General features: G+C 56.7%; 57 protein-coding genes (2 of these 57 only partly in view). 39 read left to right on the top strand and 18 right to left on the bottom strand.

Annotated features, from left to right (window positions below):
- The 4 genes from D3871_RS06975 to ftsB form a co-directional block, all read left to right on the top strand.
- Nucleotides 1-1,191: the 3' portion of a CTP synthase gene (locus D3871_RS06975; RefSeq protein WP_119768238.1), read on the top strand. Its footprint begins 471 nt before the window's first position; the window shows 1,191 of its 1,662 coding nt (coding positions 472-1,662); its start codon lies beyond the left edge, outside the window; the stop codon is at nucleotides 1,189-1,191.
- Nucleotides 1,188-2,042: a 3-deoxy-8-phosphooctulonate synthase gene (kdsA, locus tag D3871_RS06980; protein ID WP_119768239.1), complete on the top strand. Its 855-nt coding sequence runs from the start codon at nucleotides 1,188-1,190 to the stop codon at nucleotides 2,040-2,042. Before D3871_RS06975 ends, kdsA begins: the two co-directional genes overlap by 4 nt.
- Nucleotides 2,043-2,162: 120 nt before the next feature.
- Nucleotides 2,163-3,446 (top strand): phosphopyruvate hydratase, encoded by a 1,284-nt coding sequence (eno, locus tag D3871_RS06985; RefSeq protein ID WP_119768240.1) that lies wholly within the window; start codon nucleotides 2,163-2,165, stop codon nucleotides 3,444-3,446.
- Between the two features lie 113 nt (nucleotides 3,447-3,559).
- Entirely contained in the window at nucleotides 3,560-3,871 is a 312-nt protein-coding gene (gene ftsB, locus D3871_RS06990) for a cell division protein FtsB (protein WP_119768241.1), read from the top strand.
- A gap of 211 nt (nucleotides 3,872-4,082) precedes the next feature.
- Here ftsB and hslO read toward each other — a convergent pair whose 3' ends face one another.
- Nucleotides 4,083-5,015 (bottom strand): Hsp33 family molecular chaperone HslO, encoded by a 933-nt coding sequence (hslO, locus tag D3871_RS06995; protein WP_119768242.1) that lies wholly within the window; start codon nucleotides 5,013-5,015, stop codon nucleotides 4,083-4,085.
- Between the two features lie 2 nt (nucleotides 5,016-5,017).
- Nucleotides 5,018-5,542, bottom strand: a complete 525-nt coding sequence (locus tag D3871_RS07000; RefSeq protein ID WP_119768243.1) for a gamma carbonic anhydrase family protein — start codon at nucleotides 5,540-5,542, stop codon at nucleotides 5,018-5,020.
- 56 nt (nucleotides 5,543-5,598) lie between these two features.
- On the opposite strand from D3871_RS07000, the gene D3871_RS07005 reads away from it, so the two are divergent.
- The 3 genes from D3871_RS07005 (at nucleotide 5,599) to D3871_RS07015 (ending at nucleotide 8,116) form a co-directional block, all read left to right on the top strand.
- Nucleotides 5,599-6,426: a ferritin-like domain-containing protein gene (locus D3871_RS07005; RefSeq protein WP_119768244.1), complete on the top strand. Its 828-nt coding sequence runs from the start codon at nucleotides 5,599-5,601 to the stop codon at nucleotides 6,424-6,426.
- Between the two features lie 216 nt (nucleotides 6,427-6,642).
- The gene (locus tag D3871_RS07010) at nucleotides 6,643-6,897 is read left to right on the top strand and encodes a hypothetical protein (protein ID WP_119768245.1); all 255 of its coding nucleotides are present in this window, start codon (nucleotides 6,643-6,645) and stop codon (nucleotides 6,895-6,897) included.
- Nucleotides 6,898-7,090: 193 nt separating this feature from the next.
- Entirely contained in the window at nucleotides 7,091-8,116 is a 1,026-nt protein-coding gene (locus D3871_RS07015; protein WP_119768246.1) for a patatin-like phospholipase family protein, read from the top strand.
- A gap of 16 nt (nucleotides 8,117-8,132) precedes the next feature.
- On the opposite strand, the gene D3871_RS07020 is transcribed toward D3871_RS07015, so the two are convergent.
- On the bottom strand, nucleotides 8,133-9,812 hold the full coding sequence (locus D3871_RS07020) for an acetate--CoA ligase (RefSeq protein WP_119768247.1): 1,680 nt from the start codon (nucleotides 9,810-9,812) through the stop codon (nucleotides 8,133-8,135).
- Nucleotides 9,813-9,935: 123 nt separating this feature from the next.
- Between D3871_RS07020 and D3871_RS07025 the strand changes: the two genes are divergently transcribed.
- The 10 genes from D3871_RS07025 to D3871_RS07070 all read left to right on the top strand — a co-directional run bounded on the left by D3871_RS07025 (nucleotide 9,936) and on the right by D3871_RS07070 (nucleotide 18,960).
- On the top strand, nucleotides 9,936-10,808 hold the full coding sequence (locus D3871_RS07025; RefSeq protein ID WP_199724737.1) for an alpha/beta fold hydrolase: 873 nt from the start codon (nucleotides 9,936-9,938) through the stop codon (nucleotides 10,806-10,808).
- Between the two features lie 88 nt (nucleotides 10,809-10,896).
- Nucleotides 10,897-11,733 carry a 3',5'-nucleoside bisphosphate phosphatase gene (locus tag D3871_RS07030; RefSeq protein ID WP_119768248.1) on the top strand — a complete coding sequence of 279 codons (837 nt, stop codon included), beginning with the start codon at nucleotides 10,897-10,899 and terminating at the stop codon, nucleotides 11,731-11,733.
- 115 nt (nucleotides 11,734-11,848) lie between these two features.
- Complete coding sequence (gene htpX, locus D3871_RS07035; RefSeq protein WP_119768249.1) at nucleotides 11,849-12,730, top strand: protease HtpX; 882 nt, start codon at nucleotides 11,849-11,851, stop codon at nucleotides 12,728-12,730.
- 51 nt (nucleotides 12,731-12,781) lie between these two features.
- Nucleotides 12,782-13,405: an L-threonylcarbamoyladenylate synthase gene (locus D3871_RS07040; protein ID WP_119768250.1), complete on the top strand. Its 624-nt coding sequence runs from the start codon at nucleotides 12,782-12,784 to the stop codon at nucleotides 13,403-13,405.
- Nucleotides 13,406-13,494: 89 nt separating this feature from the next.
- Nucleotides 13,495-14,154, top strand: coding sequence for a site-2 protease family protein (locus tag D3871_RS07045; RefSeq protein ID WP_119768251.1), 660 nt, complete (start codon nucleotides 13,495-13,497; stop codon nucleotides 14,152-14,154).
- A gap of 5 nt (nucleotides 14,155-14,159) precedes the next feature.
- The gene (locus D3871_RS07050) at nucleotides 14,160-15,368 is read left to right on the top strand and encodes a tryptophan--tRNA ligase (RefSeq protein ID WP_119768252.1); all 1,209 of its coding nucleotides are present in this window, start codon (nucleotides 14,160-14,162) and stop codon (nucleotides 15,366-15,368) included.
- A gap of 16 nt (nucleotides 15,369-15,384) precedes the next feature.
- Entirely contained in the window at nucleotides 15,385-15,978 is a 594-nt protein-coding gene (locus D3871_RS07055; protein ID WP_233575538.1) for a class I SAM-dependent methyltransferase, read from the top strand.
- Between the two features lie 84 nt (nucleotides 15,979-16,062).
- The gene (gene dapA, locus D3871_RS07060) at nucleotides 16,063-16,941 is read left to right on the top strand and encodes a 4-hydroxy-tetrahydrodipicolinate synthase (RefSeq protein ID WP_119768254.1); all 879 of its coding nucleotides are present in this window, start codon (nucleotides 16,063-16,065) and stop codon (nucleotides 16,939-16,941) included.
- 75 nt (nucleotides 16,942-17,016) lie between these two features.
- Complete coding sequence (bamC, locus tag D3871_RS07065; RefSeq protein ID WP_233575539.1) at nucleotides 17,017-18,141, top strand: outer membrane protein assembly factor BamC; 1,125 nt, start codon at nucleotides 17,017-17,019, stop codon at nucleotides 18,139-18,141.
- 12 nt (nucleotides 18,142-18,153) lie between these two features.
- Entirely contained in the window at nucleotides 18,154-18,960 is an 807-nt protein-coding gene (locus tag D3871_RS07070; protein ID WP_119768256.1) for an MBL fold metallo-hydrolase, read from the top strand.
- A 131-nt stretch (nucleotides 18,961-19,091) separates the two neighbouring features.
- Here D3871_RS07070 and D3871_RS07075 read toward each other — a convergent pair whose 3' ends face one another.
- A complete protein-coding gene (locus tag D3871_RS07075; RefSeq protein WP_119768257.1) occupies nucleotides 19,092-19,358 on the bottom strand; it encodes a hypothetical protein in 267 nt (88 codons plus the stop codon).
- A 225-nt stretch (nucleotides 19,359-19,583) separates the two neighbouring features.
- On the bottom strand, nucleotides 19,584-20,705 hold the full coding sequence (locus D3871_RS07080) for a cupin domain-containing protein (RefSeq protein WP_119769947.1): 1,122 nt from the start codon (nucleotides 20,703-20,705) through the stop codon (nucleotides 19,584-19,586).
- Between the two features lie 85 nt (nucleotides 20,706-20,790).
- Here D3871_RS07080 and D3871_RS07085 point away from each other — a divergent pair, with 85 nt between their 5' ends.
- On the top strand, nucleotides 20,791-21,327 hold the full coding sequence (locus D3871_RS07085) for an FKBP-type peptidyl-prolyl cis-trans isomerase (RefSeq protein ID WP_119768258.1): 537 nt from the start codon (nucleotides 20,791-20,793) through the stop codon (nucleotides 21,325-21,327).
- A gap of 67 nt (nucleotides 21,328-21,394) precedes the next feature.
- Here the strand turns inward: D3871_RS07085 and D3871_RS07090 are convergent, their stop codons facing one another.
- From D3871_RS07090 to D3871_RS07105, 4 genes are all read right to left on the bottom strand, one after another.
- Nucleotides 21,395-22,333 carry a hypothetical protein gene (locus tag D3871_RS07090; protein ID WP_119768259.1) on the bottom strand — a complete coding sequence of 313 codons (939 nt, stop codon included), beginning with the start codon at nucleotides 22,331-22,333 and terminating at the stop codon, nucleotides 21,395-21,397.
- Complete coding sequence (gene mutS / locus D3871_RS07095) at nucleotides 22,330-25,023, bottom strand: DNA mismatch repair protein MutS (RefSeq protein ID WP_420799629.1); 2,694 nt, start codon at nucleotides 25,021-25,023, stop codon at nucleotides 22,330-22,332. The genes D3871_RS07090 and mutS overlap by 4 nt, the downstream gene beginning before the upstream one ends.
- A gap of 242 nt (nucleotides 25,024-25,265) precedes the next feature.
- Nucleotides 25,266-26,651 carry a DEAD/DEAH box helicase gene (locus D3871_RS07100; RefSeq protein WP_119768261.1) on the bottom strand — a complete coding sequence of 462 codons (1,386 nt, stop codon included), beginning with the start codon at nucleotides 26,649-26,651 and terminating at the stop codon, nucleotides 25,266-25,268.
- A gap of 169 nt (nucleotides 26,652-26,820) precedes the next feature.
- Complete coding sequence (locus D3871_RS07105) at nucleotides 26,821-27,615, bottom strand: inositol monophosphatase family protein (RefSeq protein ID WP_119768262.1); 795 nt, start codon at nucleotides 27,613-27,615, stop codon at nucleotides 26,821-26,823.
- A 124-nt stretch (nucleotides 27,616-27,739) separates the two neighbouring features.
- Here D3871_RS07105 and D3871_RS07110 point away from each other — a divergent pair, with 124 nt between their 5' ends.
- Nucleotides 27,740-28,507: an RNA methyltransferase gene (locus D3871_RS07110; protein ID WP_119768263.1), complete on the top strand. Its 768-nt coding sequence runs from the start codon at nucleotides 27,740-27,742 to the stop codon at nucleotides 28,505-28,507.
- 112 nt (nucleotides 28,508-28,619) lie between these two features.
- Here D3871_RS07110 and lexA read toward each other — a convergent pair whose 3' ends face one another.
- Nucleotides 28,620-29,282 carry a transcriptional repressor LexA gene (gene lexA / locus D3871_RS07115; protein WP_119769948.1) on the bottom strand — a complete coding sequence of 221 codons (663 nt, stop codon included), beginning with the start codon at nucleotides 29,280-29,282 and terminating at the stop codon, nucleotides 28,620-28,622.
- Between the two features lie 295 nt (nucleotides 29,283-29,577).
- On the opposite strand from lexA, the gene rpsF reads away from it, so the two are divergent.
- The 4 genes from rpsF to rplI are packed head-to-tail and all read left to right on the top strand — an operon-like array spanning nucleotide 29,578 to nucleotide 31,052.
- On the top strand, nucleotides 29,578-29,946 hold the full coding sequence (gene rpsF, locus D3871_RS07120; RefSeq protein WP_119768264.1) for a 30S ribosomal protein S6: 369 nt from the start codon (nucleotides 29,578-29,580) through the stop codon (nucleotides 29,944-29,946).
- A gap of 18 nt (nucleotides 29,947-29,964) precedes the next feature.
- Nucleotides 29,965-30,267 carry a primosomal replication protein N gene (gene priB, locus D3871_RS07125; protein WP_119768265.1) on the top strand — a complete coding sequence of 101 codons (303 nt, stop codon included), beginning with the start codon at nucleotides 29,965-29,967 and terminating at the stop codon, nucleotides 30,265-30,267.
- A gap of 20 nt (nucleotides 30,268-30,287) precedes the next feature.
- Complete coding sequence (gene rpsR / locus D3871_RS07130; protein ID WP_006462643.1) at nucleotides 30,288-30,572, top strand: 30S ribosomal protein S18; 285 nt, start codon at nucleotides 30,288-30,290, stop codon at nucleotides 30,570-30,572.
- A 27-nt stretch (nucleotides 30,573-30,599) separates the two neighbouring features.
- Complete coding sequence (gene rplI, locus D3871_RS07135) at nucleotides 30,600-31,052, top strand: 50S ribosomal protein L9 (RefSeq protein WP_119768266.1); 453 nt, start codon at nucleotides 30,600-30,602, stop codon at nucleotides 31,050-31,052.
- Nucleotides 31,053-31,323: 271 nt separating this feature from the next.
- Here the strand turns inward: rplI and D3871_RS07140 are convergent, their stop codons facing one another.
- On the bottom strand, nucleotides 31,324-31,590 hold the full coding sequence (locus D3871_RS07140) for a MarR family winged helix-turn-helix transcriptional regulator (RefSeq protein WP_119768267.1): 267 nt from the start codon (nucleotides 31,588-31,590) through the stop codon (nucleotides 31,324-31,326).
- A gap of 250 nt (nucleotides 31,591-31,840) precedes the next feature.
- Between D3871_RS07140 and D3871_RS07145 the strand changes: the two genes are divergently transcribed.
- The 3 genes from D3871_RS07145 to D3871_RS07155 all read left to right on the top strand — a co-directional run bounded on the left by D3871_RS07145 (nucleotide 31,841) and on the right by D3871_RS07155 (nucleotide 35,036).
- Entirely contained in the window at nucleotides 31,841-33,226 is a 1,386-nt protein-coding gene (locus D3871_RS07145) for a replicative DNA helicase (protein ID WP_119768268.1), read from the top strand.
- A 69-nt stretch (nucleotides 33,227-33,295) separates the two neighbouring features.
- Nucleotides 33,296-33,922 (top strand): DUF47 domain-containing protein, encoded by a 627-nt coding sequence (locus D3871_RS07150; protein ID WP_119768269.1) that lies wholly within the window; start codon nucleotides 33,296-33,298, stop codon nucleotides 33,920-33,922.
- A 106-nt stretch (nucleotides 33,923-34,028) separates the two neighbouring features.
- Nucleotides 34,029-35,036, top strand: coding sequence for an inorganic phosphate transporter (locus D3871_RS07155; protein ID WP_119768270.1), 1,008 nt, complete (start codon nucleotides 34,029-34,031; stop codon nucleotides 35,034-35,036).
- 77 nt (nucleotides 35,037-35,113) lie between these two features.
- Here D3871_RS07155 and D3871_RS07160 read toward each other — a convergent pair whose 3' ends face one another.
- The 3 genes from D3871_RS07160 to D3871_RS07170 form a co-directional block, all read right to left on the bottom strand.
- Entirely contained in the window at nucleotides 35,114-36,772 is a 1,659-nt protein-coding gene (locus D3871_RS07160; protein ID WP_199724738.1) for a PhoH family protein, read from the bottom strand.
- A 258-nt stretch (nucleotides 36,773-37,030) separates the two neighbouring features.
- Entirely contained in the window at nucleotides 37,031-37,480 is a 450-nt protein-coding gene (locus D3871_RS07165; protein ID WP_420799657.1) for a peroxiredoxin, read from the bottom strand.
- Nucleotides 37,481-37,732: 252 nt separating this feature from the next.
- Complete coding sequence (locus D3871_RS07170; protein WP_119768272.1) at nucleotides 37,733-38,113, bottom strand: Mth938-like domain-containing protein; 381 nt, start codon at nucleotides 38,111-38,113, stop codon at nucleotides 37,733-37,735.
- 195 nt (nucleotides 38,114-38,308) lie between these two features.
- On the opposite strand from D3871_RS07170, the gene D3871_RS07175 reads away from it, so the two are divergent.
- Both D3871_RS07175 and D3871_RS07180 read left to right on the top strand, forming a co-directional pair.
- Complete coding sequence (locus tag D3871_RS07175) at nucleotides 38,309-39,538, top strand: pyridoxal phosphate-dependent aminotransferase (RefSeq protein WP_119768273.1); 1,230 nt, start codon at nucleotides 38,309-38,311, stop codon at nucleotides 39,536-39,538.
- A gap of 156 nt (nucleotides 39,539-39,694) precedes the next feature.
- A complete protein-coding gene (locus D3871_RS07180) occupies nucleotides 39,695-41,005 on the top strand; it encodes a homoserine dehydrogenase (protein WP_119768274.1) in 1,311 nt (436 codons plus the stop codon).
- A 127-nt stretch (nucleotides 41,006-41,132) separates the two neighbouring features.
- On the opposite strand, the gene D3871_RS07185 is transcribed toward D3871_RS07180, so the two are convergent.
- Nucleotides 41,133-41,708 (bottom strand): helix-turn-helix domain-containing protein, encoded by a 576-nt coding sequence (locus tag D3871_RS07185; protein WP_119768275.1) that lies wholly within the window; start codon nucleotides 41,706-41,708, stop codon nucleotides 41,133-41,135.
- Between the two features lie 173 nt (nucleotides 41,709-41,881).
- Between D3871_RS07185 and kbl the strand changes: the two genes are divergently transcribed.
- The 7 genes from kbl (at nucleotide 41,882) to crcB (ending at nucleotide 48,048) form a co-directional block, all read left to right on the top strand.
- Nucleotides 41,882-43,090: a glycine C-acetyltransferase gene (gene kbl / locus D3871_RS07190; RefSeq protein ID WP_119768276.1), complete on the top strand. Its 1,209-nt coding sequence runs from the start codon at nucleotides 41,882-41,884 to the stop codon at nucleotides 43,088-43,090.
- A 12-nt stretch (nucleotides 43,091-43,102) separates the two neighbouring features.
- A complete protein-coding gene (locus tag D3871_RS07195; protein ID WP_119768277.1) occupies nucleotides 43,103-44,071 on the top strand; it encodes an NAD-dependent epimerase/dehydratase family protein in 969 nt (322 codons plus the stop codon).
- 104 nt (nucleotides 44,072-44,175) lie between these two features.
- Nucleotides 44,176-45,636, top strand: coding sequence for a threonine synthase (thrC, locus tag D3871_RS07205; RefSeq protein ID WP_119768279.1), 1,461 nt, complete (start codon nucleotides 44,176-44,178; stop codon nucleotides 45,634-45,636).
- A gap of 50 nt (nucleotides 45,637-45,686) precedes the next feature.
- The gene (locus tag D3871_RS07210; protein WP_199724739.1) at nucleotides 45,687-46,925 is read left to right on the top strand and encodes a molybdopterin molybdotransferase MoeA; all 1,239 of its coding nucleotides are present in this window, start codon (nucleotides 45,687-45,689) and stop codon (nucleotides 46,923-46,925) included.
- Between the two features lie 7 nt (nucleotides 46,926-46,932).
- Entirely contained in the window at nucleotides 46,933-47,190 is a 258-nt protein-coding gene (gene moaD, locus D3871_RS07215; RefSeq protein WP_119768281.1) for a molybdopterin converting factor subunit 1, read from the top strand.
- A 7-nt stretch (nucleotides 47,191-47,197) separates the two neighbouring features.
- Nucleotides 47,198-47,677 (top strand): molybdopterin synthase catalytic subunit MoaE, encoded by a 480-nt coding sequence (moaE, locus tag D3871_RS07220; protein WP_119768282.1) that lies wholly within the window; start codon nucleotides 47,198-47,200, stop codon nucleotides 47,675-47,677.
- Nucleotides 47,674-48,048 (top strand): fluoride efflux transporter CrcB, encoded by a 375-nt coding sequence (gene crcB, locus D3871_RS07225; RefSeq protein WP_119768283.1) that lies wholly within the window; start codon nucleotides 47,674-47,676, stop codon nucleotides 48,046-48,048. The genes moaE and crcB overlap by 4 nt, the downstream gene beginning before the upstream one ends.
- Here the strand turns inward: crcB and D3871_RS07230 are convergent.
- The gene (locus D3871_RS07230) at nucleotides 48,045-48,581 is read right to left on the bottom strand and encodes a hypothetical protein (protein ID WP_119768284.1); all 537 of its coding nucleotides are present in this window, start codon (nucleotides 48,579-48,581) and stop codon (nucleotides 48,045-48,047) included. The genes crcB and D3871_RS07230 overlap by 4 nt on opposite strands.
- 101 nt (nucleotides 48,582-48,682) lie before the next feature.
- On the opposite strand from D3871_RS07230, the gene clpB reads away from it, so the two are divergent.
- A complete protein-coding gene (clpB, locus tag D3871_RS07235; RefSeq protein ID WP_119768285.1) occupies nucleotides 48,683-51,277 on the top strand; it encodes an ATP-dependent chaperone ClpB in 2,595 nt (864 codons plus the stop codon).
- A gap of 64 nt (nucleotides 51,278-51,341) precedes the next feature.
- On the opposite strand, the gene D3871_RS07240 is transcribed toward clpB, so the two are convergent.
- Complete coding sequence (locus D3871_RS07240) at nucleotides 51,342-52,133, bottom strand: AraC family transcriptional regulator (protein ID WP_119768286.1); 792 nt, start codon at nucleotides 52,131-52,133, stop codon at nucleotides 51,342-51,344.
- A gap of 118 nt (nucleotides 52,134-52,251) precedes the next feature.
- On the opposite strand from D3871_RS07240, the gene D3871_RS07245 reads away from it, so the two are divergent.
- Together D3871_RS07245 and rraA are read left to right on the top strand one after the other, a co-directional pair.
- On the top strand, nucleotides 52,252-53,493 hold the full coding sequence (locus D3871_RS07245) for an MFS transporter (protein WP_119768287.1): 1,242 nt from the start codon (nucleotides 52,252-52,254) through the stop codon (nucleotides 53,491-53,493).
- Nucleotides 53,494-53,625: 132 nt separating this feature from the next.
- Entirely contained in the window at nucleotides 53,626-54,120 is a 495-nt protein-coding gene (gene rraA / locus D3871_RS07250) for a ribonuclease E activity regulator RraA (protein WP_119768288.1), read from the top strand.
- A gap of 21 nt (nucleotides 54,121-54,141) precedes the next feature.
- Here rraA and D3871_RS07255 read toward each other — a convergent pair whose 3' ends face one another.
- Entirely contained in the window at nucleotides 54,142-55,203 is a 1,062-nt protein-coding gene (locus tag D3871_RS07255) for a DMT family transporter (protein WP_119768289.1), read from the bottom strand.
- A 430-nt stretch (nucleotides 55,204-55,633) separates the two neighbouring features.
- Here D3871_RS07255 and aceA point away from each other — a divergent pair, with 430 nt between their 5' ends.
- Nucleotides 55,634-56,758 carry the 5' portion of an isocitrate lyase gene (gene aceA, locus D3871_RS07260; protein WP_119768290.1) on the top strand. The gene runs 192 nt beyond the window's last position, so 1,125 of the gene's 1,317 nt are visible here — the first part of the coding sequence; it begins with the start codon at nucleotides 55,634-55,636; its stop codon lies off the right edge, out of view.

The raw sequence follows: 56,758 nt of genomic DNA on the forward strand, positions 1-56,758 counted from the left end.
CAGCTCAGCCTGCGCGCCGGCCGCAATGCCGCCGCGTTTGTGCATCTGACGCTCGTGCCTTACATCGCTTCCGCTGGCGAGCTCAAGACCAAGCCGACCCAGCACAGTGTGCAGAAGCTGCGCGAAATCGGTATTTCGCCTGACGCGCTGCTGTGCCGTGCCGACCGTCGCATTCCCGACGACGAGCGCGCCAAGATCTCGCTGTTTTCCAATGTCCAGGAAGACGCGGTCATCTCCGTCTGGGACGCCGACACGATTTACAAGATTCCTCAGATGCTGCACGACCAGGGACTGGACCGCATCGTCTGCGACAAGCTTGGCCTGTCGCCGCAACCGGCGGATCTGTCGGTCTGGAACAAGCTGGTGTTTGCGCTCGAGCATCCGAAGGCGGAAGTCACCATCGGCATGGTAGGCAAGTATGTCGACCTGACCGAATCCTACAAATCGCTGACCGAAGCGCTGCGTCATGCCGGCATCCATACCGAGAGCCGCGTCAACATCGAATACATCGACTCGGAAGAAATCGAAGAGCGCGGCATTTCTGCGCTTGAGAAATACGATGCGATCCTCGTGCCGGGCGGCTTCGGTAAACGCGGCGTCGAAGGCAAGATTGCTGCCGCCAAGTACGCTCGCGAGAGCAAGGTACCGTATCTGGGCATCTGTCTCGGCATGCAGGTCGCGCTGATCGAGTTTGCACGCAACAAGGCCGGACTCGCGAACTCCAACTCGACCGAGTTCGATCCCGATACCGCCCATCCGGTCGTGGCCCTGATCACCGAATGGCAAAACCATGACGGCAAGGTCGAGAAGCGCGATGTCAATTCCGACCTCGGTGGCACCATGCGCCTTGGCGCGCAGACCTGCGCCGTGAAGCCGGACACGATCGCCGCCGAAATCTATGGCGACGAAGTGACGGAACGCCATCGCCATCGCTACGAGGCAAACAATCACTATCTCGGACGCGTGGAAGAAGCCGGCCTCGTGGTCTCCGCCCGTACGCCGACCGAGAACCTGTGCGAGATCATGGAACTGCCGCGCACCGGCGACAACGCGCACCCCTGGTATGTCGGCGTGCAGTATCACCCCGAGTTCAAATCGACCCCGCGTGACGGTCATCCCTTGTTCATCTCCTTCATTAAGGCGGCGCTTGCACAGAGGCAGGCATCGTCCGCGCAAAGGAAAGCGGCATGAAGCTGTGCGGATTTGAAGTTGGCCTCGACCGGCCGTTCTTTCTGATCGCCGGTCCCTGCGTGATCGAGTCGCAGCAAATGGCGCTCGATACTGCGGGACGCCTGAAAGAACTGACTGCCGAACTAGGCATTCCCTTTATCTACAAGTCGTCGTTCGACAAGGCGAACCGTTCGTCGGGCACGTCTTTCCGTGGACTTGGCATGGAAAAGGGCCTCGACATTCTTTCCGAGGTCAAGAAGCAGCTGGATGTGCCTGTCCTCACGGACATTCACGAGATTGACGAAATCAAACCGGTCGCTGCCGTAGTGGACGTACTGCAAACGCCGGCGTTCCTGTGCCGTCAGACCGATTTCATCCGCGCCTGCGCGCAGTCTGGCAAACCGGTCAACATCAAAAAGGGGCAGTTTCTGGCTCCCGGCGATATGAAGAACGTCATTGACAAGGCACGCGCTGCCGCACAGGAAGCGGGTCTTGAGCAGGATAACTTCATGGCTTGCGAACGCGGCGTATCCTTCGGCTACAACAACCTTGTATCCGACATGCGTTCGCTGGCCATCATGCGTGAAACCGGTTGCCCGGTTGTGTTCGACGCTACCCACTCGGTGCAGTTGCCGGGCGGGCAGGGTACGTCGTCCGGCGGACAGCGTGAATTCGTTCCTGTCCTGGCGCGTGCCGCAGTTGCCGCCGGCATCTCCGGCCTGTTCATGGAAACCCATCCGAATCCGGCGGAAGCCATGTCGGACGGACCGAACGCAGTGCCACTCGGCCGCATGAAGGATTTGCTTGCGACATTGATCGAGCTCGATCGGGTCGTCAAGAAAACCGGTTTTATCGAAAGCGACTTTTCCTGAGCGGATTTGCGTTTTTCCGGGGCGCGTTGCGCCCATCCATGAATAATACCGCTGTGATTGCAGTGATCAGGTGCGCCGGGCGCGCCTTATGAAAATTTTCTTTGAAATTGGGAGAACTGAATGAGTGCCATCGTTGACATCATCGGCCGTGAAGTAATCGACTCGCGCGGCAACCCTACCGTCGAATGCGACGTCCTGCTGGAATCCGGCGTCATGGGCCGTGCAGCCGTTCCATCCGGCGCCTCCACCGGTTCGCGCGAAGCGATCGAACTGCGCGACGGCGACAAGAGCCGTTACCTCGGCAAAGGCGTACTCAAGGCCTGCGAGAACATCAATACCGAAATCTCCGAAGCCATCATGGGCCTCGATGCCAACGAACAGGCATTCCTCGACCGCACTCTGATCGATCTCGACGGAACTGAAAACAAGGCCCGCCTCGGTGCCAACGCTACGCTGGCCGTTTCCATGGCTGTCGCAAAAGCCGCTGCCGAAGAATCCGGCCTGCCGCTGTATCGCTATTTTGGCGGTTCGGCCGCCATGCAGATGCCGGTGCCGATGATGAATGTCATCAACGGCGGCGCGCATGCGGATAACAATCTCGACCTGCAAGAATTCATGATCATCCCGGTTGGCGCACCGAGCTTCCGCGAAGCGATTCGCTATGGCGCCGAAGTGTTCCACACGCTGAAGAAGATCCTGCACGACAAGAAGTTGACGACCGCGGTCGGCGACGAGGGCGGTTTTGCTCCCTCGGTCGACAACCACGAAGCAGCGATCAAGTTGATTCTGCAAGCGATCGAACAAGCCGGCTATGAGCCGGGCACCCAGATTGCACTGGGCCTGGATTGCGCGGCGTCGGAATTTTACAAGGATGGCAAGTACCAGCTGCATGGCGAAGGCCTGTCGCTGTCGTCGGCCGACTTTACCAATCTGCTCGCGACTTGGTGCGATAAGTATCCGATCATCTCGATCGAAGATGGCATGGCGGAAAACGACTGGGAAGGCTGGGCGACGCTGACTGGCGCGCTGGGCAAGAAGGTTCAGCTGGTGGGCGACGACCTGTTCGTCACCAATACCAAGATCCTGCGCGAAGGCATCCAGAAAAATATCGCCAATTCGATCCTGATCAAGATCAATCAGATCGGTACATTGACCGAGACGTTTGCTGCGATTGAAATGGCTAAGCGCGCCGGCTACACCGCCGTGATTTCGCATCGCTCCGGCGAAACCGAAGACGCCACGATTGCCGATATCGCAGTGGGCACCAATGCGCTGCAGATCAAGACCGGTTCGATGTCCCGTTCCGACCGCATGGCAAAATACAACCAGTTGCTGCGTATCGAAGAAGACCTCGGCGATATCGCCAGCTATCCGGGACGTAGCGCTTTCTACAACCTGCGCTGATCTTCGCTTTTGGTATAAGTGGAAAACGAAGTCTGACGCGCGAGTGTAGCGTGGAAGCAAAAAATGGGAGCCGCGGCTCCCATTTTTTATAACGACCCCACTACAATGTCGGCATGCGTTTAATCACCGTCAGTCTTGCGGCATTACTTATCCTGATCCAGATCCCTTTGTGGATGGGTAAGGGAGGGTGGTTGCGTGTATGGGATCTGGACAAGCAGGTTTCCGCGGCTCAGAAGAAGAACGAAGAACTCAAGGCCCGTAACGCGAAGCTTAATTCCGAAGTCAAGGATCTGCGGGATGGCACCGGCGCCGTTGAAGAACGCGCCCGTTATGAGCTGGGCATGATCAAGGATGGCGAGATTTTTATCCAGATTCTGCAGCCGAATGGTGCTCAGCCTGCCCCGGCTAGAGCAGTTTCACCCTGACTTGCCAGGCGAGGCCGAGGCGATTTGGCTGTGGAACAAGGCGCGGCGACGCGACATGGCTAGCCATGGCAAGGAGGCGTAACGCCGTGCCGCAGGCAAATCGTCCGGCATCGACGGCACAGTCAGGGTGAAATTGCTCTAGCGTCGCCCCGGCCCCTCAAGCTGACTGAAATCAACTACTGCGTACGCTCACTAAGACCTCAGCCCGTCATTAATGTTTTACATTGCCTGCCGGTTGAATTGCATCGCTGGTATGTTCCGTGGCGAACAACTGCGCACAATCCACCTTATCGAAGTCATAATGCTGGCCGCAAAAATCGCAGTCGATTGCCAGTTTGCCCAAGTCCTCCAGAGCGGAATCGACCTCCGGCTTGCCCAGCATCTTGAGCATGTTGCCGACTTTCTCCCGATTGCAGCTGCAATAGAATGAGGGATGGCGCGGCTCGAATACGCGTATCGTCTCTTCCCAGAACAGTCGATGCATCAAGGTGTTGATATCGGTCGCCAGCATTTCATCCCTGCGTAGCGTCGATGCAAGCATCACGGTGTGATGCCAGGCTTCCGCATCCTCGCTGCCCGGTGCGCCGATTCCGCCTTCCTTCGGCAGTTTCTGTAGCAGCAGGCCACGCGAGACCGTCGCGTCCGCTGCCAGCCAAAGCTTGGTATCAAGCTGTTCGGAGCGCAGCATGTAGTTTTCGATCACGACCGCGACCGTATCGCCGTCCAGCGGTACGATGCCCTGGTAAGGCTGCTGGCCAGGCAGTTTTTCCTTCGGGTCCAGCGTGATGACGAAACGACCGTGGCCGTGAAGATTCACCAGTTCCGTCAGCGTAGCGTCATCGGCGATCACGACGTCGTCAGCCAGTTTTGCCGTCGCACGCAACTGCAGGTCCGAATCGCATTCCACGACCAGCAGACGTACCGGCCCATCACCATGCATCTGCATGATCAACATGCCGTTGAACTTGAGATTGGCCGACAGCAAAGCTGCCGCCGCTATCATCTCGCCCAGCAAGGTGCGGACAGCGGTGGGATAAGCTTTCCGCGCCTGCACTTGTTTCCAGGTTTCCGAGATTTCGACAAATTCACCGCGTACGGCGGCATTCTCGAAAATAAATCGTTGCAGCGTATCCATTGTTTCCATCATTACCCGATTCGTTTTAACTCTTGCTTGAACAGTTGGCCGCGCTTGACGTAATTGCCCGTGTTGCGATGCATGCGCGCTATGTCTTCCTCGTTCAGCGTGCGAACCGCCTTGGCCGGCGAACCGATGATCAGGGAGTTGTCGGGAAACTCCTTGCCTTCGGTGACAAGGGCGCCAGCACCGACCAGGCAGTTCTTGCCGATTTTTGCACCGTTGAGGATGACGGCCTGGATGCCGACCAGCGAGCCTTCGCCTATCGTGCAACCATGCAGCATGGCTTGATGGCCCACCGTGACGTTTTTGCCGACAGTCAACAGATAGCCGGGATCCGTGTGCAAGATGCAGCCTTCCTGGACATTGCTGTTTTCGCCGATGGTGATTAATTCGTTGTCGCCCCGTATCGTGACGTCGAACCAGATGCTTGCGTTGGCTTCGACCTTCGCCTTGCCGATGATGTTCGCCGTATCGGCAATATATGCGGATGGGTCAATATCGGGGACATGCTCGCCCAATTGGTAGATGGCCATGTATTTCCGTAGAATGAGGGGTTTGCTTCAAAAACCGACATTTTACCGCCGCTCGCATGAACGCATCATCGTCCGACCACATCGTTGCCGCCAGGGATCTTCGAGAAGCGGCGCTCTACTGGCTCGAAGCCGGAGACCCCGCAACAAAAGTGGAGGGCGTCAATGCCTTGGCAAGAAATTGGGCCGCCGGACAATTGCATCTCGATGTCCGTACTGTCCTGCTGCCACGCCATGCAATACCAGGACGTCCGTCGCGTCCTGAGCTTGTGCCGCCCCGTGCGGTGAAGCACCGTTCAATGCGTACCGTGGAGGGAAGGGCCGCATTGGTGCATGCATTGGCGCATATCGAATTCAATGCCATCAATCTGGCGCTTGATGCAATGTGGCGTTTTGCAGGCATGCCTGAAGCCTATTACACAGACTGGTTGAAAGTGGCTGACGAGGAAGCCCTGCATTTTTCACTGCTCAACGCGCACCTGCGTACACTCGGCTACGCCTACGGAGATTTTCCCGCTCACAATAGTTTGTGGGACATGGCGGAAAAAACTTCTGGCGATGTGCTCGCGCGTATCGCGCTGGTACCACGCACATTGGAAGCCCGCGGCCTTGACGCCTCACCTGGGGTGCGCGCAAAGCTGGCACAAGCCGGCGATCTGCCCGCGGCACAGATACTTGACATCATCCTGCGCGACGAGATCGGTCATGTGGCGGTCGGCAACCGTTGGTACGCATGGCTTTGCATGGAGCGCGGCCTGGATCCGGTTCGGGCATATGCAGAGCTTGCATTGCAATACAAGGCGCCGATATTGCGCGGACCATTCAATCTTGAAGCGCGAAAGGCGGCCGGTTTCAGCGACGCCGAACTTGCGGCTTTGCAACTCTGACCTGTACTCGTTTTTTTTCGTTTGACTGAGGAATCACAAGTTTATTGCAGTGTTGCAAACGCTCAATGAAACTTGCGCCACTTATGTGGGTCTTTGCATCTGAAAGGTCGTTATCCGGTATGTCGGCACAGTGCTCTTGGCATTCGCAAGGCATGTATCAGACCCGCAGCCGTTTCGACCGGATGTCATGTTCAGCAAACGCATAGGGGGTAAGCCATGTCGAATCTCTCCAAATCAACACTTTCATTCATAACGGCCGCGTCGTTCATCGTCTTGTTGGGCGCATGCGAAAAACAGGATGTTGCATCGGGCGAAAAAGGCCCTGCCGAGCGAGCAGGTGCACAGCTTGATCAGGCTGCCAAGCGCGCCGGCGAGGAACTCAACAAGGTTGCTGAAAAGGCCGGCCAAGGTATGCAGCAAGCCGGCGAAAAGCTGGAAAACAAGGCGCAGGACGCACAGAAAAAAGAATAAGGCGCTCGCTGCGCCCAGCAATCCACAAGTCAATCTTCGCAGCGTAACGAAGCCTGCGAGTCATTCCGCTTCCCTCATTGAGGAGGCGTCCTTACGCCATAAATCGCCAGGCGAGCCAACGCCGGCTCGTCGAAGCGATGGCAAGTAATAAACACTTTACGCCGAGTAAGGCGTACTACAGGAATAGGCAAACATGCACAGGAAGACCATTACCCTTGCCCTGCAGGGCGGGGGCTCCCATGGGGCATTCACTTGGGGAGTCCTGGACCGGCTGTTGCAGGATGAACGAATCGAGATAGAGGGCATTAGCGGCGCCAGCGCTGGCGCAATGAATGCCGTTGTCATGGCTTACGGGTTGGCGGCCGGCGGCCGCGAAGGCGGTCGCCAGGCACTGCGTGATTTTTGGGAAAGCGTGAGTATGCGGGCACCGTTCAGCGTGGTACCCGACATGCTGAAAAATCGTTCGGGCCTTGCGATGAACTCCGCGCCGCCCGCAGGCATCAGGCCCTTGCTGTCGCTGACCCGGTATTTTTCTCCGTACCAGTTGAATCCTTTCGACATCAATCCATTGCGCGACATATTGGCGCAGCAGGTGGATTTCGAATTGTTGCGCGCGAAAGGGAAGATTCGTCTCTTCATCGCCACCACGCAAGTCAGTACTGGGACTCTCAAACTCTTTCGCAACAAGCAGATCAATATTGACGTGCTGCTCGCATCGGCTTGTCTGCCGTTGCTGCACCGGGCGGTGGAAATCAATGGCGAAGCTTATTGGGATGGCGGACTGACGTCGAACCCGCCTTTGTTTCCGCTAGTGCAAAAGTGCTCTGCGCGCGACATGATGGTGGTGTTGCTGCATCCCGAGCCGCGCCTGAAGGTGCCGAAGACGGCGGATGAAATCTGGCATCGCCTGACCGAGATGGGATTCAGCTCCACTTTCTTTACCGAGTTGCAGGGGCTGATGCTGGCCCAGCGCGAGGCAAGGCACGGCTGGATCGCGTTCGGAAAGCTGGAACGACGGTTGCGGCAGTTGAATATGCACGTGGTCGAATCGCAAGCGTTGATGAGCCAGCTTAGCCAGCACAGCAAGATGAATGCACAGCCGGCCTTTATTCAGGGCTTGTACGAGGAAGGCCGCAAATGTGCCGGTATCTGGCTCCAGGATAATTTCCGGGAGCTTGGCGTGCGCTCATCGTTCCGGCTGGCCAGCCTGTTCGGTTAATCGGCGCACCGTCTTACTACGGTTTGGCTGCGCGCTCCTGTTCTAGAAGTCGGAGCACACGCCTCTGGACCTTTCCGGTCGTGGTCATCGGTAGCGCGTCGATAAACTCGATTTCTTTTGGATACTCGTAAGGCGCAAGCTTGCCGCGCACATGAGCCTGCAGTTCCGCAATCAATCGCTGATCGCCCTCTGCGCCGCGCACGACATCGGGTGTCAGCACCACGAATGCCTTGACGATGTTGCCGCGCTCCGCGTCGGGTTTTGGCACCACCGCCACATTGGCGACCGCCGCATGCTTGACCAGGCAGTTCTCGATTTCCGACGGCCCGATCCGATAGCCGGCTGCCTTGAACATGTCGTCGGCGCGCCCCTGATACCAAAGATAGCCGTCTTCGTCGACCAAGGCGAGATCGCCGGTGCGGCACCAATCGCCGGTATATTTGTTGCGGGTCGCCTCCGGATTTTTCCAGTAGCCGATGAAGAAAATCGGGTCAGGGTATCCATGGATATCGGTCTTGTTCAAGGCGACTTCACCGGTCTCTCCCGGCTTGACCAGATTGCCTTCGTCATCGATCACGGCCACTCTGTGTCCCGGATACGGTCGCCCCATGCTGCCGGGCTTGGCCGGCCATTGATGGATGCTGTTGCCGACGATGTAGTTCATTTCGGTCTGGCCGAACATCTCGTTCGGCGGCACGCCAAGCGCTGTCTCGCACCAGTTGAAGACTGCATCGCCCACCGCTTCGCCGGCGCTCATGATGGCGCGCAGCTTGAGCGTATACCGATCGCGCGGTGCGGGGACGGCCTTCATCATCATCTTGAGCGCGGTCGGAAACAGGAAGGTGTTCGTTATTCCGTACTTTTCGAGCAGATGGAACGCCGTCTCGGCAGAGAAGCGGCCGCGGTAGCCAAGAATGGGCATGCCGAAATACAACGACGGCAGCAAGGCATCCATCAGGCCGCCGGTCCAGGCCCAGTCTGCCGGAGACCAGAATACGTCCCCCTCTTGCGGAAACCAGTTCTGTGAAGCGACGAAGCCGGTCAGATTGCCGATGATGGCCGAATGCGGAATCAGCGCGCCTTTCGGCGCACCGGTGGTGCCACTGGTGTAAATCAGAACGGCAGGGTCGGTGGCAAGTGTAGTCACCGGATCGAAACTGTCGGCCGCGGCGGCGAGTTCCCGGTGCCAGTCGAGCATGTCGCCGGTTGCGCATTCCACTGCGATCACATGGCGCAGCGATGGGCAGTTTGCGCGCGTGTCCAGCAAATTCTGCAGTCCCGCCTGATCGACGACTGCGACGGTAGCTTCACTGTTTTGCAGACGATATTCGAGAGCGTCGGGGCCAAAGAGGATGGACAGCGGCATGGCCACCGCGCCAAGCCGGTAGCAGGCAATGTGCGCTACCGCGGTTTCCGGGCGCTGAGGCAGCACGATGGCGACGCGGTCGCCCTTGGATACCCCCAGCCCCTGCAGCACCGCTGCAAGCCGATTCGCCTGATGGTGCAGTTCGGAATAGGTGAAGGTGGCGGTCTTTCCTTCGTCGTCTTCGTAGTGGATCGCGATTCTCGACGGCGTGTCCGCCCAGCGTGCGCAACATACATCCGCGATGTTCAGTTGCTCGGGAACATGCCATTGGAAGTTTGTGTAAAGCTCCTGATAGCGATCAGGCTGCGACTGATGGGATGCAAAAGACATGTCCTCTCCGGTATAATTATAGAACGGTCGTTCGTTTATTCTGCAAATCTGGCATGTTTGCAGCCTTTCCATTATGCCGATTTATCTGCAATCTACCATCAACCACCCCGCATGCGCCTGCCGATGAAATCTTCCCGTTCCGAATACATTCCCGTTCGCGGCCTGCAATATCACGTGCGTCACTGGGGTGAAGAAGGCAATCCGAAAATATTCATGATGCATGGCTGGATGGATGTCTCCGCATCGTTCCAATTCGTAGTCGATTGCCTCAAGAAAGACTGGCATGTCATCGCGCCCGACTGGCGCGGGTTTGGACTGACGGCAGTGCCGGGAGCGGATTGCTATTGGTTCCCCGATTACATGGGCGACCTGGATGCGATCCTTGCCCATTACTCGCCCGAGGAAGCGGTCAACCTGCTCGGACACAGCATGGGAGGCAACGTGTGCACGCTTTATGCCGGCGTTCGTCCCGCACGCATCCGCAAGCTGATCAATCTCGAAGGCTTCGGCATGCCGACAACCAAGCCTGACCAAGCCCCGGGGCGCTATGCAAAATGGCTCGATGAATTGCGCGAAGTGCCGACCATGCGTGCATATGCAAGCCAGGCCGAGGTCGCGGCCCGTCTGCAAAAAACCAATCCACGCCTTACCGATGAACGTGCGGCTTTTCTTTCGGCGCATTGGTCTGCACACAACAAGCAGGGTGAATGGGAAATTCTCGGCGATCCTGCGCACAAGCTGATCAGTCCGATTCTATATCGCGTCGAAGAGGCGCTGGCTTGCTGGAAGTCGATCACGGCGTCGGTCTTGTGGGTGGAAGCCACCGACACCGAAGCCTGGCGCTGGATGGGCCCGAAAGAAAGCGCGCGCTTGGAAATCGACAGGCGCATAGGATTTTTTGCAAATGTCAGAACGGCAATGATCGAAAACGCCGGTCATATGCTGCACCACGACCAGCCGGAAGAGCTGGCAGGATTGATCGAAGATTTCCTGTAGCCGGACAAGCCAGGCCGTGGCCGGCGCGCCGTTTCGGACCGCGACTTCGGCGTACAATAAGGCTCATGTCCCTACTCAAGAAATTTCCATGTTGAACGTCGACCTGCATTGCCATTCCAACGTTTCCGATGGTGCGCTGCCGCCAGGCGAGGTAGCCGCGCGCGCCAAGGCAAACGGTGTGGACGTGTGGGCATTGACCGATCACGACGAAGTCGACGGTATTCCGGAAGCCCGCGAAGCTGCGCATGCGCTGGGCATGCGTTATGTAACGGGCGTGGAAATTTCCGTTACCTGGGCGTCCCAGACCATCCATATCGTCGGACTGCAATTCGACGAAAACAACGAAGACCTGAAACAGGGATTGATCCAGACCCGTTCCGGCCGCGAAAAGCGTGCGCACGCGATGGCCGCGCAGCTCGCCGAGGTCGGCATTCCGAATGCCTTCGAGGGGGCGCTCAAGTATGTCGGCAACCCGGACCTGATCTCGCGCACGCATTTTGCCCGCTATATCATCGAACTGGGCGTGTGCAAGGATATTCCTGAAGTGTTCAGCAATTACTTGATCGAAGGTAAGCCCGGCTACGTTCCGCACCGCTGGACCACCCTCAAGGATGCGGTTACATGGATTCGCGGGGCAGGGGGCATTGCGGTCATTGCCCATCCCGGTCGCTATGATCTGTACGATGTGGCGCTGGACGCGCTGCTCAACGAGTTCAAGCGCTACGGCGGTGCCGGAGTGGAAGTGATTACCGGTAGCCATACGCCAGACGAGTACGATGTGTACGCCAATGTGGCGCGCAAGTACGGATTGCTGGCGTCGCGCGGTTCCGATTTCCATGCTCCCGGCGAATCGCATACAGAACTGGGCGCGTTGCCCAACCTCCCTCCATCGGTGACCCCGGTCTGGCACGACTGGAAGCTGTAAGCGCATGTATTCTCGTGGCTTTGACTCAGACGCTATGGCGATATGCCATATGAGGCCGCTTGATTTCCAGTCATGCGGGCGCATTTAGATTCCGCTGTCTTCCTGGAGGCTCTTCATGAAAAGAATATTCCTGTTTGTTGCCACTAATCTGGCTGTCATGCTGGTCATGTCCGTCGTGCTGTCGCTGCTGGGCGTCAATCGCTACCTCGGCGCCAACGGCTTGAACATGGGCAGCCTGATGGTGTATTCGCTCGTGGTCGGTTTCACTGGCGCCATATTCTCGTTATTGATCAGCAAACCGATGGCGAAGTGGTCAACCGGCGCGCGGGTGATCGATGCGCCATCCTCCTCGACCGAACTGTGGCTGGTTGACACTGTCAGGAAACTGGCCGACCGCGCCGGTATCGCGATGCCGGAAGTCGCGGTCTACGATGGCGAGCCGAATGCATTTGCGACCGGTGCTTTCAAGAATTCCGCCCTGGTCGCGGTATCGACCGGCCTGCTGCAAAGCATGACCAAGGATGAAGTCGAAGCCGTCCTCGGCCACGAGATCGCCCATGTCGCCAACGGCGACATGGTGACGCTGACCCTGATCCAGGGCGTCGTCAATACCTTCGTGATCTTTTTGGCCCGGGTGGTCGGCTACCTCATCGACAAGACGGTGTTTCGCAACAACGACGACCGCGGCCCGGGTATAGGCTATATGGTGACGGTGTTCGTTTGTGAGATCGTATTCGGCATTCTGGCGTCGATGATCGTTGCATGGTTCTCGCGTTACCGTGAATTCCGTGCCGATGCCGGCTCGGCCAAGCTGCTTGGTACACCGCAGCCTATGGTCAAGGCCTTGGCCCGTCTCGGCGGGATGGAAGCTCCAGAAAGCCTGCCGCAGAATTTCCGCTCGTTTGGCATCAACGGCGGCCGCTCGGGTTTTATGGCGCTGTTTTCCAGTCATCCGCCGATTGAAGAACGCATCGCCGCGCTGCAGGGCGCACATTAATTCTTAATCAGTACATTACGGCGGCGGTCCAATTGGCCGCCGTTCTTTTTTATGAGCCAATTTTTTCAGATCCACCCGGATAATCCGCAGCTGCGCCTGATCAAGCAGGCAGCGCAGATCATTGATGGCGGTGGTATCGTTGCCTTGCCGACCGACTCCTGCTACGCGCTGGTTTGCCACCTTGATGACAAGGCAGCGGTCGACCGGCTGCGGCGCATACGCGGCGTGGATGAAAAGCATCATCTCACGCTGCTCTGTCGCGACCTGAGCGAGATTGCCCAATATGCACGTGTCGATAACCGGCAATACCGACTGCTCAAGGCCGCGACGCCGGGTCCGTACACCGTCATTCTGGAAGCGACCAAGGAGGTGCCGCGCCGCCTCAGCCACCCGTCACGCAAGACGATTGGCCTGCGCGTCCCCGAAAATCGCATTGCGCATGCCTTGCTGGAAGAGCTTGGCCAGCCCCTGCTCGGGACGACGTTGATCCTGCCCGGCGACGGCGATCCCTTGACCGATCCGGACGAGATTCGCGAACAGCTGGCGCGTCAGGTGGAGCTGGTGATAGACGGCGGCGCCTGCAGCCTCGATCCGACCACCGTGATCGACCTGACCGGAGACGTGCCAGAACTCGTCAGGCAGGGACGGGGCGATCCAGCCATATTCGGGTTGTAGCAGCATGCTCGGCTTGGATGGCGGGTGCATTCACGCCCGGCAAGCGCGTCCGTCCCGAAGTCTTTCGGCCCCTCTGATAGAATCCCGCCATGGATGACCTTATTCAAACGATTGCAGTGTATGCGCTGCCGGTATTGTTCGCGATTACGCTGCATGAAGCTTCGCATGCCTATGCGGCGCGCTACCTCGGTGACTCGACCGCCTACCTGCAGGGGCGGATGAGCCTGAATCCGATCAAGCATATTGATCCGTTCGGGACTATCATTATTCCGATCCTGTTGTACGTCGCCACTTCTGGCGCTTTCCTGTTCGGTTACGCCAAACCGGTCCCGGTGGATTTCGGCAACCTGAGAAAGCCCAAGCGCGACATGGCATGGGTCGCATTGGCGGGGCCCGCCGCCAATTTCGTCATGGCATTGCTTTGGATGATATTCGCTATCGGACTTGCGTTCGCCAGTGTGAATGAGCCGTTTTTCATGCGGATGGCACAGGCTGGCGTGCTGGCCAATCTTGTCATGTTCGCCTTCAACCTGTTTCCAATTCCGCCGCTGGACGGGGGTAGGGTGCTGACCAGCCTGCTGCCTAACCGTTACGCCTACAAGTTTTCCCAGATCGAGCCCTATGGATTCTTTATCGTGATGGGGCTGGTACTGTTGAAGGTTCTCTACGTATGGATGGTGCCGGTGATGACCGCGGCGCATTCCGCATTGAAGTTGATCGTTTCCCCTCTTACCATTTTTCTGAGCTGAACATTATGTATCCCGACCGCGTTGTTTCCGGCATGCGTCCGACTGGTGCGATGCACCTTGGCCACTATCACGGTGCTCTCAAGAATTGGGTCAAGATGCAATCCGAATTGCCTTGCCTGTTCTTCGTCGCCGACTGGCATGCGCTGACGACTCACTACGACGATCCCAGCATTATCGAAACCAGCACCTGGGATATGGTGGTCGACTGGCTGGCCGCAGGCATCGATCCGGCACAGGCGACTCTGTTTATCCAGTCGAGAGTGCCGGAGCATGCGGAACTGCATCTTCTGCTCTCGATGGCAACGCCGCTCGGCTGGCTCGAACGTGTGCCGACCTACAAGGACCAGCAGGAAAAGCTCGCCGATCGCGACCTTGCGACTTATGGTTTCCTCGGTTATCCGCTATTGCAGGCCGCCGACGTGCTCATCTACCGCGCCAGCCTGGTGCCGGTCGGCGAGGACCAGATCCCGCATATCGAAATGATGCGCGAACTGGCTCGGCGTTTTAATCATCTGTACGGCAAGGAAAAGGGTTTCGAGGAAAAAGCGCAGGAAGCGATCAAGAAGCTGGGCAGCAAGCGCGCCCGCATGTACACCGAACTGCGCACCGAATTTCAGGAGCAGGGCAAGGCCGATGCACTGGAGCAGGCCAAGGCGATGCTCGATGAAGCACAGAACCTGTCGATGATCGACCGCGAACGCCTGTTCGGTTACCTCGAAGGCAGCCGCAAACTGATACTGGTCGAACCGCAGGTGCGCCTCACCGAAGCGTCGCGCCTCCCCGGCCTGGACGGACAAAAGATGTCGAAGAGCTATGGCAATTCGATTGCCCTGCGCGAGGACAAGGACACGGTCACCAAGAAAATCCGCACCATGCCGACCGATCCGGCGCGCGTGCGCCGCACCGACCCGGGCGAACCGGAAAAATGCCCGGTATGGCGCCTGCATCAGGTTTACTCGGATGACACCACCAAGGAATGGGTGCTCAAGGGATGCCGTTCTGCCGGCATCGGCTGCCTGGAGTGCAAGCAGCCTGTCGTCGACGCGGTATTGAAAGAGCAGGAGCCGATGCGCGAACGCGCCCAGAAATATCTGGATGATCCTTCGCTGGTCAGGGCGATTGTTGCGGACGGTTGCGACAAGGCGCGCAAGCTGGCACAGGAAACCATGCGTGACGTTCGTGAGGCAATGGGCCTTGGTTACACCTCCGTCTGATACTGCTGCAAAGCCGGTGCCCGTTCCCGGAAACGGGCATGCCGCCCAAGATGTCCCTTCACCCTGGGTAGAGCGCTTTGCGCAGTTGATTCCGCCGGGCGAGGTACTGGACCTTGCCTGCGGCGGTGGACGTCATGCGCGCTTTTTGGCTGGACGTGGATATCGCGTTCTTGCGGTCGATCGCGATCCGGCGGCATTGGAGCGTGTCGCAGCGCCGCTTGTTACGCCATTGCTTGCCGATCTGGAGGGCAGTTCCGATGCGCCCGCGAACTGGCCATTCGGAAGCGGGCGTTTTACGGGTGTCGTCGTCACCAATTACCTGCATCGCCCCTTGTTTTCGCATATCGTCGCCAGTCTCGCGGATGAAGGTGTACTCATTTACGAAACCTTTGCCCAGGGGAATGAGCAGTTTGGCAAGCCATCCAACCCGGCTTTCCTGCTGGAGCCGGGAGAGCTTCTTAGCCTGAAAAATGGTTCATCTACGCATCGGCTTCGCGTGATTGCCTTTGAAGACGGGTTCATCGCTTCGCCACGGCCAGCCATGGTGCAGCGTATTTGCCTGGTCAAAACCTCTTCCGTTCCGTCGAGCGAACGCCTGCGCCTATTTTGAGCCGCCATTGACGACCTGATTGCCCCACGGGAGCAGGCTATCCGCTACAATCAAGCCTTTCTATTCTTACCCAACAACATCATCATGATTCAGGGCAGCATAGTCGCAATCGTCACTCCAATGCATCCAGACGGCAGTCTTGACTTGCCGGGCCTGCGTAAACTGATCGACTGGCACATCGCCGAAGGCACCGACGGCATTGTGATCGTCGGTACCACCGGTGAATCGCCGACCGTGTCAGTGGAAGAGCACTGCGAACTGATCAAGATCGCCGTTGAGCATACGGCAAAGCGTATTCCCATCATCGCTGGTACCGGTGGAAATTCCACTACCGAAGCAATCGAACTGACGCGCTATGCCAAAAACGTGGGCGCGGACGCATCGCTGCTGGTGGTGCCGTACTACAATCGTCCGACGCAGGAAGGGATGTATCAGCATTTCCGCAAGATCGCCGAGTCGGTCGATTTACCAGCGATTCTTTACAATGTTCCCGGCCGCACCGTTGCAGATATGGCGAATGAAACCATTCTGCGACTGGCGCAGGTGCCCGGTATCATCGGCGTCAAGGACGCGACCGGCAATATCGGCCGCGGCACCGATCTGATTCGACTCGCTCCCAAGTCTTTTGCCGTGTACTCGGGCGATGACCCGACCGCAATGGCGCTGATGTTCTGTGGCGGCAAGGGCAATATTTCGGTTACCGCCAACGTCGCGCCGCGCGCAATGCATGAATTATGTGTGGCTGCGATGCATGGCCGCGTCGCTGAGGCAGTCGCCATCAACAACAGGATGCTGCCCCTGCATAACAAGCTTTTCGTCGAGCCGAATCCGGTGCCGGTGAAATGGGTGCTGACGGAAATGGGCATGATGCCGTCCGGTATCCGTCTGCCCCTTGCGCCGCTCAATGCGGACTATCACGACATCGTGCGCGCGGCCTTGCGCGAATCCGGTGTATTACAATAAGCGCCGCGTCTTTCCCGGCAGATAAACACCACCACCTCATTCAGTACCGACATGACTATTCGCAAGCACTCCAACATGGCCCAACGTGGACTTATCTATGCACTGGCGCTTGCCGGCCTCGCCGGCTGCAGCACAATCGGGTCCATCCTGGAGCCGGAACGCGTCGAGTACAAGAGCGCAGGAAAGGCCCCTACGCTTGAAGTGCCGCCGGATCTGACGCAGCTGCAGCGCGAAAATCGTTATGCAATTCCGGAAGCGAATCGCGGAACCGCGACGGCATCGGGATACACTTTGCAACAGAATACCCGTCCCGTTGCAGCAACCACGGTGGCGCCGGTGGTGACCAACGATATCCGTATCGACCGTGCCGGGAATCAGCGCTGGCTGGTAGTCAAGCAGACGCCTGAAGCTTTATGGCCTCAGATCAAGGACTTCTGGCAGGATTCCGGCTTCCTGCTTGTACAGGAAACGCCTCAGTCTGGCGTCATGGAAACCGACTGGGCAGAGAATCGCGCAAAGATTCCGCAAGATTTCATTCGCAGCACTATTGGGAAGGCGCTGGACTCTCTGTATTCGACGGGTGAACGTGACAAGTTCCGTACGCGACTGGAACGCGCTCCCGACGGCTCAACGGAAATCTACATCAGCCATCGCGGCATGCAGGAAGTCCTGGTTGGACAGCAGAAGGACAGCACGACCTGGACTCCGCGTGCTTCCGACGCGGAACTCGAAGCAGAATTCCTGTCTCGTTTAATGGCGCGCTTGGGCGTGGAGTCGACCCGGGCCAAGGCTACGGTCGCCAATGCGATCTCGCAACCGATTCGCTCCAAGCTGGTCAAAGGTGCGAACGGTGGTTACGTCGAAGTCGATGAAGGATTTGATCGTGCGTGGCGCCGTGTCGGTCTGGCTCTGGACCGCGTAGGATTTACCGTTGAAGACCGTGATCGTACGCAGGGCATGTATTTCGTGCGTTATGTCGATCCTGACCTCGACCAGAAGAAGGGCGAAACAGGATTCTTCTCCAAACTGTTTTCGTTCGGCTCCAGCGACGACAAGGCACGTACCGCGCCTCGTTATCGGGTCTCGGTAAAAGGCTCCGGCAGCACCAGCCAGGTAGCGATCCTGAATAACGAGGGACGTCCGGAAACGTCGCAGACAGCGGACAAGATTTTGTCCTTACTGAACGAGCAACTCAAGTAATCAAGACCAGTATTGAAATTTGCCAGTCTCGGAAGCGGTAGTGAAGGTAACGCACTGCTGATTTCAACCGCATCCGGCGCCGACCGTACAACGGTCATGCTGGATTGCGGATTCAATATCAAGGAAACCGAACGTCGCTTGCAGCGCCGCGGCATGGTCCCGGCTGACCTGTCCGGTATCGTGGTTACCCATGAACACCAGGATCATGTCGGCGGGGTCTTCAAATTCGCGCGACGTCATCACCTTCCGGTATGGCTGTCTTTCGGGACTTTCCACGCAGTGCGCAAGGATTGCGATGGTGTCCAATACCGTTTTTGCCGCGATGGCGAACCGCTATCGATTGGCCATCTTGAACTGATTCCCTATACCGTTCCGCATGATGCACGCGAACCGGTCCAGTACGTTGTGCGCGATGGGCGCTTCAAGCTCGGGGTCTTGACCGATGCCGGTCAAGCGACGCAACATCTTACCCAGAGCCTGAGCGGATGCGATGCTTTGGTACTGGAATGTAATCACGATCGCGGGATGCTCGCGAATTCCAGTTATCCGCCATCGCTTCGCAGCCGTATTGGCGGCGCCTATGGTCATCTTTCCAATGACACGACCGCAGATATTCTTGCCGCACTCGATCGTTCCCGTTTGAAGATCGTCGTCGGGGCCCATTTAAGCCAGCAGAACAATACGCCGGAACTCGCAAGGGCGGCACTGTCGAGTGTTATCGATGGCGACACGGCGCGCATCATGATCGCTTGCCAGGAAGATGGTTTCGACTGGATTTCTCTGGACGCATTGGCCGATCAGGCAGGCGAAGACAGTTAGCTTGGATTCAGGGTGAAACTGCTCTAACGCAGTAAGCCAATTGTCTCAATGAGCAGCTTGCATGAGACTTAATTTTTAAGGGCAATAAAAAAGCCGGCCCAAAGGCCGGCTTTTCTGTCAGTAATCGAGGATTACTTGGAGGCAGCTGGAGCGGCAGCAGCCGGTGCAGCAGCAGAGTCAGAAGCGGCCGGAGCAGCAGCAGCTGGTGCAGCCGGAGCGGCAGCAGCGTCAGAAGCAGCCGGAGCAGCAGCAGCTGGTGCTGCCGGTGTTGGTTCGGCAGCAGCCGGAGCAGCAGCAGCCGGTGCAGGTGCTGGTGCCGGAGCAGCAGCTTCTTCTTTCTTGCCGCATGCAGCCAGCGCAACGGCCAGCAGGGACGCGATCAACAGAGTCTTTTTCATGGATTTCCCTTTAAAAGATTATTATCAAAAATAGTGCGATGAATAATTACCGGTAATTATCGCTCGGTAGGCGTTTTCACTGCTTCCCACAATGATGTTGCGTTGCACACATTGAAAACTTCCTAACTCGCAATTATAGCGGTTTTCTTGCAACAACACAGCCAAGACATGCCAATTAGTAAGGGTTTTGTAAGCATCTGTAAGCAAGCATCAGGCGGCTATAAATCACGAAATGCTCAGCCAGCCATCGTCATGCCACATGTGAAAGGCTTCCAACACATCCTCGGAGGCCGAAGCGACAAGCTCGCCTGGCAGTGAGCGCATATCGGCCAGCATAAGCAGCAATTTTTTATCGGCAGCGCCTACCGCAAAGGATTCGCCATTGATGAAGATATGCCGTCCACGGTAAAGCATCCGTGTCTTGCGCGACAGGCGAACGCCGCGCTTTGCCGCGGTCTGAACGAATTTCGTTGGAGTCAGCGATTTCTCCGGGCTGTCGAAAAACACATTTGCTTTAGGCTCGGTCAGGTACTCGCCGAGAAAGATCGTCATGTCGTCGTCGGTGAACCGGATTTTTTTCAATTCCGCGCTCATTGTCGCAATCATCGCCTTACTGATTTCCGCCGGATGCTGCGTAACCGCTAGATCCGGATCGGCATAACGGCCAGGCAGTTCTATCGAGTCGGCCATGAATTGCAGGAAGGCTTCGCCCAACTCCTGGAAGGGCGGTGCGCGAAAGCCGATCGAATAGGTCATGCATTCGCCTTCCGCAATGCCGTCATGCGCATAGTGCGGTGGCAGATACAGCATGTCGCCCGGCTCAAGAACGAATTCTTCTTCCGCCTGGAAATTCTTGAGAATCTTAAGCGGCATTCCTTCCACCAGGTTCAACTCCTGTTGAGCACTGATCTTCCATCGACGGCGTCCATGCGCCTGCAACAAAAACACATCGTAGGAATCGAAGTGGGGACCGACGCCGCCCTGGTCGGTCGCATAACTGATCATCAGGTCGTCGAGTCTTGCATCAGGAATGAAACGGAAGCGCTGCAGCAATGCATCGGCCGCATCGTCATGAAGATTGACTCCCTGGACGAGCATCGTCCATTCTTTTTTTCGGAACGACGGCAGGCGTTGCATCGGCCCGCTTTGCATTTTCCATGTGCCGTCAAAGTGCGTGATCAATCGGGATTCGACATCATCACGTCCGGCGAGGGTGCATAGCGCTTCCCGGTCAAGTAACGGTTTGAATCCTGGAATGGCTTGGCGGATCAATAGCGGCTGTTTGTGCCAGTAATCACGAAGGAATTTTTGCGGCGTCAGTTCGCCAAGAATGCTGAAATTATCCATGCCGGCATTATATAGGCATGCCATCGCAGGTCCGGCGACGTCAGCCGGTATAATCCGCATGAATGTTCACATGAAAGGAAGAGTCATGAAGATTGCCAAGAATACCGTAGTGACGGTCCACTACAAACTGTCAGATGCTCAGGGCAATCTGATTGAGGAAAGCCAGGACCCGATGGTCTACCTGCACGGTGGATATGAAAACACTTTGCCGAAGATTGAAGAAGCACTGGATGGCAAGGATGCCGGATTCGAGACCACGATTCAGGTCGAGCCGGAAGATGCATTCGGTGAGTACGACCCCGATCTGATCAAGATCGAACCACGCAATCGCTTACCCGAGCCAATCGAAGTCGGCATGCAGTTCGAGGGAACGCCGGACAGTACGGGCGGAGCGGAAGACTCGCTGATCTTTACCGTCACCGACATTGCCGACGACAAGGTTGTTCTCGACGGCAATCATCCGTTGGCGGGCATGGCGTTGCGTTTTACGTTGAATGTGGCAGAAGTCCGTGCCGCCAGTGATGAAGAAATCTCCCATGGACATGTGCATGGCCCGCACGGACATCACGACGAGATCGAGGGCGACGAAGACGACCACTTCCGTAGTCACCCACTTCATTAAATATATTTCTTAGGCACTGAATGGCACCTGCTGCCATTCAGTGCAGCCGATTTGGTGTAGCGGATTCCTATCGTGAACTGCCTGAAGCCTGCAGAGGATGGCTGGTCACGGAAAACAGATCGCCATGGGCTTGATTGACCGTCAGCTTGACCGATCCCGAACCCGCATCCAGTTCACCGATATTTTTTTGCCAGACGATGTCCGCTGGTGCGGCCGGCTGTGTCGAAGGTGCCGACTGGCTATGGATGATCAAGACCTTGCCGTCAAATTTTGACGCAAGCATTTTGATTTGCTTGCGGGTCTCGGCATAGCCGTCGCGCCGCACCGTTCCTGACTTCGGTACTGCCATGGGATTGCCGTCGCAGAACAGTACGATGCCGTCCAGCTTGCGGCGTGTCGCATACGTGAAAACCCGGTTTAACCAGTCACGGTTTGCGATCAGGCGATCTTCAAATTCGCTGTTTCTGCCAGCATCAAGAACGAAATGGTTGTTGTTGCGGGGAAGATTAAGTGTTGCGAACATCGTATTGCCCACTTCCCAACGGGCGTTCTCTGCGAAGTCGCGAAACTTGGCAATCGTGGACTGACGTACCACGGGAATTTTGCTGCCGCCAATCGAGAATTCATCCTGAAAAAACACATCGCGCAACAGCGTAAGTTTTCCCACCGCTGCGGATTTTCCGTTCGCCTGCTTGCATTCGGCCCAGTCGCTTGCGGTGAGTGACACGATCAAGCCGTTTTTCGCCTCCTGCAGCATTGCCTTGCGTCGATTGTAGAGCATGTCGGTGCATGGCTCGGACACACTTTTTATGCCGTTGGCCACAACGAACGCAAGATTATCGGCGTCGCTGGTATCGATGGCGTCGCGCAGGGTGGCTTCGTCCGAGGGACTGCGGATGATGTGCGATAGAACAACGAAGCTGAAGCTTTCATCCTGTGCGGCAAGCATCGGACTTGACGCCAGTAGCGCGCATATCGCCAAGCCTTGGAAAATCTTCGTGATCATTCTTTTTCTGCCAGGCGTTTCAAGCTGTAAAGCATGTCCAGCGCTTCGCGTGGCGACAAAGTATCCGGATCGGCTTCATCGAGCGCTTCGAGTATTGCTGTGACTGCGGCAGTCCGTACAGGTTCGTCCGCAGTCTCTGCTTCTTCGTCAGGCGACATATTGTGGGCAAACAGGTCGAACTGCGGTGTTGCCTGCACCGAATGTGCTTCCAGTGCAGCAAGATGCTTGCGGGCTGCCTTGATGACCGGTTGCGGTACTCCGGCCAGTTGGGCCACCTGCAAGCCGTAGCTTTGCGAAGCGGGGCCGGGTTGGACCGCATGCAGAAATACAATGCTGTCCTTGTGTTCGACCGCTGAAAGATGCACGTTCGCCGCGGAGGGGTGAGTATCCGGCAGTTGCGTGAGTTCGAAGTAATGCGTGGCAAACAGCGTAAAACTGCGGGTGCTGTCGATCAGGTGGCGCGCAATTGCCCATGCCAGCGCCAGCCCGTCGAAGGTCGAGGTGCCGCGCCCGACTTCATCCATCAGCACCAGCGAGTGTTCGGTCGCGTTATTCAGGATCGCAGCCGATTCTGTCATTTCAACCATGAAGGTCGAACGTCCGCCTGCCAGGTCGTCGGCCGCTCCAATACGAGTGAAAATGCGATCGATGGGTCCAATGACGGCATGATTCGCGGGAACAAAACTGCCGACATAGGCGAGCAGGGTGATCAGAGCGACCTGGCGCATGAAGGTCGATTTACCACCCATGTTGGGTCCGGTAATCAGCAGCAGCTTGCGCTCATTGCTCAGCTCGCAATCGTTTGCGATAAAGCGTTCTATCTGGTTTTCGACGACGGGATGGCGTCCCTGTTCGATGAAGATGCGCGGCTCATCGATAAGTTGCGGAGCGCACCAGTTGTTGCGCATCGCATGGTCTGCGAGCGCGACCAGCACATCCAGCTGAGCCAGCGCATGGGCTATGGATTGCAGCGTGCCGATATGCGGCGCCAGTTCATTGATCAGCTTCTCGTACAGATATTTCTCGCGTGCGAGCGCGCGTTCCTGCGCCGACAAGGCTTTATCCTCGAAGGCCTTCAACTCGGGAGTGATGTAGCGTTCCGCATTTTTGAGCGTCTGACGGCGACGATAATCGTCGGGCACCTTGTCGGTCTGGCCGTGCGTGACTTCAATGTAAAAGCCGTGCACCTTGTTGTACTCGACCCGCAGGTTGCCGATGCCGGTTCGCGCTCGTTCCCGGGTTTCCAGATCCACCAGAAATTGGCCTGCGTTTTCCGACAGCGCCCGCAGTTCATCGAGTTCCGGATCATAGCCGCGTGCGATCACGCCGCCGTCACGCACCATTGCCGCCGGTTCCAGTGCAATGCCGCGTTCGATCAGATCGAGACATTCGCTGGGCGTTGCCAGCGCCTCATGCACTGACTTCAGCAGGGGTGCATCGGCATCCTTGTTGCACATCGCCACATAGGCGCGCAGCGACGGCAATTGCTGCAGGCCGCCGCGCATGCCGGCCAAGTCGCGAGGACGTGCCGACTGCAGCGCAATGCGGGTGGTAATGCGTTCGATGTCCGGAACGGCTGCCAGTGTGGTCGACAAACCCGAGGCCGCGTCGGCGCGCATCAAGGCATTGAGCGCAGCGTGGCGTGCACGGGCAATTTCCTGATCGCGCCGCGCATGGTGCAGCCAGTGCCGGAGCAGCCGCGAGCCCATCGCGGTGCGGCAATGGTCCAACAGGGAAAACAAGGTAGGCGACATAGAATCGTCGGCGCCGCGCAGCGTCTCGGTCAGCTCCAGGTTGCGGCGGGTCGCTGCATCGAGTCCGATGAATTCATTTTCCGCTTCGACGGCCAGCGTGCGCACGTGCTGCAAACCTTTTCCCTGCGTCGATTGCGCGTAACGGAGCAAGGCTCCGGACGCGCCCACCGCCGCATGCAGGCCTTCAGCATTGAATCCGCTGAGTGTGGAAACGCCTAACTGTTCGCGCAGTGCCTTGCCGCCGCTTTCCGGATCGAAGTGCCATTGCGGCACCGAAGTGAATTTGCCGCTGCCCGCCTGCAGATGCATGAGACCTACGTCGTCGGCCAAAAGAATTTCTGCTGGCGATATGCGTTCGAGTTCCTGCTTCAGGCGGGCATCGAATCCGCGCGCGTCGCCGGCAAATTCCATCAGCTTCAATGCGCCGCTGGCCATGGAAAGCCAGGCCAGACCGACGGTGATGGTCTTGCGTTGCGTAATCGTGCATATCGCCAGCAGAGGACGTTCCGACTTTTCGGGAAGCAGGTCTGAATCTGTCAGGGTACCCGGTGTAATCACGCGGATAACCTTGCGCTCCACCGGCCCCTTGCTGGTTGCCGGATCGCCGATTTGCTCGCAAATGGCGACCGACTCACCCAACTTGATCAGTTTGGCGAGATACTGGTCCGCCGAATGAAATGGGACACCGGCCATCTTGATCGGATTGCCGTTCGACGCGCCGCGCTGAGTAAGTGTAATGCCGAGCATTCGCGCCGCTTTTTCCGCATCGTCGAAAAAAAGCTCGTAGAAATCTCCCATCCGGTAAAACAGCAGGGTGTTCGGATGGTCGGCCTTGATGCGCAAAAATTGCTGCATCATCGGCGTGTGTTTTTCCAGGGCGTCGTCAATACGGGACGACGCGTCAGCGTCTTTCCCGGTTGCGGATGCTAGTGCCATTCCAGACTTTCTTATTCAAAGGCAAACAGTGTCCGCCATTTTAATGCGCGGCAGGAATGGAATGAAGGCGTGTGCGATAAATCTTCGCGCTGCGCGCGCTCCGCCGCAAGCGAAGACCGGCGTGTACTACGAGCACACGCCGTAAAAGCGATGAATTCAGCTTGCGCGGCATGGCGAGGCCGGTCGCCGTGCCGAGGGAAATCCGCCTTGGCCTCGATTGAGGCGGTTAGACAAAATCCACTTTAGCGCCCGCGTCCGCCGCTGCGGTGCAATGCCGAGGTCTGACCGGTCAGCGATCTGCCGCCCGCCGGTTTGGCCGGAGCAGGTTTGTTTTGCGGGGGGCGAGATTGCGTCGGCTTTGCTGAACCCGACTTCGCTGCATTGGGGTCCGCCTTGCTGTTGCCTGACGACGGCTTTTGCTGACGCGGGGTGTTGCGCGAGGGTTGATTGCCGCTGCGAAGCTGGATCGGCTGCGGTCGCGCATTCGGATCAGGCTCGAAACCTGGAATGACTTCCTGCGGCAGAGTACGCTTGATCAGCTTTTCTATGCCTTTGAGCATGTCATGCTCATCCACGCAGACCAGCGAAACGGCTTCGCCCGTTGCACCCGCGCGGCCGGTGCGGCCGATACGGTGGACATAGTCCTCGGGAACGTTCGGCAGGTCATAGTTGACGACATGGGGCAATTGATCGATATCGATTCCGCGTGCGGCGATATCGGTGGCGACCAGCACTTGCAGGCTTCCATCCTTGAATTCTGCCAGCGCACGGGTCCGAGCGGACTGGCTCTTGTTGCCGTGAATCGCCATGCCGGAGATGCCGTCCTTGCCGAGTTGCTCGACCAGTTTGTTGGCGCCGTGCTTCGTGCGCGTAAAAACCAGCACCTGTATCCACTCATTGGTTTTGATCAAATAGCTGAGGAGCGGATGCTTGCGATTGCGGTCGACCGGGTGGATCTTTTGTGCAATGACTTCCACTGTCGAATTGCGGCGGGCCACCTCGATCATCGCCGGAGAATTCAGCAGGCCGTCGGCCAGTGCCTTGATGTCATCGGAGAAGGTCGCCGAGAACAACAGGTTCTGACGTTGCTTGGGCAATGCGGCGAGCACCTTGCGAATGTCACGGATAAAGCCCATGTCAAGCATACGATCGGCTTCATCCAGGACCAGGATTTCAACATGCGACAAGTTGACGGTGCCTTGTTGCATATGGTCGAGCAGGCGTCCGGGTGTCGCGACGAGAATATCGACGCCATGATTCAACACTCTGATTTGCGGGTTGATATTGACGCCGCCGAAGATCACGGAGGAGGTGAGCTTGAGGTACTTGCCATACACACGGACACTTTCTTCCACCTGCGCAGCCAGTTCGCGCGTCGGGGTGAGGATAAGGGCACGAATCGGACGGCCGGTTTTGGCCTGTGTGCGTGGCTGCGCGTTCAGGCGCTGCAGGATGGGCAGCGTGAAGCCGGCGGTCTTTCCGGTGCCGGTTTGCGCGCCGGCGAGCAGGTCGCCGCCACATAACACTGCGGGGATCGCTTGCTTTTGAATCGGGGTCGGGCTGGTGTATCCCTGCTCGGTGACGGCACGGACAATTTCATCGGCAAGGCCGAGTTCGCTAAAAGACATGAAGACTCATTAAAAATATCGGCCTGTCACCGATCGATCGGTGCCAGTCGCAGGCAAATAGGTGGGGAGAGGAGAGGTCGCGGGGACAGCGGCGCGAAGACTGGAGAGGCGCAGCGTGCGTAACTGCATGACGTCATGAAGTTACGCCTCGAAGAATCAGGGGGAAAACCTATTTCGCGAATGGCGACAACAGGTGAACCATCTGGGCAAAGATCTTGGGGGATCCGGCAAGTACATTGCCTTTATACAGGTAATCGGACTCGCCGGCAAAGTTGCCGACGATGCCGCCGGCTTCGGTAATCAGCAATGATCCTGCAGCCATATCCCAGGTTTGCAGGCCTTTTTCAAAAAAACCATCGAGCCGGCCGGCAGCGACATACGCGAGGTCCAATGCGGCCGCACCGGGGCGGCGTAATCCGGCACATTTTTCCGTCATGATTTTGAACATCTGCATGTATTCGTCCAGACCTGCGCCCTCGCGGAATGGAAAGCCTGTGCCGATCAAGGCATCAGCCATCTTGTCACGACGACCGACGCGGATTCGCTTTTCATTGAGATAGGCACCGGCGCCTTTGCTAGCGGTGAACAGGTCGTTACGGTTAGGATCGTATACAACCGCCTGGGTGATCTGGCCGCGCTGCTGAAGCGCGATCGATACGCAGTATTGCGGAAAGCCGTGGATGAAGTTGGTGGTGCCGTCGATAGGATCGATGATCCAGACATTGTCGTTTTCGTCATGCAGGTTTTGTGACGGACCGGATTCCTCGGCAAGAATGGCGTGGTCGGGATAGGCGGTTTTTAACACCTCGATGATGGCCTGCTCGGCGGCTTGATCGACTTCCGTCACGAAATCGTTATGGCCTTTCTCGGTGACCTTGATGCGGTCGATGTCGAAAGAGGCCCTGTTGATGATCGAAGCGGCGCGGCGGGCAGCCTTTACCGCCGTATTGAGCATGGGATGCATAGAGGTTCCGTTAGAATTGCGGTACCGCCGCCTACCGCGTCCGGAACCACATTGAAGAATTAATGAGCGATGCGGTCGTTCGTGCATTGAAAAATTCACGCGCCGCGTAAGGTCGCTATTTTAAATGAACCAGCCACAAACCAACACTTCTCTTTTCGGCCGCCTTCGTTTTGTACTGGTCGATACCAGTCATCCTGGCAATATAGGTGCCGTCGCGCGCGCCATGAAAACCATGGGTTTTTCGCAACTTGTGCTGGTCAATCCGCGCTTTCCGGATGCCTTGCAACAGGAAGAAGCGATCGCCTTCGCCAGCGGTGCGCAAGATGTTCTTGCCGCAGCGAAAGTCGTTGATACAATTGAAGAAGCGCTACTAGGGTGTAACTTCGCTGCTGCCTTGAGTGCGCGACTGCGCGAGTATTCGCCGCCGGTGATGACGCCACGGACATTGGCGTCTGCTTTGTACGGTGATGTGACACTCAACGCGGCATTGGTTTTTGGCAGCGAGCGCTATGGATTGCCGAATCAGATCATCGAGAAATGCAATGTCTTGATCAATATCCCCGCCAATCCTGATTATTCTTCCTTGAATCTTGCGCAGGCAGTACAAATTCTTGCATATGAGGCCAGGCAAGCACAGGGCGGCGACAATGTTGCCCAATCGGTAATCGGATTTCAAGGAGATCCCGCCAGCATGGCGCAGATCGACGGCATGTACGCACACCTGGAAGAAGCCTTGGTGGCGGTTGAATTTCTCGATCCGACTAATCCAAAGAAGCTCATGTCTCGTCTGCGAAGGTTATTTTCGCGCACTCAACTCGAGACCGAGGAAGTGAATATCGTGAGAGGAATTGCACGTCACGTGCTCGCCAAGGTAACAAAGCTATCTAAATAAATAACTTGCTAACCTGCGGACCCGACATGGGCCAAGAAGGCAAGGCATATTAAATTAAATACCTGATGGCAACCTAAATTGCAATCAGGTATAGTTCGCAATCATTGAATGTTCAAGCCCAAGCTCGGAGCAGGCCAACAGCCAAACCTTCCAAAGCAAAATTTTCCTGGCTGGAATCGACACGGATCGGTTCGAAATCCGGATTCTCGGGCAGCAGCTCAATGACGGAACCGCTTTTCTTGTAACGTTTAACCGTTACTTCATCGCCAAGGCGGGCCACCACAATTTGTCCATTTTTTGCGCTGTCGACTTTTTTCACCGCAAGTAGATCGCCGTCCATAATGCCGGCATCGCGCATGGACAAACCGCGTACTTTGAGCAGGAAATCCGGTTTGGCCGAAAACAGAGAAGGATCGACGCTGTAGCTTGCCTCGATATGCTCCTGAGCAAGTATAGGCGAACCTGCGGCCACGCGTCCGACCAGTGGAAGACTAAGCTGCATCAGCGAGGGATGTGGAAGCGGCATTTGGCGTCCACCAAATAGGCTTGTCGTTTCTCCATGGATGTCCCGCAGGCGAATTCCCCGTGAGGTACCAGGCGAAATTTCTATTGCCCCCTTGCGTGCCAGCGCCTGTAGATGTTCCTCTGCAGCATTGGCGGATTTGAAGCCCAATTCAGTGGCAATTTCGGCTCGGGTAGGGGGGAAGCCGGTATTTTCGATCGCCTCCCTAATCAGGTTCAGGATCTGTTCCTGGCGTGCAGTGAGTTTAAGCATGTTCGCAATCGAGGAATCTGGCAAAGAGAAAGGCATATTGACTGAAGATCATCTTTCAGCGTTAGCGCTTCCTTAAGCCATGCTGTTGATATAGACAGGCTGTATTTTTATACAGCCCTTAAATGATTGCAAGGGAAGTTTTGCGATTTTTACGCGCGCGCCAAGTGATCAGCATTAAGCGCTTGAAATGATTGAGTTTTACCTGTTCGCAGGTTATGATAGCGGGCTTTCCTCTTCCCACACTCGTCTTGACGCCGAGGTGGGCGATTTTTAAATCCGTCCAAAAGGAGATTACATGCGTCATTATGAAATCGTATTTATTGTCCATCCCGATCAAAGCGAGCAGGTTCCTGCAATGATCGAACGTTACAAGGGCATCGTAACTGCTCGTAACGGCAAAGTGCACCGCGTTGAAGACTGGGGTCGTCGCCAGATGGCTTACATGATCCAGAAGTTGGCCAAGGCCCACTATGTCTGCATGAACATCGAGTGCGACAATGAAACTCTGGCTGAAATCGAAACCGGCTTCAAGTTTAACGATGCTGTCCTGCGCCACCTGACTGTCAAGATGAAGAAGGCTGAAACTGCGCCGTCGCCGATGATGAAGGCTGTGCAGAAGGAAGATGCTGCGAAGACTCAGCGTTCCGAAGCAGCCGCTGCGTAATTCTGTCAGTCGAGGAGAGTGAACCAGCTACGCCTGATAGCGGCCATTGCCGAGCGCGAAGTGTTGCGCTACACGCCGGCGGGCATACCGATCGTGTCGGCAAAATTGCTGCACGCCTCCGGACAGGTGGAAGCGGGTCTCCCGCGCCAGGTTGAGTTTGAAATTTCTGCGGTTGCCGCAGGTGAAATTTCAGGAAGGCTTAACAAGGCGGAGCTAGGTGAGACCATGGTATTCACTGGTTTCCTCGCACGTAAGAATCGCAATAGCAAAGGCCTCGTATTCCATATCACGGATTTCGAAGCTTATTCACCAGATCACTAGATACAGTACAGGAGCCAAACATGGCATTCGGTAAAAAATTCGATAAAAGCAAACTCAAGAACAAGCGTCAGCAGCAGAATCCTCTGTTCAAGCGCAAGAAATTCTGCCGCTTCACCGCCGCCGGCGTTGAGCAAGTTGACTATAAGGACGTGGACACCCTGAAGGATTTCGTTCAGGAAAATGGCAAGATCATGCCGGCACGTCTGACCGGTACAAAAGCACACTACCAGCGTCAAGTTGACACTGCGATCAAGCGCGCACGCTATCTCGCGTTGCTGCCTTACACCGATCTGCACAACGCCTAATTGACGACTGAAGAATAGGAGAAAAACATGCAAGTCATTCTGTTGGAAAAAGTCGTTAATCTCGGCAATATGGGTGAAGTCGTACGCGTGAAGGACGGTTACGCTCGTAACTTCCTGATTCCCCAGCGCAAGGCACGTCGTGCTACAGCTACTGCAGTTGCAGAATTTGAAGCAAAGCGTGCAGACCTGGAAAAAGCAGCTGGCGAAAAGCTGGCAGCAGCTCAGGCTCAAGGTGAAAAGCTGAACGGTACGACTGTTCGGATCGCTCAAAAGGCTGGCGTTGATGGCCGTCTGTTCGGTTCCGTAACCAATGCCGATATCGCTGCCGCGGTATCCAAGCAAGGTTTCCCGGTCGAGAAGGCGCAGATCCGCATGCCGCAAGGCCCACTGAAGGTCGTTGGCGATCACACTATCGCGGTCGCACTGCATACCGACGTCGTGGTCGACATCACGATTGCTGTGGTTGGCGAGCAAGCCTAAGCAGTTTTGGCATTCAATAAAAAAGCCGGCGCAAGCCGGCTTTTTTATTGCGCTCGTCCTCTTCGGCGTGCACTGCGTATGGCGCAGTCTTTGATGGCGTTTTATTTCATGGCGTCTCAGTCTGATTTATCGAAGGTTTTATCGAATAGGGGACTTATGCGTGCAGAGTTCGTCATGCGCTAATCAGGCATTTGTGATCATACGACATAGAAAACCCTTGAACTGTGTAACCTCCGCGTCAGTGAATCCTTTCAGGTGATGATTCAACGCATCAACGGTTACCTGAATCATCTGGTCTGCGATGTTCTTTCTCGGTCAAGGCGACATCAATCATGGGGCGGTCGACGGTGCTGCGTGCACACTCGATAAAGCCCTTGTCTTCAAGCCGGTCAAATGAACGAGTCCATGCTCCGGTATCGGTTGCGAGTTCACGTGCAAGATCGGATGCAGCGTTGGACTTTCCATATAGCAGTTTCATGAAGATGGCGACCTGGGCATGAGTAATATCGAATTCGGCCAGCCGACGATCTTTGGTCAACGACAGCTGCCCTCCCGCCCGTCAAGCAGATAGCCGATACTCTCGATCGATGAATGGGTTTCCAGGCTATATCGTTGGTATATGATGTTGTTATGGAAACAAATAATATCGGCAATACAGGTGTCTCGGCAGTAAATGTCAAGGCAGTCGACGCTAAGCCAAGGAACTAGCGTCGCTAAAGTCGTCACACCACTGTAATATTCCCGGACGGGCGCGCGTGGTGCACGGGCGAAAAGGTATAATTCGCGCCATGAATACACGCTCCGATCCTCAACTGGATGCGCTCCGCGTTCCTCCACATTCGATTGAAGCTGAACAGTCCGTATTGGGCGGTTTGCTGCTTGATAATGCGGCATGGGATCGCATTGCAGATTTCGTGCACGAAGATGATTTTTACCGGTATGACCACCGCATCATCTTTCAGCACATCGTCAAACTGATCAATGCCACCAGACCGGCAGACGTCATTACGGTTTTCGAAGCATTGGGCGGCAGTGGCAAGGCCGAAGAAGTCGGCGGCCTGACCTATCTGAATGCGCTTGCCCAAAACACGCCATCGGCTGCAAATATTCGTCGCTATGCGGAAATTGTGCGTGATCGTGGCGTGCTGCGAAAACTCATCACCGTGTCCGATGAGATTTCCGGACAGGCCTTCAATCCGCAAGGCAAGGAAGTAAAGCAGCTTCTCGATGAGGCCGAATCGAAAATCTTTGCGATCGCGGAAGAGGGTGCTCGCGGCGCGCAAGGGTTCCTGGAAATCCAGCCATTGCTGACCCAAGTGGTCGAACGTATCGACGAGCTGTACAACCGCGACAATCAGAATGACATTACCGGCGTCCCGACCGGGTTCGTGGATCTCGACCGCATGACTTCCGGCCTGCAGCCGGGAGATCTGATCATCGTGGCAGGGCGCCCGTCGATGGGTAAGACCGCGTTCTCGATCAATATCGGCGAGAACGTCGCGATCGAAAGCGGCTTGCCGGTCGCCATATTTTCCATGGAAATGGGTGGGACGCAGCTCGCAATGCGTATGCTCGGCTCCGTCGGACGGCTCGACCAGCACCGCCTGCGCACGGGCCGTCTGAATGACGAGGATTGGCCGCGCCTTACACATGCGATTCAGAAGATGAATGAGGTGCAGATCTACATCGACGAAACGCCGGCCTTGAGTTCCATCGAGTTGCGTGCGCGCTCGCGCCGTCTCGCGCGCCAGTGCGGCAAGCTGGGCCTGATCATCATCGACTACCTGCAGCTGATGTCCGCAAGTTCTCCCGGTGAGAACCGCGCTACCGAAATTTCCGAAATTTCACGAAACCTCAAAGGGTTGGCGAAAGAACTCAATTGTCCGGTCATTGCCCTTTCTCAGCTCAACCGATCACTCGAACAGCGGCCGAACAAACGGCCCGTCATGTCGGATTTGCGCGAATCCGGTGCTATTGAACAGGATGCCGACGTCATTCTGTTCATCTACCGTGACCAGGTTTACAACCCTGATTCTCCCGACAAAGGAACTGCCGAAATCATCATCGGCAAGCAGCGTAATGGTCCGATCGGCTCCGTGCGTCTTACCTTCCTGGGCGAGTACACCAAATTCGATAACTTCACCGGCGGAAACGCGGTGTTCGACAACGAGTAAAGACATCGGGGGCTGTCCGAAGAGGGCAGCCGTGACGAATTAACCAATTTAACTTTTTGAGAGTGCATTATGTTTGGTCGATTGATGCCCAATGAGGGCAAGTTCTTCGAGCTGTTTATCCAGCATGGCGAGTTGTGTGTGAAGGGCGCAAAAGAAATGGTTGCCCTGATGACCAACTTCGATGACCTGGAAAACCGTGTGCACGCGATCGAGGGCATCGAGAAGCAGGCCGACAAGGTAACGCATCAGACGCTGGATATGCTGCACAAAACCTTCATCACACCGCTCGATCGCGATGACATCCACAAGCTGATTACGCGCATGGACGATATTCTCGACCTGCTTGAAGACGCAGCTCAGACAATTTCCTTGTACGACATCAAGGCTATTACGCCGGAGGCAAAACGCCTGGCCGAACTCTGCCTTGCATGTACCGAAAAGGTGAAAGCAGCGGTAGGCTTGTTACATAACATGGACAATTCAACCCAGATTCTTGGAATCTGCGAGGAAATCGATCGCCTTGAATCGGACGCCGACCATGTGATGCGCGCCGCGATGTCCAAGTTGTTCCGCGATGAGCCGGACGTACGCAATCTGATCAAGTTGAAGGCAATTTACGAGATTCTTGAAACGGTGACCGACCGTTGCGAGGACGTCGCCAACATTATCGAAGGCATCATTGTCGAAAATGCCTGAGGCAAAGCCATCGTGCAATGCAGTGCGGGCGGCTCCGTCAGGCCCTCCGCTTCTGCGAGCCGTTGATGTCTGTGCCCTGCGCGGGCTTACATAAAACAAGAATCTCATGCAAACCCTTCATTTCAGTATATACACGCTTGCCTTTCTGATCGCCCTGGCGCTGCTGTTCGACTTCATGAATGGCTTCCACGATGCGGCGAACGCAATCGCAACCGTGGTCTCGACCGGTGTGCTCAAGCCGCAGCACGCGGTGGCCATGGCGGCATTTTTCAATGTCATCGCAATTTTCTTTTTCCAACTGAAGGTGGCAACGACCGTCGGGAAGGGAACGATCGAACCGGTGGTCGTCGACCATTACGTCGTATTCGGCGCATTGGTCGGTGCGATTTTCTGGAACGTACTGACCTGGTACTACGGCATTCCTTCGTCGTCGTCGCATGCCTTGATCGGCGGCCTGGTGGGCGCCGCAGTCGCCAAGTCCGGTACAAGCGCGTTGATTTCCTCCGGCCTGATCAAAACCATTTCTTTCATCCTTCTGTCGCCATTGCTTGGCTTCGTGTTCGGATCGATCATGATGGTGGCGGTGTCCTGGTTGTTCGTTCGCTCCACACCGCAGCGCGTAGACAAATGGTTCCGCCGCATGCAGCTGGTATCGGCTTCCATGTATAGCCTTGGCCATGGCGGCAATGATGCACAGAAAACCATGGGCATCATCTGGATGCTGTTGATCGCAGCAGGCTATTCGACCACGACTGATGAACTGCCAATGTGGGTAGTATTGAGCTGCTATGCCGCTATCGGGCTGGGAACCTTGTTCGGCGGCTGGCGTATCGTGAAAACCATGGGCCAGAAAATCACCAAGCTTAAACCGGTAGGCGGATTCTGCGCCGAAACCGGCGGAGCGATCACATTGTTCCTCGCAACCTCGCTTGGCATTCCGGTCTCGACCACGCATACCATTACCGGTGCGATCGTCGGTGTCGGATCGTCCAGAAAGATGTCGGCGGTACGTTGGGGTGTCGCGGGTAACATTGTATGGGCTTGGGTTTTTACGATACCTGCCTCTGCGTTTGTTGCGGCGGTTGCTTGGTGGATCGGGACGAAGATTCTGTAGTACGCAATTCGCTTCAATATAAAAAAAGCCTGCATGCATGCAGGCTTTTTTGTGCGCGAGAAAAACTATCGCGTCGACTACAGGACGTCGCTTGCATGATCGGCCAGACGCGAGCGCTCCCCACGTGCCAGCGTGACATGTCCACTGTGCGACCAGCCCTTGAAGCGGTCGACCACGTAGGTCAGGCCGCTGGAACCTTCGGTCAGGTATGGCGTGTCGATCTGGGCGATATTGCCAAGGCAGATGATCTTGGTGCCGGGGCCGGCGCGGGTAACCAGTGTTTTGATCTGCTTCGGTGTCAGGTTCTGCGCCTCGTCGATGATCAGGAACTTGTTGACGAAGGTACGGCCGCGCATGAAGTTGAGCGACTTGATCTTGATGCGGGACCGGATCAGATCTTGCGTAGCGGCGCGTCCCCATTCTCCGGCGTCGTTGTCGGATTTGTTGAGCACCTCGAGGTTGTCGTCGAATGCTCCCATCCAGGGCGACATCTTTTCTTCCTCGGTACCAGGCAGGAAGCCGATGTCCTCGCCGACCGGCACTGTGACGCGGGTGACGATGATCTCGTTGTACAGCTTGGTTTCAAGAACTTGCGCCAGGCCGGCTGCCAGGGCAAGCAGGGTCTTGCCGGTGCCGGCCTGACCCAGCAGCGTAACGAAATCGCACTCCGGATTCATCAGCAGGTTGAGGGCAAAGTTCTGTTCACGATTGCGTGCGGTAACGCCCCACACGCCATTCTTGCCATGCGTGTAGTCGCGCAGGGTCTGAAGCACCGCGGTCTTGCCGTTGATCTGCTTGACCTGTCCGTAGAACGAGGCCTCGCCATTGTTTGGCTCAAGGAACGCGAACTGGTTGACCAGCAGCGAAGGCACCACCGGACCGGTCACGCGATAGAAGGTGTAGCCGGTTCCATGCTTGTTCTCCTGCCAGGATTCCATACCCTTGGCATGCCTGTTCCAGAAATCGTCCGGCAATTGCACGATGCCTGAATAGAGCAGGTCGGTATCTTCCAGTACGTGATCGTTCAGATACTCTTCAGCCGGCAAGCCCATGGCACGCGCCTTGATGCGCATGTTGATGTCCTTGGACACCAGCACCACCGGGCGGCCCGGATACTGTCCTTCAAGCGCACGAACGACGCCGAGAATCTGGTTGTCGGCCTTGCCGATAGGCAGACCTTCGGGGAGCTCGACGTTCTGCAGCTTAGTCTGGAAAAACAGGCGTCCCTTGGCATCCTTGTTGCCGAGTTTGGAGAGCACGATGCCTTCCTCGATCTCGTGTTCTGCAACGCCGGCGACAAGCGCATCAAGCGAGCGCGAGACCTGGCGGGCATTGCGCGCGACTTCGGACATGCCTTTCTTGTGGTTGTCGAGTTCTTCCAGCGTCATCATCGGCAGATAGACATCATGTTCTTCAAAGCGGAACAACGATGTCGGGTCATGCATCAGGACGTTGGTGTCCAGGACGAACAACTTGGTGACTCCAGGCTTGTTGGCACTGCGATTGATGCTGGATTTCACCAGCGCATCGACGGTTTTGGACTTCGTGCTGCGAGTCTTGGCGGCGGGTGCCTTTTCCGTGGTTTTGGCGCGCGCCTCTGGAGGGGGTTCGACTACTTGTGGAGCGGATTCAACCAGCGTCATCACAGGTTTTACCGATTTGCCTTTCTCTGCCTTTGGGTATTCCTGGGGGGAGAGCATTGTTGCGGGTTTGGTCGGTAATTTGGGCAGTGGCATCAGGACCTCAATCTAGAAATGTGTTGAATTGACGACTCGTCGGGGCCAAACGGTTGCGCAGTGGGTTGAGGGGTGGATGGGAGAACGACTTGGGTAAATGCGAAGGAAAGCAATTGAACGAACAATGGAAGGAAGAAGCTGGGAACCGGATTCTTCTGAAAACGCAAAGTAAAAAAGCCGTTTGAGGGGGAGGCTTGGCGCCTCTTCCACAAACGGCCTTCGAAAAGTAGTTGCTTTTAGATTCAATGGGTTCAGCAGTTATGCAAGAGCCTTCACGAACTCAAGTACTTCATCAACGTGCCCAGGCACTTTCACTCCACGCCATTCTTTCACCAATTTCCCATCGGCGTCAATAATAAAAGTCGATCGCTCAACTCCCCGAACTTGTTTGCCGTACATGTTTTTCATTTTCATGACATTAAATAGGTTGCAGACCGTTTCGTCGGGATCGGAAACCAGCTCAAACGGCATTTCCAGCTTGCCCTTGAAACCTTCATGCGAACGAATGCTGTCGCGGCTGATCCCGAATATTTCGGTATTTGCCTGCTGAAATTCCGGATACAGGTCACGAAATTGCATGCTCTCGGTCGTGCAGCCGGGCGTATTGTCTTTCGGGTAAAAGTACAACACCACGGTCTTGCCTTTGAAGTCGGACATGCGGAACGGCTGATTGCCGGTCATCTCTGCCGAAAAATCGGGAACGGTCATGTTGAGTGCGGACGGGCTTTCAGCCACATTGGTCTCCTGGTCCAATTGTTTTGTCGTGGATGACGACGATCTGGGTGTCTGCGGAGGTATTGGTAATGCCGACCGCAGGCCCAGATGTTATCTAATGTCTATTCAATTTGAAATGCCGGACACGACAAAAATTAGACTTGGATCTGGGTCTGCCGTGCCTTGTCGATTCCATATTGGGACAGGTTTCCAGACTTCAAGTCCATCTGCTGTTTTGACAGACGGTCAGGCAGGCTTGTCGAAGATCAGTGCGAGCGCGACTTTGCGTCCTTCGCCCATCAGGATGTTGTAGGTGCGGCAGGCAGCGGCATTGTCCATGCATTCGACGCCGACACGGCGCGCCGTCAAAGCCTGCACCAGACGCGGATGAATGAAACGCTGGCGCGTGCCGGTACCAAGAATGACGACATCGGGCGAGAGCGCTTCGATGCATGAAAAATCTTCGGCGCTTAGGGAGTCGAATGCCGTTACCGGCCATGCTTCAGGCGCAGTCTCGGGCAATACGATCAGACTATGGGCAAAATGAACCGCGTTGATCTCCACGCCTTGGTCGTCATAGGCCGTGACGGTTTGATAGTGCTGGGTAGGGGTAGTATGCAGCTTCATGAACTTATGAGCTTATGGCGGCGCGAAAATACGTAAATTTCCGGCAATAACAAGAAAAAGATAGGGCATTGTAGCCTTTCGCCGGTTAAAAGGTTCTGATACGCATTGATAAAACGGGTTGCTTTCGGCAAAATGGGTCTTTTGGCAGTGCAGCATTCCATGTTGTAACTGCGCTAACCACAAGGAATTGCCCGAGTGCGACCTATCCAGAAGTCCAGAAAACTGGCAGACGTCTGTTATGACATCCGCGGCCCTGTCTTGGAAAAAGCCAAGCAGATGGAAGAAGAGGGCCACAAGATCATCAAGCTGAATATCGGCAACCTGGCCGTATTCGGTTTCGACGCGCCCGATGAAATCGTGCACGACATGATCATCAACATGGGCAACGCGGCGGGCTATACCGACTCCAAAGGCATGTTTGCGCCCCGCAAGGCGATCATGCATTACACGCAGGAAAAGAAGATCAATGGCGTTACGATAGACGATATCTATATCGGCAACGGCGCTTCCGAACTGATCGTGATGGGAATGAATGCGCTGCTCAACAGCGGCGACGAAGTCCTGGTGCCGGCGCCCGATTATCCACTGTGGACTGCTGCCGTCAGTCTGTCCGGCGGCAAACCCGTGCACTATGTGTGCGACGAACAAACCGGCTGGCTTCCGGACATTGAAGATATCAAGAAAAAAATCAATGCCAATACCAGGGCGATAGTCGTCATTAATCCGAACAATCCGACCGGAGCGCTGTATCCGGTCGAGGTGCTCAAACAGATCGTCGAGGTGGCGCGCCAGCACCAGTTGATCGTCTTCGCCGACGAGATCTATGACAAGACCCTGTACGACGGCGCGGAGCATACCTCGATCGCATCGCTCGCCGACGACGTGTTGTTCATTACCCTCAACGGCCTCTCCAAAAATTACCGGTCCTGCGGATATCGCGCCGGCTGGATGGTCGTGTCGGGCGAAAAGAAGCATGCCAGGGATTACATCGAAGGCTTGAACATGCTGGCGTCGATGCGGCTTTGCGCCAATGCGCCCGGGCAGTTTGCGATTCAGACGGCGCTAGGCGGGTACCAAAGCATCAACGACCTGGTCGGTCCCGGCGGACGCTTGCTCAAGCAGCGCGACCTTGCTCACAAGTTGCTGACGGAAATCCCGGGCGTGACCTGCGTAAAACCCAAGTCCGCGCTGTACATGTTCCCCAAGCTCGATCCGAAGATTTATCCGATCGAAGATGACCAGAAGTTCGCTTATGAACTGCTGGCAGAAGAGAAAGTGCTGATCGTGCAAGGCACCGGCTTCAACTGGTTTACGCCCGATCACTTCCGCGTCGTGTTCCTGCCGAATTCCGATGACCTGACCGAGGCAATCGGGCGTATTGCCCGATTCCTGGATAGTTATCGCCGCCGGCATGGCACGGCCTGAACCCGAAAAGTCCGGCGCCGCCTCGCAGTAGCAAAGCGGCGTCGGCCACGACCATGTGACTGCATCCATGGTCGAGCCCGTCCGGCACGGCCACAGGCCAAACCGGATCTCCCGCAGCTGCAATACCCATTGCATTCAACACAGACATCACTCGCTATGAAACCCATCAAAGTAGGCTTGCTAGGCATCGGGACCGTCGGTTCCGGCACATTCAACGTATTGAAGCGCAATCAGGAAGAGATTACGCGCCGCGCCGGACGCAGCATTCAGATTACGATGGTGGCCGACCTCAATACCGAGCGCGCAAAAGAGCTGACCAATGGCGAATGCGAAGTCGTCAATGACGCCAGCCTGATCGTCAATCATCCCGACATCGATATCGTTATCGAACTGATCGGCGGCTACGGCATCGCCAAGGATCTGGTGATGAAAGCAATCGCCAACGGCAAGCATGTGGTTACCGCCAACAAGGCGCTGCTTGCCACGCATGGCAATGAAATCTTCAAGGCGGCGCAGGAAAAAGGCGTGATGGTTGCGTTCGAGGCGGCAGTCGCCGGTGGCATACCGATCATCAAATCGCTGCGCGAAGGTTTGACCGCCAACCGTATTCAATGGCTGGCCGGCATCATCAACGGCACGACCAACTTCATCCTGTCCGAAATGCGTGACAAGGGCCTGGATTTCGACGTGGTGCTGAAAGAGGCGCAGCGTCTGGGCTACGCCGAAGCCGATCCCACATTTGACATCGAAGGCGTCGATGCCGCCCACAAGGCAACCATCATGTCCGCGATTGCCTTTGGCATTCCGGTGCAGTTCGACAAGGCATACGTCGAAGGCATCACTAAGTTGCAGGCTACCGACATCCAGTACGCCGAACAGCTCGGTTACCGGATCAAGCTTCTCGGCATCGCCAAGCGCACACCCAAGGGTATTGAACTGCGCGTCCATCCGACCCTGATCCCGGCCAAGCGCCTGATCGCCAATGTCGAGGGTGCGATGAACGCGGTGCTGGTACACGGCGATGCCGTTGGTGCAACGCTGTACTACGGCAAGGGCGCGGGCTCGGAACCGACCGCATCGGCCGTGATTGCAGACCTGGTGGATATCACTCGCCTTGCTACCGCTGATCCGGAGCATCGGGTGCCGCATCTGGCCTTCCAGCCCGATGCGATGAACGACACGCCCATTCTGCCGATGTCCGAAGTGACGACCAGCTACTATCTGCGCATGCAGGTTGCGGACCGTCCGGGCGTGCTCGCGGACATTACGCGCATCCTTGCGGATTCCACGATTTCCATCGATGCCATGCTGCAGAAAGAGCCGGCTGAAGGAGAAACCAAGGCGGATATCATCATGCTGACGCACCAGACGCAGGAGAAGAACGTCGAAGCGGCGATCGCGAAAATAGAAGCTCTGCCGACTATCGTCGGTAACGTAACCAAGATCCGTCTTGAGCAGTTGAGCTGATCGGCGAACGCCGATACAGGAGTTTTTGCCTGGGAAGGGCGTCGCGAAGCGGCGCCCTTTTTGTTTTTACCTTGTCGGTTTGTCCGATTGATGATCAGTCATTCCGGAAAAGGTGGACCGGACAGCGTTAGCGATGAATGACAACCATCACCGCTTTCGCTTCCTCCATGCCCGTATTGCGAATCGCATGTGGCTTGTCCGCCGCATATCGGGCCGTGCCGCCCGTCTTCAGCGTCTTTACCACCCCGTCGACTTCCACCTCGAGATTTCCCGTTATTACGGTCAGATGTTCCATCGTCCCCGGATCGTGCGGGTTTGACTTCAGGGCGCCGTTCGCCGCCAGCGTCAATTCATACCATTCGAATTTGCCTGCAAGGTCCATGGGCCCGAGTATGCGCAACACATAACCCGAGTGATGGCCGGGCAAGGTAGGTGTTTCGTGGGGTTCCAGCACATGGATCGCCTCGGCCTCATGGGCATTGGTGGCAAGCAATTCCTCTATGCCAATTCCAAGCGCATTCGCGAGACGCCATGCGACTGCAATGGTGGGATTGGCTTTTTCCCTTTCTATTTGGGAAAGCATGGACTTGGACACGCCTGCAGCACGCGACAGGTCATCCAATGTCAAACCTCTTTTGAGACGGATTTTTTGCAGCGTCGCTCCAACCTCAGGTGGGGCTCCGGGCGCGGCGATATTTTTCATTGCATCTCTTGCGTTGTTAAATGGGCTTGGCTAATATTCGATATATTGAACTTATGTTCTAAATATCGAATTTATGCTGTTACGGTGAACTCCATCGTAGCAGAGGGATGGCGGCATTGATAGCGAAAATGTTGCCTGAATGATCAATTCTGGAACAAGACGAGGGGACTGGCATGGCGGATGGCAAAGCACAAACGGATTTTTATGCAAGGCTGGCCCAAGGATTGGATACGTTGCGCGAGCAGGGTCTGTTCAAACCGGAACGCGTAATAGCATCCCGCCAGGGAGCGGAGGTGGTCTGCGACGACGGCCGCAGCCTGATCAATCTCTGTGCAAATAATTACCTGGGTTTATCCGGCGACGAAGCAATGGTGCGCGCTTCCATCGAAGCAACGGAAAAATACGGCTATGGCCTGTCTTCGGTGCGTTTTATCTGCGGCACGCAAACCGTGCACAAGCAGCTTGAGCAAGCCTTGTCCGCCTTCCTGGGAACCGAAGATACGATTCTCTATGCAGCAGCGTTCGATGCAAACGGCGGCGTCTTCGAACCCTTGTTCGACGAGAACGATGCCATCATTTCCGATTCCCTGAACCATGCTTCCATCATCGACGGCATACGCCTTTGCAAGGCCGCCCGCTATCGGTATCAGCACAACGACATGGCCGACCTGGAAGCGCAACTGCTTGCAGCTGCCGACAAGCGCCACCGGATCATCGTCACCGATGGCGTGTTTTCCATGGACGGCACTATCGCCCAGCTTGACAAAATCTGTGAGCTTGCCGAACGCCATGATGCGCTGGTCATGATCGACGAATGCCATGCTTCCGGATTCATGGGCAAGACCGGGCGCGGCACGCATGAACATCACGGGGTGATGGGCAAGATCGACATCATCACTGGCACCCTCGGAAAAGCGCTCGGCGGCGCGATGGGCGGTTTTACGTCAGGACGCAAGGAAGTGATCCAGACCCTGCGCCAGAAATCCCGTCCTTACCTGTTCTCCAACACGCTCGCGCCTTCCATTGCCGGCGCATCGCTGGCGGTGCTTGAACGCTTGTCTGCGTCGACCGAATTGCGCGACCGACTGCACGAGAACACGGCGTACTTTCGCGCGGCCATCAGCGAACTTGGATTTACCGTCAAGCCGGGGACGCACCCGGTCGTGCCGGTCATGCTGTTCGACGCACCTCTGGCGCAGAAATTTGCTCAGCGCCTCTACGAACTCGGCGTGCTGGTCACCGGCTTCTTTTATCCGGTTGTACCCATGGGCCAGGCGCGGGTACGTGTGCAGCTTTCGGCCGCACATACACGCGAACAACTTGATCGTGCACTGGTTGCGTTCCGTCAGGCCGGTCAGGAACTCGGTATCTTGAAGAATTGAAGGAGCACGGCAATGGAACGTATTCTCGTCATCGGCGCCAACGGGCAGATCGGCAGCGAACTGGTGGACGCGCTGTCGCTGCAGCATGGTGCAAAAAATGTGATCGCTGCCGATATCGGTCCGCGCAGCCTGTTCGGCGCCATGCAATATGAAACGGTCGATGTACTGGACGCCAGTCGCGTTGCCGCTGTCGTGGAAGCGCATGGGGTCACTCAGCTCTACCAACTGGCCGCATTGCTGTCGGTCACCGGCGAACAGGCGCCGCTCAAGGCATGGACCCTCAACATGAACGGCCTGCTCAATGTACTGGAACTGGCACGCGAACGGGGAGCCGCCGGCAAACCGCTGAAGGTATTCTGGCCTTCGTCGATTGCCGCATTCGGCCCGCATACCCCCGCAATCGATACGCCCCAGCTGGCCGTGATGGATCCGACAACGATCTACGGCATCAGCAAGCAGGCCGGCGAGCGCTTGTGCGAATACTATTTTTCCAGGTTTGGTGTCGATGTGCGCAGCATTCGCTATCCCGGCATCATCAGCCACAAATCGCCGCCAGGCGGAGGGACTACCGACTACGCGATAGCAATCTTTCATGCGGCCCGGAGCGGTGAGCGCTATGTCTGTTACCTCGGTCCGGAGACCACGCTGCCGATGATTTACATGCCGGATGCAATCCGCTCCACGATCCAGTTGATGGACGCACCTGCGGCACAGGTTCGGATTCGGTCTTCGTATAACGTTGCGGGACTGAGCTTTAACCCGCATGAGCTCGCCGATGAAATCCGGCGACAGTTGCCCGGATTCCAGATTGATTATCAACCTGATCATCGCCAGAGCATCGCGGATTCCTGGCCGCACAGTCTTGACGACAGCTATGCGCGCGCAGATTGGGGATGGAAAGCTGAAATTGGGCTGAAGGAACTGGTCAACGACATGCTCACCCATGTGGAGGCGCCGGAAAAGCTGTATCACGTCGCCTGACAGAAATGCGGCCAGGCGACGGACGGCAGTTATAATGGCGGGTGCAGGCGTGGTGCTGACACAAGTTGCGGCGCGCCATCCACTTACCAAACTTTCAACAGCTTATGCACTACGTTTCCACCCGCGGTCAGTCGCCGGCGCAATCCTTTTCCCAAATCCTGCTTGGCGGCCTGGCGCCCGATGGCGGCCTTTATCTGCCGGCCGAGTATCCGAAAATCAGTGGAGCCGAACTCGATGCCTGGCGCAAACTGTCCTATGCCGACCTCGCATTCGAAGTGCTGAAAAAGTTTGCGACCGATATTCCCGAAGCCGATCTGAAGGCGCTCACGCACAAAACCTACACTCCCGACGTGTACCGCAACGCGCGCGTGGGCGAAGACGCGGCTCAAATCACGCCCTTATGCACGCTCGAAGAAAAGAATGGCAGCAAGCTGATGTTGCAGGCGCTGTCCAACGGGCCGACGCTGGCGTTCAAGGATATGGCAATGCAATTGCTCGGCAATCTGTTCGAGTACACGCTGGCGCGACAGGGTGCGGAGTTGAACATTTTCGGCGCGACCTCCGGCGATACCGGCAGTGCGGCCGAATATGCAATGCGCGGCAAGAAGGGCATCCGCGTTTTCATGCTATCGCCGCACAAGAAGATGAGCGCGTTCCAGACCGCACAGATGTTCAGCCTGCAAGATCCGAATATCTTCAATATTGCTGTCGAAGGCGTATTCGACGATTGCCAGGACATGGTCAAGGCCGTGTCCAATGATCTGGAGTTCAAGGCCCGCCAAAAGATCGGCACGGTCAACTCGATCAACTGGGCGCGCGTGGTCGCGCAGGTGGTGTATTACATCCGTGGCTATCTCAGCGCAACGACAAGTAATAACCAGAAGGTGACGTTCACCGTCCCTTCAGGCAATTTCGGCAATATCTGCGCCGGCCATATCGCCCGCATGATGGGAGTCCCGATCGACAAACTGGTTGCCGCCACCAACGAGAACGACGTGCTCGACGAATTCTTCCGTACCGGCGTCTATCGCGTGCGCAAGTCGTCCGAGACGTATCACACGACCAGTCCCAGCATGGACATCAGCAAGGCGTCCAACTTCGAGCGTTTCGTCTACGATCTGCTCGACGGCGATGCCGATCGCGTGCGCGCCTTGTTCAAGAAGGTCGAGACCGATGGCGGCTTCGACCTGTCCGGCAAGCCCGGCAGCGATGGCAATGAATTCGAGAAGGTCGCGCGTTATGGCTTTCAGTCGGGCAAATCCGTGCACGACGACCGTGTCGCCACGATTCGCGATGTGCAGGAAAAGCATGGCGTCACCATCGACACGCATACGGCTGACGGCGTCAAGGTGGCCCGCGAATATCTGACTCCGGGTATACCGATGATCGTGCTGGAGACAGCCTTGCCGGCCAAATTCAATGAGACTATCCGTGAAGCACTAGGACGCGACGCCGAGCGTCCTGCCGGTTTTGAAAACATCGAGGCTTTGCCGCAGCGATTTGATGTCATGCCGGCCAACGTCGAGAAGATGAAAGCTTATATCGCCGAACGCACAGGCTTGTGAGCAAAGCTTCGCATTCGGTCCGGATGCGCTGGATAACCTAAAATACAAGCATGACTGAAAAGAAACCCATGCTGAGCGCCGCCGAGGCGCTGGAATTCCTTCTTGCTGCCGCGCGTCCGATTCAGGACATCGAGACGCTGGGCACGCTGGAAGCCAACGGCCGTATTCTTGCGGCGCCCCAGACCTCTCAACTCAATGTCCCGCCGATGGACAACACGCAGATGGACGGCTACGCAGTCCGCAGCGCTGATTGTGCCGGCGGCCCTGCAACGCTGCGTGTTTCGCAACGGATCCCGGCCGGCCAGGTCGGTCAGCCATTGCAGCCAGGAACCGCCGCACGCATCTTTACCGGAGCGATGATTCCGGAAGGCGCCGATGCGGTGGTCATGCAGGAACAATGCGAAGCGGTCTCCGGTACCGACATGGTGCAGGTGAATCATGCGCCCGAGCCAGGTGAATGGATACGCCGCACCGGCGAAGATATCCAGGCCGGCAGTGTGATTCTTGCGGCAGGCACCAGGCTACGCGCGCAGGAACTCGGACTGGCGGCATCCGTGGGTCTCGCCACCGTTCCGGTGCTCCGCAAGCCGCGCGTTGCGGTCTTCTTTACCGGTGACGAATTGGCGATGCCGGGCGAACCGCTCAAGCCAGGCGCCATCTATAACTCCAATCGTTTTACCCTGCGCGGGCTGCTTGAAAACCTGGGTTGTGATATCACCGATTACGGCATAGTCCCCGACTCACTGGAAGCTACTCGCGATACGCTGCGCAGGGCGGCGGCAGATCACGATCTGATCATCACGTCCGGTGGTGTGTCGGTGGGCGAGGAAGACCATATCAAGCCGGCCGTGGAAGCGGAAGGCCGGCTGAACATGTGGCAGATCGCCATCAAGCCGGGCAAACCGCTGGCATTTGGCGAAGTCAGGCGCGACACCGGCGGCACAGCATATTTTCTTGGGTTGCCGGGGAATCCGGTATCGAGCTTCGTCACCTTCCTGCTGTTCGTGCGGCCTTTCCTGCTGCGGCTCCAGGGCGTGGCCACTGTGACACCGCGTACCTTTTCCATGCGTGCCGATTTTGCATGGCCCAAGGCGGACCGTCGCAACGAGTTCTTGCGTGCCCGCATCAATGAGGCAGGCGGACTGGACCTGTTTCCGAATCAAAGTTCGGCAGTACTGACTTCTACGGTCTGGGGTGATGGCTTGATCGACAATCCGCCGGGCCAGACGATAGGCAAGGGTGATATCGTGCGCTTCATTCCTTTCAGCGAATTGCTCTACCAAGGTTGAAACGAAGATGAATATCGAGCTTAGATTTTTTGCCAGTGTCCGCGAGGCCGTGGGCAGCAGTCGCGAAACGCTCATCGTGCCGGCAGAAGTACAGACGGTGGGAGACGTCAGGGTATTGCTGCAGCAGCGCGGCGGAGCGTGGGCGGAAGCGCTGGCCGACAATCGCGCCTTGCGCATGGCGTTCAATCAGCAGATGACGGGGGCCGAGACCCGCATCAGCGAAGGCGGCGAAGTCGCCTTTTTCCCACCGGTCACGGGAGGCTAGGAAAACCATGTCGGTCCGTGTGCAAACCGAGGATTTCGACCTGTCGCATGAAGTCGCTGCACTGCGTGCGGGTCAGGCGCAGGTCGGTGCGGTCGTTTCGTTTGTCGGTACCGTACGCGACATGAACGACGGTTCCAATGTCAGCGAAATGGAACTCGAGCACTATCCGGGCATGACGGAAAAAGCGCTGGAAGACATCGTGGCGCAGGCGCGGAAGCGCTGGAACATCATGGATGCGCTGGTCATCCACCGCGTCGGCCCGCTCGAACCTCTGGAGCAGATCGTGCTGGTCGCAGTCACCTCGGCACATCGTGGCGAAGCATTCGCCGCATGCGAATTCGTCATGGATTACCTCAAGACCGAAGCGCCGTTCTGGAAAAAGGAACAGACGCCGGACGGCGCGCGTTGGGTTGACGCCCGTGTCACCGATGATCGCGCGCTTGAAAAATGGGGTATTCGCTCCGGCAATGCGGGCAACACTGCATGAGTTGGCTGGCGGTCGGACTGGGCGCGGCGATCGGCGCCTGGTTGCGATGGGGGGTCGGGTTGTGGCTCAATGCAAGTCATTCGCAATTGCCGTTTGGAACACTGGTGGCGAATCTGGGAGGTGGCTGCCTGATCGGTCTCGCAGTGGGTTTTTTCACCAGCAATCCGCATATTGCTCCCGAGTGGCGCTTGTTCGCGGTAACCGGATTTCTGGGTGGCCTGACAACCTTTTCCACCTTTTCCGCTGAATCGATGGCGCTACTGCAACGCGGTGACTATGGATGGGCACTCGGCCATACTGCGCTGCACCTTGTCGGCTCCGTTAGCTGTTGTATCGCTGGATTTGCCGCCTATCGCGGCATGACCAGTTAGTTAAATACCCGCGGCCCGGTATTGTCTTTCGCTTCGCCGGGCATCTCCAGCACCAAGTCCCATTCTGCGGTATTGACGGCATCCTTCAGCAAGGAGCAAAGCCCGTGCAGCACGACCAGCGTGAATGCCACTTCGAAACCAGTGCCGTTGGCGGGTGTCATGTTGATGCGGATAGGCTCGTCCGGTAACTGGGAAAAGTTGACGGTAGTAATCAGCAACGGCGTCTCTCCCAAGGGGTAGTCAGTAATGTCCGCTTCATAAGCATTATTAAAGCTGCCGCTGTCGCGAATATGCTCTACCGACACCTGGTGCTCCATCCCGACGATATCGGCGCTGGCGTGAGCCGCTTGCGGTTTGTCGAGTTTTACCTGGGTTTCCAACGCGTTTCGGATTGCCGGCCATAGCACTGTCAGAAGCCGGCGCGTGAGCCATGCGCGCAATTCATGCAAGCCGCTATCCGATTTGAACGAAGCCCGGAATAACAGGCGGTCTTCCTCAGCCTGATAAATTACCTGAAGTTGATGCAGATCCATTGCGTCCCGATCCCGAGCCGGCTGGGATCAAGAATCCTTTCTTGAAATGTGATGGCGCGCCCCTATGTTGTTAGCAGAGTGAATTTCTGGAGAACATTCTCATGCGTCTCGACAAACTGACAACAAAATTGCAAGAGGCTCTTTCCGATGCCCAAAGTCAGGCCGTCGGCAATGATAACCAATACATCGAGCCGGCGCATATCCTTAATGCCCTGATCAATCAGGACGACGGCAGCGCGCGTTCGCTGCTGCAACGCGCGGGCGTCAACGTCAATGGCTTGTCCGCCAGCCTTAAGAATGCTCTAGCGCGTCTGCCCAAGGTATCCGGCCATGGCGGCGAGGTACAGATCGGCCGCGAATCAGTAGCCTTGTTGAACCTTGCCGACAAGGAAGCGCAAAACCGCAGTGACCAGTTTATTGCCAGCGAAATGGTATTGCTGGCGCTGACTGAGGACAAATCGGAAGCCGGTCGCCTTGCGCGTGAACAGGGACTGACTCGCAAGGCACTGGAAGCAGCGATCACGGCCGTGCGCGGCGGCGCTAAGGTCAGCTCCGCCGATGCCGAAGGCCAGCGCGAAGCGCTCAAAAAATACACGCTGGACCTGACCGAACGTGCCCGCGCTGGCAAGCTCGATCCGGTGATCGGCCGCGACGATGAGATCCGTCGCGCGATTCAGGTATTGCAGCGCCGTTCCAAAAATAATCCCGTCCTGATCGGCGAGCCAGGCGTCGGCAAGACGGCGATCGTCGAAGGTCTTGCCCAGCGCATCATCAATGGCGAAGTGCCCGACAGCCTGAAATCCAAACGCGTGCTCTCGCTGGATATGGCGGCCTTGCTGGCCGGAGCGAAATACCGTGGCGAATTCGAGGAAAGGCTGAAAGCCGTCCTGAAGGAAATCGCGCAGGACGAAGGCCAGACCATCGTCTTCATCGACGAGCTGCACACCATGGTGGGCGCGGGCAGGGCGGAAGGCGCAATCGATGCCGGCAATATGCTCAAGCCGGCGCTTGCGCGTGGCGAACTGCATTGCGTCGGTGCGACTACGCTGGACGAATACCGCAAATACATCGAGAAGGATGCCGCGCTCGAACGCCGTTTCCAGAAAATTCTGGTCGACGAACCAAGTGTCGAAGCGACCATCGCGATCCTGCGCGGCCTTCAGGAAAAGTATGAAGTGCACCATGGCGTCGACATCACCGACCCGGCAATCGTCGCGGCTGCAGAGCTGTCGCATCGCTACATCACCGACCGCTTCCTGCCCGACAAGGCGATCGACCTGATCGACGAAGCGGCTTCCAAGATCAAGATCGAGATCGATTCCAAGCCCGAGGTCATGGATAAGCTCGACCGTCGTCTGATTCAACTGAAGATCGAGCGCGAAGCAGTGCGGCGCGAAACCGACGAGGCTTCGCAAAAACGACTTAACCTGCTCGAGGAAGAAATCCTCAAGCTCGAACGCGAGTATGCCGATCTCGATGAAGTCTGGAAGGCGGAGAAGTCCGCGGTGCAAGGCAGCCAGCAGATCAAGGAAGAAATTGAAAAGGCCAAACTGCAGATGGAAGAGGCCAAGCGCAAAGGCGACTGGCAAAAGATGTCCGAACTGCAGTACGGCAAACTGCCTCAGTTGGAAGCGCAGCTGAAGCAGGCCGATACCGGCGAGCAGGAAAAAGCGGAGCGCAAGCTGTTGCGAACCCAGGTCGGCGCGGAAGAAATCGCGGAAGTGGTTTCGCGGGCCACCGGCATCCCCGTGTCGAAGATGATGCAGGGCGAGCGCGATAAGCTGCTGCACATGGAAGACGAGTTGCACAAGCGTGTAGTCGGCCAGCATGAAGCCATCGTCGCCGTGTCCGACGCGATCCGTCGCTCCCGTGCCGGCTTGTCGGATCCGAACCGGCCTTATGGGTCCTTCATGTTCCTCGGCCCGACAGGGGTCGGCAAGACCGAATTGTGCAAGGCGCTTGCATCCTTCCTGTTCGATACCGAGGAAGCACTGGTTCGCATCGACATGAGCGAGTTCATGGAAAAGCATTCGGTCGCGCGCCTGATCGGTGCGCCGCCCGGCTACGTCGGATATGAAGAAGGCGGCTACCTGACCGAAGCAGTGCGCCGCAAGCCATACAGCGTGATTCTTCTCGACGAGATCGAGAAGGCGCATTCCGATGTGTTCAATGTGCTGCTGCAGGTGCTGGACGATGGACGCATGACGGACGGGCAGGGACGTACGGTCGACTTCAAGAACACGGTCATCGTGATGACATCGAATCTTGGATCGTACAAGATCCAGTCGATGGAAGACAGCGATCCCGCGCTGGTGAAGCTGGCGGTCATGGCCGAAGTGAAAACCCATTTCCGTCCCGAGTTCGTCAACCGTATCGACGAGCTGGTGGTGTTCCATGCGCTCGATGCCAAGAATATCGGCTCGATTGCGCGCATACAGCTTAAGGTGCTGGAGCAACGGTTGGCGAAGATGGACATTGGCCTGCAGATGTCCGATGCGGCTCTGCAGAAGATCGCCGAAGCCGGCTTTGATCCCGTGTACGGTGCACGGCCATTGAAGCGCGCGATACAGCAGGAAATCGAAAATCCGCTATCCAAGCGTATTCTCGAAGGCCGCTTCGGGCCCAAGGATACGATCGTCGTATCGGTAGGCGGCAGCGAACTGGTATTCGAAAAGGGCACGGAGACGGTTGCCTGAGTGTTTATGTCGCCTCGATATAGCGGATGACAAAACCCGGATGCAGGAAACTGCTCCGGGTTTTTTATTTCTCGACCTGAGCGAAGAAGGTGCTTGGCGATTCTCCAAACGTCTTGCGAAACATCGCCGAAAACGCCGATTGGCTCGCATAGCCTAGTTCGGAAGCCACCTGCGATAGCGGCATGCCGCGCGCAATCAGTGGCGCTGCATGGGCCAGCCTGACCTGTTGTCGCCACTGTCCGAAGCGCATGCCCAGTTCGCGTTCGAACAGACGCGCCAGCGTACGGCTGGATGCGCCGACTTTGTGTGCCCAGTCCTCAAGGGTGAGTTGCGACGCCGGGTCGGCAATCAGGGTTTCGCACAACGCCTTGAGGCGTTTATCGTCCGGCAGGGCAACGCGGATCGGTTGCGTTGACAGCCGTGGCAGTTCATTAAGCATCAGTGCCGAAATCATCGCTTCCCGCTCGCTGTCTGCATCGGCCTGCGTCAGTGCAACCACCAGTTCACGCAGCAGGGATGACACGGTCAGCACTTCGCATTCGTCGCCGCGAAACGGCGCCGATGCCGCGTCGACGTACAAGGCGCGCAGGCGCGCTTTTTCCAGCGTGGCGACTTCATGGACTGCCGCGGGCGGTATCCATATCGCACGCTGCGGCGGTACGATCCAGGTGCTGTTGCCGACCGTGACGCGCACTACCCCGTCCAGCGCATAGGTCACCTGTCCCCAGGCATGCGAGTGCGCGGCAAGCAGTTCGGACGCATTGAGGTCGCGTGCCACCATGCGTACAGGTCGCGCCGGTGTGGGCGCAATTCCGGCCAGGTGCAGGCGAGTGTGGGTAATCGGCTGGATGGGCATGGTGAATTCCCCCAAAAAAACAGGTTGTCGGAATTTCGACAAAGATTGTCCATTTATCTTAAATCAGACGGGATGGATTTGCTTAAACTGTTTTTCATCTCGACATTGCGAATACGCCATGACCTCCGCCACCGTTACACCCAGCCTGGGCCAGGATGCGCACGTCATCAGTCTTGAAGGCCTTGCCCATGGGGTATCGCATTTCTTTCATCTGATTCTCGTTCCCTTGTTTCCCTGGCTGAAAGAGGCCTTCGGGCTGTCCTATGCCGAACTCGGCTTTCTGATGACAATGTTCTTTGTCATCTCGGGCATAGGGCAGGCCTTGTCAGGATTCGTGGTCGACAAGGCCGGAGCCCGCAGCGTGCTGTTTTTCGGCATCGGCTGTCTAGGCGTGTCGGCGATGGTGCTGGCAGCCGCCCCCAGCTATGCAGTGCTCATGATCGGCTCGATGCTCGCAGGGCTGGGTAACAGCGTATTCCATCCTGCATGTTTTACCTTGCTGAACAAGCGCGTGTCTCCGGCGCGCCTGGGCCATGCATTCTCGGTACATGGCGTGTGCGGCAATCTGGGTTGGGTTGCCGCACCGGTATTTCTGATGCCATTGGCCGGCTGGTTCGGTTGGCGTACTGCGCTGGCAGCGGCAGCCTGTATTCCGTTTGCCGTCCTGGCGCTTCTGTTCTTCTATCGCGACTTGCTTGACACGGGCCGTCCGCAACCGGCTGCTCCATTGAATGACAAGCAGCCGGCAAAGGAGGGCAGTGCATTGGGGTTCATGCGCCTGCCTGCTGTCTGGATGTGCTTTCTGTTCTTTTTCATTACCGCGATGGCGCTCGGCGGCGTGCAAAGTTTTTCAACCGCCAGTCTGCGCCAACTCTACGGCATGACGCTCGCATCCGCGACCGCCGGCTATACCGTGTTCATGCTCGCTTCTGCTGCTGGAATGGTATGGGGTGGCTTCCTTGCAGCAAGAACCAGCCGGCATGAGCGAACGATTGCAATGGGGTTTACCGCTTCCGGAGTGTTTGCGTTCGTCATTGCCAGCGGTGCCGTACCGCCCGCGGTTGCCGTGATACTGATGGGGGCGGTCGGTTTGGGTTCGGGTATCGCGGGACCGTCGCGCGATCTGCTGATTCGTGCCGCTGCACCAAAGAATGCGACCGGCCGTGTCTATGGCGTTGTCTATTCGGGCATTGACATCGGCTTGGCGCTGGCACCACTGCTGTTCGGCGCGATGATGGACGACTCCCATCCTGCCTGGGTGTTCATTGGTATCGGCATATTCCAATGTCTGGCCCTCCTGACAGCTGTGCGCGTCGGGACCAGCACCGCAAGCAAAATTGCAGGCCAGGCGGCTGCATAGTAGATATGTGAGGATGTGCATCCGGACCGGATCCTGTCCGAAGGGCAGGCGGGTCTGCCGCTTGAGTCGGCTGTTTTAATCCTCGCTTACAATCGCATCCTGTTAGCTATTTTTTTATCGACAGGAGAGACAATGACTTTTGCCACATGCGATATCTGCGACGCGAATGAAGACAAACTGGGGAACGGCACGCTGGCCGTGCTGCCTCCGATATTCCAGAAGTTCGGCATGCAACTGTCTTTTGCGGGACCGGCAACCACGCTTAAGGTATTTGAAGATAACGTACTGGTACGCTCGACACTGGAAACGCCGGGTAATGGTCATGTATTGGTAATCGATGGCGGCGGGAGTTTGCGTTGCGCGCTGGTCGGTGGCAACCTTGGCGTGCTGGCCGAAAAGAATGGATGGGCCGGCATCATCGTGAACGGATGCATACGCGATTCGGAAGAGATCAATGCCTGTGACATCGGCGTACGCGCATTGGCCACGCATCCGCAGCGCAGCGTGCGCAAGGGGGTAGGTGATCGCGACCTGAGCGTATCGATCGCCGGTGTGGCTATCCATCCAGGTGACTGGATTTATGCGGATGCTGACGGCGTACTCGTTTCTAAGGAAAAACTCGACTAAGTAAGGCCGGCGTCGTCTCTTTTAGTGTGTGTGCCGGTGATGAATATCCGGAAAGTGCGGGTGAGCATGTTCCATCGGCTGATGGACATGCGAATGGGAATGCGGCTCTTTGCCGTCCCATGCGAAATCATGTGCATGCTGATGATGAGCGTCGTGGGTATGCGTGTGTGCGTGCTCCATATGGTCGTGCCGATGCAGATGGTCGTGCGACTCGGTGATATGCAACCATATGCCGCATCCCATCAGGGCTGCGGCGAACCAGAATATGCGGTCGGGTTGCTCTCCCAGCACAAGCAGTGAGACCGCTGCGCCGACGAAAGGCGCAGCAGAAAAATACGCTCCCGTACGTGCAGTCCCCAGATGGCGCAACGCCAGCACAAACAACACGAGGCTGAGCCCATAGCCACCGAAGCCAAGTATTCCGGCGGATGCGACGCTCTTCCATGCGGGCACGGGAGCGCCCAGCCAGAGCAGCGCAAAGGACAGGTTTACCGCGCCGGACACCAAGCCCTTCAGCGCTGCGATCTGCACAGCGTCGCCGGTCGATACCTTTCGGGTCAGATTGTTATCGATTGCCCAGCAAAGGCATGCCGCCACCACGGCCAACGCGCCCCATGATTCATGAACTTGGCCGAGCATTGGGTCCGATTGCCAGGAAAGCAGCACACCGCCGGCAATGATCAACATCATTCCGAGGAAGATGCGGCGATCGAATTGTTCACGAAACACAAACCACGCTAATAACGCGGTCAATACGCCTTCCATATTGAGCAGCAGGGATGACGAGGACGCGCTTGCATGGCTGAGACCGCTCATCATCAACACCGGAGCTAGTACGCCGCCCGACAGTATCGCGCCAGCCAACCAGGGAAAATCCGGAATGCCAAGCCGGGAGACGGAATTGCCCGGCTTCGCAATGGCCTTGCGCAATACCAGCCAGGCAGACAAGCCGATTCCACTCCCCGCATACAACAGGCCTGCGAGCAGCACCGGTTCATATTCTCCGGCAAGTACTTTGGCGAACGGTGTACTGATGCCGAATAGTACGGCTGCCAGAAGTGCATAGGTAATTCCTTTGTTCACGGCGGCTAAGCTCTCATCAATCTCTAATGATTCGTACCGTTCTGACAAAGCGGATCGGCTTGACGTTCACAAAGCTTGTTGCGTGAAAGCTTGGTCGGACTGAGCAAAGATGCATTTTTCCCGCAATTTCTTGAACACTTGCGAGCCAATGCGGTCGCAGCGTGCAGGAATGAAGAGCGCTATTTAACGAATTTTTCATCATTCGAAAAGTATATTTTGTATTGTGAAAAATCACGACGCGAAGCATCAATATAATTTTTCATTCTAAGAAAAAATGTTTCACATCGCAAAATGAAGAAATTAAGTAATTGAAAAATAAAAGAATTTATTTGGTTATATGTCTTATATAAGACCTTGTTGCCCCGCAAAAAAGCGCCTATTATTTCCCCATTGAGTTTTCTTTTCTTTTTACCCCGCATCACACAGGAGAATGACCATGGCATCTCGCGAACAGCAAATTCAAGCATTGGAAAAAGATTGGGCTGAGAACCCGCGCTGGAAAGGCGTTACGCGCAACTACACGGCGGAAGACGTAGTCCGTCTGCGTGGCTCGCAGCATATCGAACATACCCTGGCAAAGAACGGTGCTGAGAAGCTGTGGGCGAAAATCAACGGCGGCGCAAAGAAAGGCTATGTCAACGCCTTCGGCGCGATCACTGCCGGACAAGCGATGCAGCAGGCCAAAGCCGGCCTCGAAGCCGTGTACCTGTCAGGCTGGCAAGTCGCCGCCGACGGCAACACTTCCGAAACCATGTACCCCGACCAGTCGCTGTATGCATACGACTCGGTGCCGACCATGGTTCGCCGCATCAACAACACATTCAAGCGCGCCGACGAGATCCAGTGGTCGCGCGGCATCAACCCGGGCGATGAAGGTTTCGTCGACTTTTTCCTGCCTATCGTTGCTGACGCTGAAGCCGGTTTCGGCGGCGTGCTGAATGCCTTCGAACTGATGAAGAACATGATCGCTTCCGGCGCTGCCGGCGTTCACTTTGAAGACCAGCTGGCCGCGGTGAAGAAGTGCGGCCACATGGGCGGCAAGGTGCTGGTTCCGACACAGGAAGCAATCGAGAAGCTGACCGCTGCCCGCTTCGCTGCAGACGTCATGGGTGTGCCGACCATCGTGCTGGCTCGTACCGATGCAGAAGCAGCCAACCTGATCACTTCCGATCACGACGCCAACGACAAGCCTTTCCTGACCGGCGAGCGTACAAACGAAGGCTTCTATCGCGTCAAGAACGGCCTGGAACAGGCTATCAGCCGCGGCGTCGCTTACGCTCCGTTCGCTGACCTGGTATGGTGCGAAACCGGCACGCCGGACCTCGGCTTTGCCCGTGAATTCGCTCAGGCTGTCCACGCCAAGTGCCCTGGCAAGCTGTTGTCGTACAACTGCTCGCCGTCGTTCAACTGGAAGAAGAACCTCGACGACAAGTCCATCGCCGAATTCCAGGAAAAGCTGTCCGAACTCGGCTACAAGTATCAGTTCATCACACTGGCCGGCATCCATATCAACTGGTTCAACACCTTCCAGTTCGCACACGCTTACGCACGCGGC

Origin of the sequence: Noviherbaspirillum saxi, assembly GCF_003591035.1 — a bacterium.
GTDB lineage: Bacteria > Pseudomonadota > Gammaproteobacteria > Burkholderiales > Burkholderiaceae_D > Noviherbaspirillum > Noviherbaspirillum saxi.

Coding starts and splice junctions, on each gene's coding strand:
- mutS (WP_420799629.1), bottom strand. CDS start 25,023: ATGGCACTAGCATCCGCAACCGGGAAAGACGCTGACGCGTCGTCCCGT.
- D3871_RS07185 (WP_119768275.1), bottom strand. CDS start 41,708: ATGAAAAATATCGCCGCGCCCGGAGCCCCACCTGAGGTTGGAGCGACG.
- eno (WP_119768240.1), top strand. CDS start 2,163: ATGAGTGCCATCGTTGACATCATCGGCCGTGAAGTAATCGACTCGCGC.
- D3871_RS07110 (WP_119768263.1), top strand. CDS start 27,740: ATGAACCAGCCACAAACCAACACTTCTCTTTTCGGCCGCCTTCGTTTT.
- hslO (WP_119768242.1), bottom strand. CDS start 5,015: ATGGAAACAATGGATACGCTGCAACGATTTATTTTCGAGAATGCCGCC.
- D3871_RS07000 (WP_119768243.1), bottom strand. CDS start 5,542: ATGGCCATCTACCAATTGGGCGAGCATGTCCCCGATATTGACCCATCC.
- thrC (WP_119768279.1), top strand. CDS start 44,176: ATGCACTACGTTTCCACCCGCGGTCAGTCGCCGGCGCAATCCTTTTCC.
- D3871_RS07010 (WP_119768245.1), top strand. CDS start 6,643: ATGTCGAATCTCTCCAAATCAACACTTTCATTCATAACGGCCGCGTCG.
- D3871_RS07090 (WP_119768259.1), bottom strand. CDS start 22,333: ATGATCACGAAGATTTTCCAAGGCTTGGCGATATGCGCGCTACTGGCG.
- clpB (WP_119768285.1), top strand. CDS start 48,683: ATGCGTCTCGACAAACTGACAACAAAATTGCAAGAGGCTCTTTCCGAT.
- D3871_RS07180 (WP_119768274.1), top strand. CDS start 39,695: ATGAAACCCATCAAAGTAGGCTTGCTAGGCATCGGGACCGTCGGTTCC.
- rpsR (WP_006462643.1), top strand. CDS start 30,288: ATGGCATTCGGTAAAAAATTCGATAAAAGCAAACTCAAGAACAAGCGT.
- D3871_RS07150 (WP_119768269.1), top strand. CDS start 33,296: ATGTTTGGTCGATTGATGCCCAATGAGGGCAAGTTCTTCGAGCTGTTT.
- D3871_RS07005 (WP_119768244.1), top strand. CDS start 5,599: ATGAACGCATCATCGTCCGACCACATCGTTGCCGCCAGGGATCTTCGA.
- D3871_RS07050 (WP_119768252.1), top strand. CDS start 14,160: ATGTATCCCGACCGCGTTGTTTCCGGCATGCGTCCGACTGGTGCGATG.
- D3871_RS07015 (WP_119768246.1), top strand. CDS start 7,091: ATGCACAGGAAGACCATTACCCTTGCCCTGCAGGGCGGGGGCTCCCAT.
- D3871_RS07230 (WP_119768284.1), bottom strand. CDS start 48,581: ATGGATCTGCATCAACTTCAGGTAATTTATCAGGCTGAGGAAGACCGC.
- D3871_RS07080 (WP_119769947.1), bottom strand. CDS start 20,705: ATGGATAATTTCAGCATTCTTGGCGAACTGACGCCGCAAAAATTCCTT.
- moaD (WP_119768281.1), top strand. CDS start 46,933: ATGAATATCGAGCTTAGATTTTTTGCCAGTGTCCGCGAGGCCGTGGGC.
- kbl (WP_119768276.1), top strand. CDS start 41,882: ATGGCGGATGGCAAAGCACAAACGGATTTTTATGCAAGGCTGGCCCAA.
- D3871_RS07040 (WP_119768250.1), top strand. CDS start 12,782: ATGAGCCAATTTTTTCAGATCCACCCGGATAATCCGCAGCTGCGCCTG.
- lexA (WP_119769948.1), bottom strand. CDS start 29,282: ATGCTTAAACTCACTGCACGCCAGGAACAGATCCTGAACCTGATTAGG.
- D3871_RS07195 (WP_119768277.1), top strand. CDS start 43,103: ATGGAACGTATTCTCGTCATCGGCGCCAACGGGCAGATCGGCAGCGAA.
- dapA (WP_119768254.1), top strand. CDS start 16,063: ATGATTCAGGGCAGCATAGTCGCAATCGTCACTCCAATGCATCCAGAC.
- D3871_RS07045 (WP_119768251.1), top strand. CDS start 13,495: ATGGATGACCTTATTCAAACGATTGCAGTGTATGCGCTGCCGGTATTG.
- moaE (WP_119768282.1), top strand. CDS start 47,198: ATGTCGGTCCGTGTGCAAACCGAGGATTTCGACCTGTCGCATGAAGTC.
- D3871_RS07155 (WP_119768270.1), top strand. CDS start 34,029: ATGCAAACCCTTCATTTCAGTATATACACGCTTGCCTTTCTGATCGCC.
- D3871_RS07210 (WP_199724739.1), top strand. CDS start 45,687: ATGACTGAAAAGAAACCCATGCTGAGCGCCGCCGAGGCGCTGGAATTC.
- ftsB (WP_119768241.1), top strand. CDS start 3,560: ATGCGTTTAATCACCGTCAGTCTTGCGGCATTACTTATCCTGATCCAG.
- crcB (WP_119768283.1), top strand. CDS start 47,674: ATGAGTTGGCTGGCGGTCGGACTGGGCGCGGCGATCGGCGCCTGGTTG.
- D3871_RS07100 (WP_119768261.1), bottom strand. CDS start 26,651: ATGTCTTTTAGCGAACTCGGCCTTGCCGATGAAATTGTCCGTGCCGTC.
- rraA (WP_119768288.1), top strand. CDS start 53,626: ATGACTTTTGCCACATGCGATATCTGCGACGCGAATGAAGACAAACTG.
- rpsF (WP_119768264.1), top strand. CDS start 29,578: ATGCGTCATTATGAAATCGTATTTATTGTCCATCCCGATCAAAGCGAG.
- D3871_RS07160 (WP_199724738.1), bottom strand. CDS start 36,772: ATGCCACTGCCCAAATTACCGACCAAACCCGCAACAATGCTCTCCCCC.
- D3871_RS07245 (WP_119768287.1), top strand. CDS start 52,252: ATGACCTCCGCCACCGTTACACCCAGCCTGGGCCAGGATGCGCACGTC.
- D3871_RS07165 (WP_420799657.1), bottom strand. CDS start 37,480: ATGACCGTTCCCGATTTTTCGGCAGAGATGACCGGCAATCAGCCGTTC.
- D3871_RS07240 (WP_119768286.1), bottom strand. CDS start 52,133: ATGCCCATCCAGCCGATTACCCACACTCGCCTGCACCTGGCCGGAATT.
- D3871_RS07075 (WP_119768257.1), bottom strand. CDS start 19,358: ATGAAAAAGACTCTGTTGATCGCGTCCCTGCTGGCCGTTGCGCTGGCT.
- htpX (WP_119768249.1), top strand. CDS start 11,849: ATGAAAAGAATATTCCTGTTTGTTGCCACTAATCTGGCTGTCATGCTG.
- D3871_RS07025 (WP_199724737.1), top strand. CDS start 9,936: ATGAAATCTTCCCGTTCCGAATACATTCCCGTTCGCGGCCTGCAATAT.
- bamC (WP_233575539.1), top strand. CDS start 17,017: ATGGCCCAACGTGGACTTATCTATGCACTGGCGCTTGCCGGCCTCGCC.
- rplI (WP_119768266.1), top strand. CDS start 30,600: ATGCAAGTCATTCTGTTGGAAAAAGTCGTTAATCTCGGCAATATGGGT.
- kdsA (WP_119768239.1), top strand. CDS start 1,188: ATGAAGCTGTGCGGATTTGAAGTTGGCCTCGACCGGCCGTTCTTTCTG.
- D3871_RS07085 (WP_119768258.1), top strand. CDS start 20,791: ATGAAGATTGCCAAGAATACCGTAGTGACGGTCCACTACAAACTGTCA.
- D3871_RS07105 (WP_119768262.1), bottom strand. CDS start 27,615: ATGCATCCCATGCTCAATACGGCGGTAAAGGCTGCCCGCCGCGCCGCT.
- D3871_RS07170 (WP_119768272.1), bottom strand. CDS start 38,113: ATGAAGCTGCATACTACCCCTACCCAGCACTATCAAACCGTCACGGCC.
- D3871_RS07020 (WP_119768247.1), bottom strand. CDS start 9,812: ATGTCTTTTGCATCCCATCAGTCGCAGCCTGATCGCTATCAGGAGCTT.
- D3871_RS07030 (WP_119768248.1), top strand. CDS start 10,897: ATGTTGAACGTCGACCTGCATTGCCATTCCAACGTTTCCGATGGTGCG.
- D3871_RS07145 (WP_119768268.1), top strand. CDS start 31,841: ATGAATACACGCTCCGATCCTCAACTGGATGCGCTCCGCGTTCCTCCA.